The 53,999-nt window shown below is 55.3% G+C and carries 45 protein-coding genes, 1 tRNA gene and 1 rRNA gene; 21 read left to right on the top strand and 26 right to left on the bottom strand.

Features of this window, described 5'->3' with window-relative positions; all coding sequences use genetic code 11:
- The first annotated feature begins 29 nt into the window (after window positions 1–29).
- The 3 genes from rrf to KP703_RS10880 all read left to right on the top strand — a co-directional run bounded on the left by rrf (window position 30) and on the right by KP703_RS10880 (window position 1,254).
- Window positions 30–145, top strand: a 5S ribosomal RNA gene (gene rrf / locus KP703_RS10890).
- A gap of 27 nt (window positions 146–172) precedes the next feature.
- Window positions 173–249: transfer RNA gene (locus tag KP703_RS10885), tRNA-Met, on the top strand.
- Between the two features lie 183 nt (window positions 250–432).
- Complete coding sequence (locus tag KP703_RS10880; RefSeq protein ID WP_215754932.1) at window positions 433–1,254, top strand: nuclease-related domain-containing protein; 822 nt, start codon at window positions 433–435, stop codon at window positions 1,252–1,254.
- Between the two features lie 11 nt (window positions 1,255–1,265).
- Here the strand turns inward: KP703_RS10880 and nac are convergent, their stop codons facing one another.
- A complete protein-coding gene (nac, locus tag KP703_RS10875) occupies window positions 1,266–2,207 on the bottom strand; it encodes a nitrogen assimilation transcriptional regulator NAC (RefSeq protein ID WP_062273251.1) in 942 nt (313 codons plus the stop codon).
- Window positions 2,208–2,584: 377 nt separating this feature from the next.
- Between nac and KP703_RS10870 the strand changes: the two genes are divergently transcribed.
- Entirely contained in the window at window positions 2,585–3,787 is a 1,203-nt protein-coding gene (locus tag KP703_RS10870; protein ID WP_215754930.1) for a pyridoxal phosphate-dependent aminotransferase, read from the top strand.
- A 108-nt stretch (window positions 3,788–3,895) separates the two neighbouring features.
- Here KP703_RS10870 and KP703_RS10865 read toward each other — a convergent pair whose 3' ends face one another.
- Genes KP703_RS10865 through KP703_RS10850 form a run of 4 tightly spaced genes read right to left on the bottom strand, consistent with a single transcriptional unit; the run spans window position 3,896 to window position 6,949 of the window.
- Window positions 3,896–4,363, bottom strand: coding sequence for a biotin/lipoyl-containing protein (locus tag KP703_RS10865; protein WP_215754928.1), 468 nt, complete (start codon window positions 4,361–4,363; stop codon window positions 3,896–3,898).
- A complete protein-coding gene (accC, locus tag KP703_RS10860) occupies window positions 4,363–5,730 on the bottom strand; it encodes an acetyl-CoA carboxylase biotin carboxylase subunit (RefSeq protein ID WP_215754926.1) in 1,368 nt (455 codons plus the stop codon). Before accC ends, KP703_RS10865 begins: the two co-directional genes overlap by 1 nt.
- Window positions 5,727–6,191 carry an acetyl-CoA carboxylase biotin carboxyl carrier protein gene (gene accB, locus KP703_RS10855; RefSeq protein WP_215754924.1) on the bottom strand — a complete coding sequence of 155 codons (465 nt, stop codon included), beginning with the start codon at window positions 6,189–6,191 and terminating at the stop codon, window positions 5,727–5,729. The genes accC and accB overlap by 4 nt, the downstream gene beginning before the upstream one ends.
- 5 nt (window positions 6,192–6,196) lie before the next feature.
- Entirely contained in the window at window positions 6,197–6,949 is a 753-nt protein-coding gene (locus tag KP703_RS10850) for an SDR family oxidoreductase (RefSeq protein ID WP_062273242.1), read from the bottom strand.
- 310 nt (window positions 6,950–7,259) lie between these two features.
- Here KP703_RS10850 and pxpB point away from each other — a divergent pair, with 310 nt between their 5' ends.
- The 11 genes from pxpB to KP703_RS10795 all read left to right on the top strand — a co-directional run bounded on the left by pxpB (window position 7,260) and on the right by KP703_RS10795 (window position 19,996).
- On the top strand, window positions 7,260–7,949 hold the full coding sequence (gene pxpB / locus KP703_RS10845) for a 5-oxoprolinase subunit PxpB (RefSeq protein WP_373687477.1): 690 nt from the start codon (window positions 7,260–7,262) through the stop codon (window positions 7,947–7,949).
- Window positions 7,946–8,953: a biotin-dependent carboxyltransferase family protein gene (locus KP703_RS10840; RefSeq protein ID WP_215754920.1), complete on the top strand. Its 1,008-nt coding sequence runs from the start codon at window positions 7,946–7,948 to the stop codon at window positions 8,951–8,953. The genes pxpB and KP703_RS10840 overlap by 4 nt, the downstream gene beginning before the upstream one ends.
- Window positions 8,950–9,708 (top strand): LamB/YcsF family protein, encoded by a 759-nt coding sequence (locus KP703_RS10835; protein WP_215754918.1) that lies wholly within the window; start codon window positions 8,950–8,952, stop codon window positions 9,706–9,708. The genes KP703_RS10840 and KP703_RS10835 overlap by 4 nt, the downstream gene beginning before the upstream one ends.
- Window positions 9,709–9,751: 43 nt before the next feature.
- Entirely contained in the window at window positions 9,752–10,666 is a 915-nt protein-coding gene (locus KP703_RS10830; RefSeq protein ID WP_215754916.1) for a DMT family transporter, read from the top strand.
- 125 nt (window positions 10,667–10,791) lie between these two features.
- Window positions 10,792–12,012, top strand: a complete 1,221-nt coding sequence (locus KP703_RS10825; protein WP_215754914.1) for an MFS transporter — start codon at window positions 10,792–10,794, stop codon at window positions 12,010–12,012.
- Between the two features lie 305 nt (window positions 12,013–12,317).
- Window positions 12,318–14,792, top strand: coding sequence for a TonB-dependent siderophore receptor (locus KP703_RS10820; RefSeq protein ID WP_215754912.1), 2,475 nt, complete (start codon window positions 12,318–12,320; stop codon window positions 14,790–14,792).
- 140 nt (window positions 14,793–14,932) lie between these two features.
- Window positions 14,933–16,393, top strand: a complete 1,461-nt coding sequence (locus KP703_RS10815) for an aspartate ammonia-lyase (protein WP_215754910.1) — start codon at window positions 14,933–14,935, stop codon at window positions 16,391–16,393.
- A 153-nt stretch (window positions 16,394–16,546) separates the two neighbouring features.
- Window positions 16,547–16,942, top strand: coding sequence for a DUF2946 family protein (locus KP703_RS10810; protein ID WP_215754908.1), 396 nt, complete (start codon window positions 16,547–16,549; stop codon window positions 16,940–16,942).
- A 75-nt stretch (window positions 16,943–17,017) separates the two neighbouring features.
- Window positions 17,018–18,841, top strand: a complete 1,824-nt coding sequence (locus tag KP703_RS10805) for a copper resistance system multicopper oxidase (protein ID WP_215754906.1) — start codon at window positions 17,018–17,020, stop codon at window positions 18,839–18,841.
- Window positions 18,838–19,653: a copper resistance protein B gene (locus KP703_RS10800; protein WP_215754904.1), complete on the top strand. Its 816-nt coding sequence runs from the start codon at window positions 18,838–18,840 to the stop codon at window positions 19,651–19,653. The genes KP703_RS10805 and KP703_RS10800 overlap by 4 nt, the downstream gene beginning before the upstream one ends.
- A 31-nt stretch (window positions 19,654–19,684) precedes the next feature.
- Window positions 19,685–19,996, top strand: coding sequence for a hypothetical protein (locus tag KP703_RS10795; RefSeq protein ID WP_215754902.1), 312 nt, complete (start codon window positions 19,685–19,687; stop codon window positions 19,994–19,996).
- A 22-nt stretch (window positions 19,997–20,018) separates the two neighbouring features.
- On the opposite strand, the gene KP703_RS10790 is transcribed toward KP703_RS10795, so the two are convergent.
- Together KP703_RS10790 and KP703_RS10785 are read right to left on the bottom strand one after the other, a co-directional pair.
- On the bottom strand, window positions 20,019–20,363 hold the full coding sequence (locus KP703_RS10790; RefSeq protein ID WP_062142657.1) for a metal-sensitive transcriptional regulator: 345 nt from the start codon (window positions 20,361–20,363) through the stop codon (window positions 20,019–20,021).
- A 97-nt stretch (window positions 20,364–20,460) separates the two neighbouring features.
- Window positions 20,461–23,136: a hypothetical protein gene (locus tag KP703_RS10785; RefSeq protein WP_215754900.1), complete on the bottom strand. Its 2,676-nt coding sequence runs from the start codon at window positions 23,134–23,136 to the stop codon at window positions 20,461–20,463.
- Window positions 23,137–23,398: 262 nt separating this feature from the next.
- Here KP703_RS10785 and KP703_RS10780 point away from each other — a divergent pair, with 262 nt between their 5' ends.
- A complete protein-coding gene (locus tag KP703_RS10780) occupies window positions 23,399–25,771 on the top strand; it encodes a heavy metal translocating P-type ATPase (protein WP_215754898.1) in 2,373 nt (790 codons plus the stop codon).
- Here the strand turns inward: KP703_RS10780 and KP703_RS10775 are convergent.
- The 9 genes from KP703_RS10775 to KP703_RS10735 all read right to left on the bottom strand — a co-directional run bounded on the left by KP703_RS10775 (window position 25,722) and on the right by KP703_RS10735 (window position 36,499).
- On the bottom strand, window positions 25,722–27,545 hold the full coding sequence (locus KP703_RS10775) for an ABC transporter ATP-binding protein/permease (RefSeq protein WP_215754896.1): 1,824 nt from the start codon (window positions 27,543–27,545) through the stop codon (window positions 25,722–25,724). The genes KP703_RS10780 and KP703_RS10775 overlap by 50 nt on opposite strands.
- On the bottom strand, window positions 27,463–29,511 hold the full coding sequence (locus tag KP703_RS10770) for a TonB-dependent siderophore receptor (protein WP_215754894.1): 2,049 nt from the start codon (window positions 29,509–29,511) through the stop codon (window positions 27,463–27,465). The genes KP703_RS10775 and KP703_RS10770 overlap by 83 nt, the downstream gene beginning before the upstream one ends.
- Before the next feature lie 332 nt (window positions 29,512–29,843).
- Complete coding sequence (locus tag KP703_RS10765) at window positions 29,844–30,056, bottom strand: heavy-metal-associated domain-containing protein (protein ID WP_215754892.1); 213 nt, start codon at window positions 30,054–30,056, stop codon at window positions 29,844–29,846.
- An 80-nt stretch (window positions 30,057–30,136) separates the two neighbouring features.
- Complete coding sequence (gene petA / locus KP703_RS10760; RefSeq protein ID WP_215754890.1) at window positions 30,137–30,784, bottom strand: ubiquinol-cytochrome c reductase iron-sulfur subunit; 648 nt, start codon at window positions 30,782–30,784, stop codon at window positions 30,137–30,139.
- On the bottom strand, window positions 30,784–31,596 hold the full coding sequence (locus tag KP703_RS10755) for a cytochrome c1 (protein WP_252354018.1): 813 nt from the start codon (window positions 31,594–31,596) through the stop codon (window positions 30,784–30,786). The genes petA and KP703_RS10755 overlap by 1 nt, the downstream gene beginning before the upstream one ends.
- Window positions 31,596–32,837 (bottom strand): cytochrome b N-terminal domain-containing protein, encoded by a 1,242-nt coding sequence (locus KP703_RS10750; protein ID WP_215754888.1) that lies wholly within the window; start codon window positions 32,835–32,837, stop codon window positions 31,596–31,598. The genes KP703_RS10755 and KP703_RS10750 overlap by 1 nt, the downstream gene beginning before the upstream one ends.
- A 159-nt stretch (window positions 32,838–32,996) precedes the next feature.
- Complete coding sequence (locus KP703_RS10745; RefSeq protein ID WP_215754886.1) at window positions 32,997–34,019, bottom strand: DUF4105 domain-containing protein; 1,023 nt, start codon at window positions 34,017–34,019, stop codon at window positions 32,997–32,999.
- Complete coding sequence (locus tag KP703_RS10740; protein ID WP_215754884.1) at window positions 34,019–36,052, bottom strand: alpha/beta fold hydrolase; 2,034 nt, start codon at window positions 36,050–36,052, stop codon at window positions 34,019–34,021. The genes KP703_RS10745 and KP703_RS10740 overlap by 1 nt, the downstream gene beginning before the upstream one ends.
- Before the next feature lie 93 nt (window positions 36,053–36,145).
- Complete coding sequence (locus KP703_RS10735) at window positions 36,146–36,499, bottom strand: helix-turn-helix domain-containing protein (RefSeq protein WP_197464440.1); 354 nt, start codon at window positions 36,497–36,499, stop codon at window positions 36,146–36,148.
- A 100-nt stretch (window positions 36,500–36,599) separates the two neighbouring features.
- On the opposite strand from KP703_RS10735, the gene KP703_RS10730 reads away from it, so the two are divergent.
- From KP703_RS10730 to KP703_RS10715, 4 genes are all read left to right on the top strand, one after another.
- A complete protein-coding gene (locus KP703_RS10730; RefSeq protein ID WP_215754882.1) occupies window positions 36,600–37,619 on the top strand; it encodes a zinc-binding alcohol dehydrogenase family protein in 1,020 nt (339 codons plus the stop codon).
- A 53-nt stretch (window positions 37,620–37,672) separates the two neighbouring features.
- On the top strand, window positions 37,673–38,107 hold the full coding sequence (locus KP703_RS10725; protein WP_215754879.1) for a cupin domain-containing protein: 435 nt from the start codon (window positions 37,673–37,675) through the stop codon (window positions 38,105–38,107).
- A gap of 39 nt (window positions 38,108–38,146) precedes the next feature.
- Entirely contained in the window at window positions 38,147–38,734 is a 588-nt protein-coding gene (locus KP703_RS10720) for a DNA-3-methyladenine glycosylase I (protein ID WP_215754877.1), read from the top strand.
- A 458-nt stretch (window positions 38,735–39,192) separates the two neighbouring features.
- A complete protein-coding gene (locus KP703_RS10715; protein ID WP_062142967.1) occupies window positions 39,193–39,399 on the top strand; it encodes a hypothetical protein in 207 nt (68 codons plus the stop codon).
- Between the two features lie 13 nt (window positions 39,400–39,412).
- Here KP703_RS10715 and KP703_RS10710 read toward each other — a convergent pair whose 3' ends face one another.
- From KP703_RS10710 to KP703_RS10685, 6 genes are all read right to left on the bottom strand, one after another.
- Complete coding sequence (locus tag KP703_RS10710) at window positions 39,413–41,452, bottom strand: FUSC family protein (protein ID WP_252354016.1); 2,040 nt, start codon at window positions 41,450–41,452, stop codon at window positions 39,413–39,415.
- Window positions 41,453–41,828: 376 nt separating this feature from the next.
- Window positions 41,829–43,439: a carbohydrate porin gene (locus KP703_RS10705; protein ID WP_215754873.1), complete on the bottom strand. Its 1,611-nt coding sequence runs from the start codon at window positions 43,437–43,439 to the stop codon at window positions 41,829–41,831.
- 147 nt (window positions 43,440–43,586) lie between these two features.
- On the bottom strand, window positions 43,587–45,197 hold the full coding sequence (locus KP703_RS10700) for a TolC family protein (protein WP_215754871.1): 1,611 nt from the start codon (window positions 45,195–45,197) through the stop codon (window positions 43,587–43,589).
- Window positions 45,194–47,011 (bottom strand): FUSC family protein, encoded by a 1,818-nt coding sequence (locus tag KP703_RS10695; RefSeq protein WP_215754869.1) that lies wholly within the window; start codon window positions 47,009–47,011, stop codon window positions 45,194–45,196. The genes KP703_RS10700 and KP703_RS10695 overlap by 4 nt, the downstream gene beginning before the upstream one ends.
- The gene (gene mdtN, locus KP703_RS10690; RefSeq protein WP_215754867.1) at window positions 46,992–48,041 is read right to left on the bottom strand and encodes a multidrug transporter subunit MdtN; all 1,050 of its coding nucleotides are present in this window, start codon (window positions 48,039–48,041) and stop codon (window positions 46,992–46,994) included. Before mdtN ends, KP703_RS10695 begins: the two co-directional genes overlap by 20 nt.
- Window positions 48,042–48,047: 6 nt before the next feature.
- Complete coding sequence (locus tag KP703_RS10685; protein ID WP_252354015.1) at window positions 48,048–48,347, bottom strand: YtcA family lipoprotein; 300 nt, start codon at window positions 48,345–48,347, stop codon at window positions 48,048–48,050.
- A gap of 61 nt (window positions 48,348–48,408) precedes the next feature.
- Between KP703_RS10685 and KP703_RS10680 the strand changes: the two genes are divergently transcribed.
- A complete protein-coding gene (locus tag KP703_RS10680) occupies window positions 48,409–48,765 on the top strand; it encodes an ArsC family reductase (RefSeq protein WP_062273196.1) in 357 nt (118 codons plus the stop codon).
- 50 nt (window positions 48,766–48,815) lie between these two features.
- On the opposite strand, the gene bfr is transcribed toward KP703_RS10680, so the two are convergent.
- The 4 genes from bfr to KP703_RS10660 all read right to left on the bottom strand — a co-directional run.
- The gene (bfr, locus tag KP703_RS10675) at window positions 48,816–49,301 is read right to left on the bottom strand and encodes a bacterioferritin (RefSeq protein WP_179193820.1); all 486 of its coding nucleotides are present in this window, start codon (window positions 49,299–49,301) and stop codon (window positions 48,816–48,818) included.
- 229 nt (window positions 49,302–49,530) lie between these two features.
- Window positions 49,531–50,313 (bottom strand): tetratricopeptide repeat protein, encoded by a 783-nt coding sequence (locus KP703_RS10670; protein ID WP_215754865.1) that lies wholly within the window; start codon window positions 50,311–50,313, stop codon window positions 49,531–49,533.
- A gap of 78 nt (window positions 50,314–50,391) precedes the next feature.
- Window positions 50,392–53,760 (bottom strand): ATP-binding protein, encoded by a 3,369-nt coding sequence (locus KP703_RS10665; protein ID WP_215754863.1) that lies wholly within the window; start codon window positions 53,758–53,760, stop codon window positions 50,392–50,394.
- On the bottom strand, window positions 53,753–53,999 hold a 247-nt coding region (locus KP703_RS10660), incomplete at its 5' end, for a hypothetical protein (RefSeq protein ID WP_215754861.1). The genes KP703_RS10660 and KP703_RS10665, both read right to left, overlap by 8 nt.

Genomic DNA, 53,999 nt, shown 5'->3' with positions numbered 1-53,999 from the left:
CACCACCCCACTCAGGGTGGACTGGATGACCTGGTGGCCATGGCGGGGAGTGATCCACCCGATCCCATCCCGAACTCGGCCGTGAAACCCCCCAGCGCCTATGATACTGCGGCTTAAGTCGTGGGAAAGTCGGTCGCCGCCAGGTCTTCCAGTCTACCCTAATCAACACCACCGCGGGGTGGAGCAGCCCGGTAGCTCGTCAGGCTCATAACCTGAAGGCCGCAGGTTCAAATCCTGCCCCCGCAACCATATCCCCTACAAAGAAATCCAAACCCTAACCCGATGCAGAAATGCAGGCGGGAAATAGCGCTTTGGTTAAGGCCAAAACACACGTAGGCCTGCTGTAGGCGACGTAGGCTATGCTTCAAAGCTGGGCCCGATTGGTCAACAACATGAAAAATTCAGGCTTGAAACGAGTCTCTTGTGTACCCTTTGCTCGCTCTGATTATTGCAGCCTTTCTTTTTTACTCTTATTTCTGGTCCATTCTTGAATGGGGGATAATCGGCGTCGTCGTTTATGGCCTCTATCGGTTTGTTACAGCGCTGGTTGCGTCGCAGGACCAGAAACCACGAAAACCTCATTCTGCCTTTAGGCCATCACCCTTCCAGGCAAAGAGTGATGACCCTCTGCAAACACTTACGGATGAAGCACCGTCTGCTGGTGCCGTCATTGAAGAAGTTGAAGACGCATTCGACAATGAAGCGGCTTTAAAAGTTGGGAAAGAGGGAGAGCTGCACGTTGATCGCATTTTGAATCGCGTAGCTATGGATCATCTGACAGATGTTTATCTGGAAGATGAGCGCGGCCTGACACAGATTGATCACATTGCAAAAATGCCATGGGGATTGGTGGTGATTGAAACTAAAACCTATGGCGGCTTTATTTCAGGCACGCGAGATTATCAGGTATGGAAACAAAGCTTTCGTCTGGTTGGAAGCAATAAATATTATCTGTTCCAAAATCCAGTTTGCCAGAATTTCCGACATCTTGCGGCTGTCAGACATGTTACTGGGTTAAAGGATCATGTCTTTTCTCTAGTCGTGTTTGCAGGCTCAGCCCACACTAGCCGACGTGTGCATAATCAGATTGTTCGAATTAATCATCTGAAAACAGCTATGCGGCAGCGTCCCACAACCGATTATCTTCTAGACTGGAAACGTGATGCAGCATGGGATGCCCTGAAGCGTCACGCTCATGCCAACAGGGGACGGGCAGCAGAACATCTTGAGCAGCTTAAAAGGCGCGCACAGTAATTTTGAAGCTTTCAGGTATCCATGATTTTGGTGCCGGGCCAGTTTTGTGAGGCAACCATGCTTTTAGCGAGTTCAATAAGAATTTCTCGCACAGCCAGTCCTGCTTCTGTTTCCGGAATGCTCTCCGGAACACACAGAGAAACATCTTCCTGAATAACGGGGCTACACAGCTCGCACACGCGCGATTTGCCGGGTACGATAATCTTGCTGGCAACGGACCAAGGCAGAATTGTACAGCCGATCCCAGCCGCAACTGCGTCCTGAAGGGTCAGCAGGGCTTCAACTTCCGCAACAATATTGGGCGTGATCTGTTTCCGGGCAAAGGCCATGTTGATGCGTTTGCGGACAAAGTTATAGTCCGGGGGTAGAAGCAGCGGTACTTCGGTCAGATCAGACAGTTTGACTGGTGATGAAAGGTTTTCTGCAAAAGAAGCTTCTTCCGGCACGACCAGAAAGAAATCTTCCTTCATCAGCGGTGTAAAATGCACGCCTTTAATAGGGCCTGCACCGTGAATGACGGCCATATCCAACCGCCCCGTCATGACCATCTCGCTATAGATATCGTCAAAACTCTCCGTCAGATGCAGCGTAATCCCCGGCAATCTGGCGCGGACTTCCTTGAGGAGGGCGAGTGAGAGGGTGGATCCGGAAGAATACGGAGAAAGTCCAACAGACACCTTGCCGACAAGCGGGCCACCACCATTGCTGATCTCCGTCATGGCGCGATCAAGCTGTTTGATGATGGTCTGGGAATGGCGATAGAGTTCCAGCCCGGCAGCTGTGGGAGTTACGCCCATCTTGCTGCGGATCAACAGCTTCTGTTTGAAGGCTGTTTCCAGCGAGGCAAGCTGCTGGCTCAGGGCGGGCTGTGCAATATTCAGGATATCGGCCGCGCGGGAAATGCTGCCGATATCAATGATTTTTACGAACGCTTGTAACCGCCTAATATCCACGTTGCTTTCTCCATGCGCCGTATTTGATTATATTTATAACGAATTCGTGATGTTTTGTCAATAAATGTAAAGTTATCGCTCTATAAATATGATTTTACAAAACAAATTTAGTAATAAATATTCTATATAAATAAAGTAAGTATAATAAAAATCAAAAACTAGGCATTATTATTCTATGAATAATTTGCTCCGTGTTCATTTGTGCGCGTTAATTCCTGGAAAGACGTATTATTTCCTGTCATAGAATTCTTGTATGGGGGTAGATGCTTTTCAATGCTATCTCCTGCATGGGCGATGGGCATAAATTCATTTCATATCGATAATTCACTGACTTCTCTCTCGGGGTGCCGGAGCGAAGTTTTCGGAGTGCGTGTGTGATGCCTGGTTTAGCGGATCGACTTAACGGAATTTCCATTTCTGCATCAGCAGCAATGACGGACAAAGCAACAGCGCTTAAGGCTGAAGGTATTCGAGTCATTAGCCTCTCTTCCGGTGAGCCTGATTTTCCGACGCCGCCGCATGTTGTGGAAGCTGCTGTGGAAGCGGCACGCGCAGGGGATACAAAATATCCGCCGCAGGCCGGCAAGCCCGCACTCAAGAAGGCCGTCCGCAATAAATTCCTGCGGGAAAATAATCTGGATTATGCGCTTGATGAGATCCTGATTGCCAATGGTGGCAAGCAGATCATTTTTGATGCGATCATGGCCACCTGTAATGCGGGTGATGAGGTTGTGCTGCCCACGCCATACTGGATCAGTTACGCTGACCAGGCACGTCTGGCTGGCGCAAGTGTGGTTCAGGTTCCCTGTAAAGAGGAAAACGGCTTTCGCCTTATGGCGGAAGATCTGGATGCGGCCATTACAGAGCGCACCAAATGGGTCATTCTGAACTTCCCGAACAATCCATCCGGCACCTGCTGCCCGCGTGCGGATATGGAAGCCATTGCGGCCGTTCTGCTCAAGCATCCCAATGTCTGGATTATGACAGATGATATCTATGAGCATCTTGTTTATGATGGGTTTGAATTCTGCACGATAGCGCAGGTTGAGCCGCGCTTTAAAGATCGTGTTCTCACGGTTAATGGTGTCTCCAAAGCCTACGCCATGACAGGCTGGCGCGTTGGGTACGGTGGTGGGCCTAAAAAGCTGATTGCCGCCATGAACAACATGCAGGGGCAGTCCACCAGCGGGATTAATACGCTGGCTCAGGCCGCCGCAGTTGCCGCTCTGGAAGGACCGCAGGATTTCCTGAAAGACCGTGCGCGGGAATATCAGATCCGGCGTGATCTGGTGGTTGGTCTGCTGAACGCCATTCCGGGTATTCGTTGCCACAAGCCACAGGGTGCCTTTTATGTTTATGCAGATATCAGTGCCTGCATGAATAAGGTTTCCGCAGGTGGGAAAACCATTGCAACAGACACAGACTTTGTAATGGGTCTTCTGGAAGAGCAGCAGGTCGCTACCGTCCAGGGAACAGCCTACGGCATGAGCCCGTTCTTCCGTGTGTCTTATGCGACAGATGTTGAAACCCTGCGCGAAGGATGTGAGCGGATTGCCAGATTTGTGGCTGGTCTGAAGTAAAAGAAACATACGATCCGGCAAATCTTTGAAGGGTTGCCGGATAATGAAAAACCCCGCTCTGAACAGGCGGGGTTTTCTTATCGCTGCTTTGTGAAAAGCGTTCTGTAGTCAGGCAGGTTGAAGCGTCAGAACCGTCTGGCCATAGCCCACCAGATCACCCTCTTTCGCGATAAACTGCGCTACTGTGCCGTTTTGTGGCGCTGTAATAGGAACTGTCAGTTCCCCAATTTGCAGCATAGCAACGGTATCTTCCGCCCGCACTGAGCTGCCTTCTGGTGCAAACTCTTTCTTTGTAACGGGATTGCGCAGCAGCACATTCCCAAAATACGGAGCCTTCACTGGAATATCAGTGGAGGGTGCTTTTTCCGGATGCGTTTGTGCAGAGGGAGAAACAAGCGCAGAGGTAGGAGCCGCAGAGGGCTCATAGTCACCAACGCTGATACGCAGACGGGTGCCGTGGGCATTAGACAGCTCAAGGCTGCTCAGGCCAGCATCCTTAAGCCATTGACTGATCTGCACAACCTCTTCTAAATTCAGAAGAGTTTCAAAATTCGGGACAGATAAAGGCATGTTCATCAGGACTGCTCCCTTTTTTCCAGCCAATGCTCCAGATGGTGAATGTCCACGCCACCTTCCACAAATCCGGGATCAGACAAGAGTGCCTGATGGAGTGGAATGTTGGTCAGGATGGTTTCAACCTGCAGTTCGGTAAGTGCCACTTTAAGGCGGCGAATAGCTTCGTCGCGCGTTGCTCCCCGTGCAATGACCTTGGCAATCAGGGAGTCATAATACGGCTGCACAACGCTCCCTGCGACAATATGCGTATCCAGACGGATGCCTGCCCCGCCGGGCACATCCCATCGGCTGACGCGGCCCGGAGAGGGCGCGAAGGAGAACGGGTCCTCCGCGTTAATCCGGCATTCAATGGCATGACCCGTGGTGTGAATAGCGCTTTGCTCAAGATCCAGCGGTTTGCCCTGCGCAATTTCAATCTGTGCACAGACAATATCAATACCGGTGGTTTCTTCCGTAATCGGATGCTCAACCTGCAAGCGGGTGTTCATTTCAATGAAGGCGAAAATACCGTCTTCATACAGGAACTCAAACGTACCTGCGCCGCGATAGCCAATATTGCGGCAGGCCTGAGCACAACTCGCCCCGATTTCTGCAATCAGTTCGGGCGGAATGCCGGGCGGTGGTGCTTCTTCCAGCACTTTCTGGTGTCGTCGCTGCAATGAGCAGTCACGCGCACCCAGCCAGAGAGCTTTGCCGTGGGTATCGCACAGCACCTGAATTTCAATATGTCTGGGCTTCTGCATGAAGCGTTCCAGATACAGGGTCGGATTCCCGAAGGCCTGCTGGGCTTCCTTGCGGGTCAACGCAACCGCCTTGATCAGTTCGTCGGCTGACCAGACCACCCGCATCCCACGGCCACCACCGCCACCAGAGGCTTTGACAATGACCGGGAAGCCAACCGCATTGGCCAGATCCAGAATAGCCTGCTCGTTCTCTGGCAGCGGGCCATCTGAGCCGGGAACACACGGCACGCCGGACGCCTGCATGGTCTGCTTGGCGGTAATCTTGTCGCCCATCAGGCGGATGGATGCAGGCGTCGGACCGATGAAAGTGATTCCGGCTTTTTCAACAGCTTCCGCAAAGTCGGCATTTTCCGACAAAAAGCCATAACCGGGATGAATTGCCATCGCCCCTGTCACCTTGGCGGCCAGAATAATGGCATCGGCATCCAGATAACTGCGGGCGGCAGAAGCAGGCCCAATGCACAGAGCAATATCTGCTTCCAGAACGTGGCGGCTCTGGGCATCTGCTTCGGAATAGACAGCAACCGTTTCCAGCCCGAGCTGGCGGCAGGCGCGTTGAATGCGCAAGGCGATCTCGCCCCGGTTGGCAATCAGGACGCGCCCGAAAGAGGGGGCCGCGCTCATGACAGACGCATCAGAGGCTGATCGGCCTCAACCTCACTGCCATCCGTCACCAGAATGGCCTCAACGCGGCCTGCAACCTCGGTTTTGACCGGTGTGAAAACTTTCATGGCTTCTATCAGACCTATCTGCTGTCCGACGCTCAGAGTGTCTCCCACCGCCACAAAAGGCGGAGCATCCGGGGAGGGAGACAGGTGGAGGGTGCCATACATGGGGGCGGTCACAACACGCTCTGCCTGAGGCTGGACCGCAGGCGTTGGAACGGGTGTGGATGGGGCTTGCCCGGCAGGCGGTTCTGCCGGGGCTACAGGTGCGGAAGGGCGGCTTGGAACAAGGGCCGCCGGTGCGGCACCCTGTTCTGAACGCGTGATTTTAAGAGTCTGGCCGCCTTCCGAAATCTCAAGCTCACGGAGCGGAGCTCGGCCAAACAGGTCTATCAGCGCTTTGAGAGCTTGAGTGTCCATAGCTGTCAGGATTTAGCCGGTTTCTTTGCAAAGTTCAGACCACCCACAACCTGCATGGTGGGCAGCACTTCCATGAAGCTGACATTCATCCGCTGTGGTGCAGAAATGGCAAAAGCGATTGAATTTGCAAGGTCTTCCGGAAGAAGAGAGTCATATTCATCAAAGAATCGACGCTGAGCTTCTTCCATGTTGCCAATCAGGCGACCAAAGACTTCCGTCTGCACGCGGGCCGGGGAGACTTCCGTTACGCGGATGTTCTTGCCGAACAGGTCACACCGCAGCTGCTGAGAGAGAGAATGCACACCAGCCTTGGTGGCGTGATAAACCGTGTTGCCACCGGCAAACGCGTAATGGCCGGCAATGGACGTGATGTTGACGATATGGCCGCGATCCCGTGCAATCATGCCCGGCAGAGCTAGGCGGGTCAGTTGCAGGACGGCGCGCAGGTTGATGTCCACCAGCCCGTCAATATCTTCTTCCGTCGTATTGGTGATGTTGCCTGTGCGGGACTGACCGGCATTGTTGATGAGAATATCAATCTCATGCTCTTTGAAGATCGCGCCCATGGCGTCCAGATCTGCCACGCTGGCGGCGTGCACAATGCAGCCGGTTTCTGCGGCCAGTTTGTCCAGGCGTTCCTTGTCACGGGCCACGGCATGCACTTCCAGCCCCAGTTCCCGCAGGCGACGGACGGTCGCGGCACCAATGCCAGAGGAGGCGCCGGTAACAAGTGCTGTGCTGTAAGGCTGTGTCGTCATGATATGAAATATCCTGATGTCTATGGATCGGAACTGCCCTGCTGCGCAGGCCAGACTTCAATAAGTCATTTCACTTTAGAGACGGAATATTCCATTGACCAAGATCACTTCCGTCTTGCGTCATAAGATTATCCAATGTCTTCGCGTGGCGTGGTGGTCATAAGATTATTGTATGTCATCACAGGCAGATAATGTTGGCGGCGTTTCGCTCTCTGACCGTATCGTTACGGACGCAATATAGAACACCTTACAGGACATTATTTGGTGGCTGCCATCTTACACAATTGTTCCTGCGCGCATGACTGAAACCATGACTGCGCTGAAGACAGATCAGTTTTCTGGTTCAGCAGATGAGCCCACCATCAGCATGATCGGCACGCGGGCCATGCTGTTTGAAGCGCCCGGCGCGTTTACGCTGGCCTGCCAGCGGCGGATCTGGGCGCTCATGGATGCCTGTTCCGAACGCCTGGATGTTGCGGAAGTTATGCCGGGTGTCACCAATCTGATGCTGATTTTCTCCATCCCGCCGGAAAATCCGGAGACGGTGGCGTGCTGGCTGCGTAAGGCATGGGAGACGCTGCCCGAAAAGCACATCAAGGGGCGTCTGTTTGAAGTGGCGGTCCGTTATGGCGGTGAGCTTGGGTCTGACCTTCCGCGCGTTGCCGAGCATTGCGGCCTGTCTCCTCAGGACGTCATCACGCTGCATCAGGTACCCCTATATACAGTGTGTGCGCTTGGGAGCGTGCCGGGGTTTGGCTATCTGCACGGTCTGGATCCGCGTCTGGAAACCCCGCGTAAATCCGTCCCCTCCTTAAAAATGCTGGCAGGCACAGTCACAATTGGTGGGCCGCAGGCTGGTATTTCTGCACTGACAGGGCCGAATGGCTGGAACTCCATCGGTTTTAGCGACCTTGTGATGTTCGACCCGGAACGCGAGCCGCCCGCCTTGTTTGATGTGGGTGACCAGATTCGCTTTTATGCCGAAAGTATTGAAGTGTGATTACAGTTCTTGAAACCGGTGTGCTGAACAGTGTGCAGGATGCGGGCCGTTTTGGGTATCGCCATCTGGGTGTGAGCACGTCCGGCGTGATGGATCCTCTGGCGCTGCGTTGTGGGAATATTTTGCTGGGTAATGTGCCGGATGCCGCCTGTATTGAAGTGCAGACCTTTCCTTTCAAAATACGGTTCGACAAGGCTGTCAGCTTTGTTGTCACCGGCGGGGAAGGGACGATTAAACTTGGGGATCGGGCGCTTCAGCCATGGTCAGTTGCCACCGCGCAGGCGGGGGACGTTCTGACGCTCGACCGTCCTTCTGTCGGCGCTCGGATGTATCTGTGCGTTTGTGGCGGGATTGATGTGCCGGTTGTGCTCGGCTCTCGCAGCACGCAGTTGCGAGGGGGCTTTGGAGGCTATCTCGGACGACCGCTGCAGGCGGACGATCAGCTTACGGGGATAGGTAGTTGCGTGCCGGACGGCTTTGGGGCGGTTCCTCCTCTGCGCGCACTCCCCGCCGCTTGTGCCGAAGAAAAAGAAAAGACCGTGACCCTGCGGGCTATTCCGGCAACAGACTATTTCCTGTTTACGGAAGAAGCACGCGCCCATTTCTGGTCCGCCTCCTGGCAGATTACAGCGCAAAGCAACCGGCTTGGCTACCGTCTGAAAGGCGGGGCTTTGAAGCTGACGCATCCTGTAGAGTTGCGTTCTTACGGGGTTATTCCCGGAATTATTCAGGTCCCACCGGCAGGTGAGCCGATTGTGCAGATGGCGGACGCCAATACAGCCGGTGGTTATCCGCGCATTGCCACGGTGATCGAAGCGGATTTATGGCGTCTGGCACAGGCGCGTATTGGCAGCTTTGTGCAACTGCAATGCTGTGACCATGCAGAAGGTTTACAGGCCATGCGGAATGAAGAGGCTTATCTGCAGGACCTTCAGGGTAATGCAGCCCTTTACAGAAAATCTTTTATGCGCAGGGAGGCCGGTCAGGCCGGTAAAAAATCATGAAGATTGATTTGAATGCCGATATTGGCGAGGGCTTTGGTCGCTGGACGATTGCGGATGATGCCGCACTGATGGACGTGATTTCATCGGCCAATATTGCCTGTGGCTTTCATGCGGGTGACCATCTGATTATGGACCGCGTTGTGCAGGCTGCTAAAGAGCGTGGCGTGAGCATCGGGGCGCATCCGGGTCTGCCTGACCGGATGGGGTTTGGCCGCCGGACCATGGTTGTCAGTGCTGAAGAAATGGAAGCCATGCTGGCCTACCAGATTGGTGCCCTTAAAGGGATTGCCGCACGTCATGGCATACGGGTAGGCCATGTCAGCTATCATGCAGCATTTGGCACAATGGCCAATGCGGAGCAGGATCTGGCGGACCGTCTTGCCCGCGTTATTGCGCAGATTGATCCCGATCTGGTGATGCTGGCCATGGAAGGGCAGCCGATTGATCTGGCTGCCAGAAAAGCCGGTTTGCGGGTGCGTTCTCTTTTTCTGGCAGATCGTGCCTATCAGGCCAATGGGGCGCTTGTGCCGCGTGGGCTGGAGGGCGCAGTGATTCATGATCTGGATAAAGTTAAGGAGCGCGTAAAGCAGTTTCTTGAGAGCGGAAACGTGACCACTATTGATGGTAAATCGCTGCCCATTCACTCCCGCTCTATCCTTGTGCATAGCGACACGCCGGGTTCCGATAAGCTGGCGCAGGCCATTGCCTCGCAGATTGCTGCGATGGGTGGTGAAATTGCGGCAGCTGAAGGATAAAAGGCTTTGAGAAGAACGGGGCAGAAAAAGAACGATAATGTCCATGCAACATAATCTTGCGCGTGGTGCGTATCTGCTGGCTCTGGCCACACTTTTTACCGCTCTTCTCAATGCCCTGCAGAAAATTACCGGTTCAACGCTTTCTGTTGTTGAAATCGTCTTTTTCAGAAATCTGTTTTCTCTGCCGTTTGTCGTGGTGATTGCGCTGCGTGGCGGCCTTGTTTTGAAGACCAACCACTTTGGTGGGCATGTTATCCGCTCCGTTGTCGGGTTGATCAGCATGATCATGACGGTTGTTGCTGTCACACATCTCCCGTTGGCAGAGCAGCAGGTTTTATCTTACACGCAGCCGCTTTTTCTCATTCTTCTATCCATTCCGCTCATGCATGAGCGTCCGTCTGTTCAGCGCTGGGTTGCGGTAGCCGTCGGGTTTGTGGGTGTTGTTGTTGTAGCAACGGGGAAGGGGCTTCTTGGTGGTAGTCATGGCACCGTTCCAACATGGGCTTATGCAGTTGCGCTGGCGCAAGGTGCGGTGGGTGCTTTGACGACCATGCAGATCCGCCAGCTTTCTGCGACGGAAAAAAGCACAACCATTGCCATGTGGCAGGCTATTTTGATGACGGCGGCGACCGCCGCTGCCTTGCCGTTTGTCTGGCATATGCCAACGCGTGCGGATCTTCTTTGCCTTGTCGCAGTTGGTGCTTTTGCCGGGATTGCACAGGTTTTACAGACAGAAGCCTTTGCTTCTGCACAGGTTTCTGCCATTGGCCCGTTTGCTTATTGTGGTCTGGTCTGGGCGGCACTGATTGGCTGGCTGGGCTTTGGCGAAGTCCCCGGTGTAGCCATGTTCGTGGGGGGATTGCTGATTATCGGCTCTGGTCTCTGGATGCTGCGGCATGAAAGACCAGCAAAGCAAAAAACAATTTTAGAATCAGAATCTTCCACCGGAACACTTTAAAAAATCCGTAAAAAAGCACCGAAGGTATGGTGTAATCGTAATGTTCCGTTATCGTAAAAAAGACTGATGGGTTGTGTGAGGCCAGTGCGCCTTTCAAGGCAGAAGGTTTGAAGGGTAATCAAGCGATGAACAAGAACGCAGACTCATCACGCTACGTGTTTTTCGGCATGATTTTCCTGATGTATGTCATCAGTTACGGGGACCGTGCGGCTCTTTCCATTTCTCTGCCTGATCTGGGTCGTGAATTTTCCCTTTCGTCTGTTCAGATGGGCTGGGTGTCCTCCAGTTTTCTCTGGTCTTATTTTGTGTTGAATCTGCCATCGACCATCCTGCTGGATAGCGTCGGCGCGCGCCTTGTGGGCAGTCTGGCGGTTTCCGTCTGGTCCTGCGCAATGATTCTGGGCGGCATGACCCGCAATGTGACACAGTTTATTTTAACACGCATGCTGCTCGGCGTCGGGGAAGCTCCAACATTTGGTGTGGGTGCAACCATTGTTCGCAACTGGGCAAAACCGCAGGAGCGGGGCACCGTCATGACGGTGCTGCTGACAGGGATGCAGATCGGGCTTGCGGGCGGTACGATTGCCGGAGCCTACCTGATTGCAAAAGTGGGCTGGCGGTTTGAATTTATGGCGCTGGGTGTTGTAGGGCTGATCTGGGCGCTCGCCTGGTGGCTGCTTTACAGAAATCCGGAAAAATCAGACACGCAGGCGCGTGTTCGTCCCATTCGGGTTTCAGAAGTGCTGTCTCTGTTCCGCTCTTCCACATTTTGCGGCATTCTGGTTGTGCAGTGTACACAGAATTTTCTGAACTTTCTTCTGATGTCCTGGGTGCCATTCTATTTGATTCATGAATTGCACCTGAATGTTCTGGGTTCCGGAAGTGGCACAGCGGGGTGTTATGTGCTGGGTGCTATTGGCGCGGTGTTTCTGGGGCGTGTGGCGGAGCATTTTGTTTTCCGCAAAAATGCTGACCCAAGCCATCGGCGCTTTATTGTCGCGTTTTGTATTATCGGGAGCGCGATGATTGGCTTTCTCCCGTTCTTTCATGAAGAAATGCCAATTCTGGCTGTGTTGTCTCTCTCACTCTGTTGCCTGATTGCGGCGAACGGGGCGAACACCGCCATGCTTGCAGATATGTTGCAGGACGGCCAGAAAATCGGATCAGTCACAGGTGTAACGCTGACATTCAGTAATGCTCTTGGTCTGACAGCTCCGATTCTGACGGGCTATATCGTTGCCTGGACAGGGAATTTCAATATGGCGTGGTATCTGTGTGCAGTTGCTCTGATTGTTGCTGGACTGATTTCCCTCATGACCGTGCGTAAGCCGATTGTTTTGGAATGATTTTGTAAGCTATTTTTCCGTAATCACTGGCAAAAAAGACGATAGAAACAGTTTGATCTGACACGTTGTCTGTCATGGCTGCGTTTTGATTGAGTTTTTTGGAAATGAATCCCCCGCAGAACCATGAGTGGTTGTGCGGGGGATTTTTTTTATGTCGCAAAGAAGTGGTTATATTTTTAAACCAGCCAGAAAATTCCTTTAGGAAGCAACATATCAATATTCAGTATGACGCCAAAACATAACGGAAACGTATCATAAGGATACCAGATAAGTTTCTTAATCCGACCGGATTTCAGGGTGATGCGATGGCCAGAATATCGAAATTTGAACTGTCACTCGTCGCGAGTGTGGCGTTCGGTGCTCTTGTTCCGGCAGGAAGTGGGTTTGCAGCAAGTGCAGCATCGCCGACAGGCAAGCCGCAGAAAGTTTTTGTGAAAAAGACAAAAGCGACTTCTGTAAAAGCAGTCCCCACACGTGCGCGTGCAAAACCCACCCCTATGAAGGGTGGTGAAGAATCCATCGAGGTCGGTGGCCATTCTGGCAGTTCCGTATTTTCACCTACAACGCCTAAGCACAGCACGACGCAGGTGACTGTCGTGACAGGCGCTGAACTTTTGAAAACTGGCCAGACAAACGTTCTGTCTGCTCTGGCACAGGCCAATCCGGCTATTACGACGGCGGCTCTTCCGGGCGGTGGTGCAAGCTCCTTTGTGCAGACCATGCAGCTGCGTGGTCAGTCCCCGGATGACACACTGATTCTGGTTAACGGCCATCGTCGCCATATTGGTGCAAATTTCAATTCAAACTCTGGCACTAACTGGGGCAGTGAACCGGCCGATATTTCCCTTATTCCGGTTTCCGCCATTGATCATATTGAAGTTGTGACAGAAGGTGCCTCCGCTTTGTATGGGCAGGACGCTATTGCGGGTGCTGTCAATATTGTGCTCAAGCACGATACGCATGGTGGCAGCATCAATTTTAAAAACAGTGGTTATTACGCAGGGGATGGTCAGGCTCTGGATGGTTCTGCCAATTACGGCATGGCTCTGGGTCGGAATGGCGGTTACCTCGACCTTGCTGCTCAGGTCTCCCATCAGCTTCCTACAACGCGTGGTGGGGATTTTTACGGGACCTTGTTTGATGATTCCCGAAACCAGACAGCCAACCGTAATGTTCAGCGCGGCTTAGGAATTCCCAAATCCACGCTGGAAACCATCAGCGAGAACATGTCTGTTCCCATGGCTCGTGGCTTTAATTTCTACAGCACATCTACCTTCTCTCATCGTCGTGCGAACGTGCCGGAAACTTACCGTGCGAACACCAGCTCGGATGAGTGGATCAATCCTGATCTGTATCCTGATGGTAACCAGCCTTACATCGCCATGGATCAGCTGGATTTTGAGACTGATAACGGCATCAAGGCACGCAAGTTTGGTTTTGCTTGGGATGCTTACGTGACCTACGCGCGTGATAAACAGAATTACAGCACCACGAATTCTGAAAACGTTTCTATTCCCGGCAGCACGCAAACCTCCTTCTATGATGGTGCGTCTATTGCCACGCAGCTGACGGCTGGTTTGCGTGGCTCCCGTTCCTTCCGCCCGGACTGGGCACCCAAGCCGATCAATCTGCGGTTTGGCGGTGAATATCGCCATGATACCTTCCAGATGGTTGAAGGTGAGGCGTCGTCCTGGAGCGGTATGGGGGCGACTGATCATCCAGGTAACGTCCCGATGGCCGCAACTTACCAAAACCGTGACGTGTATGAAGGCAACGTTAATCTCGACTTCTATGTCACCAAGAAATGGGAATGGACACTGGGTGGTCGCGTAGGCAGCTATAATAATATTGCTACAGTTGAAACCGGCTCTGTTGGTACGCGCTATAATTTCAACAAACGCTGGGCTATTCGGGCCAATATCAATACGGGTTATCGTCCGCCTACGCTGGGCGCGCTGTCCTATTTCTATTCAGCACCGTATCCCGGTTATACGGTTGATCAGATTCCCGCCAGCAGCGCCATTGCCAAATATCTTGGCGCAGGCAACATGAAGGGGGAATACTCCCGCAGCTATTCGATCGGCTTTGATGCAACCCCGGTTGATGATTTCCACGTAACGGGAAACCTGTATTATATTGCCATTAACGGCAGAATGGGCAGCACCAAAACTTATTCGGTTAACCAGAATGACTCTGAACTTCTGGATCTGCTGAAAAATGCAAACCTGGAAAGTGCAACATCACTTTCCTATTATGCCAACCTGTATAATACGCAGACATTTGGTGGTGACTTCAGTGCTGATTATACGCTGCACACGGCAAAGCTTGGTCAGTTCCGTTTTGCGATGGGGATCAATTTCTCGGATAACGAAATCCGGTCTGCAAAATCTGATCTGGTGAATGAATACACCAAGATGATGGTTCTGCATTCCGCTCCGAAAAACCGTGAACAGATCAGCATGAACTGGACGCGTGGGAAGTGGTCTGCGTCCGTGCAGGAACTGCGTTATGGGTCCATTGTCTATATGGCAGCACCCACCGGGGCCGGGGCTGTGCCGTTCCAGCAGAATCCGGGGTTCATCACCAATCTGGAAGTTGATTATAAAATTCTTCCGCGTTGGACAGTAGGCGTGGGTGCCAATAACGTTGGGAACAAGCACCCGACGCGTGTGCCGCACTCCATTGCCAACACGCAGCAGGGTTTGGCTAAATATGCGTCTTACTCTCCTTACGGGTTTAGTGGTGGCATGTATTACGTCAAAACGTCTCTGGATTTTTAACGTCGGCTAAGTGTCCCGTGATGGTACACACAGTAGATTTAAGGGTATGAGCGGCGCTGCCGCAGATCAGTCACCGGAATAAGGTGAAAGATCTGCGGCAGCTTTTTTTGTGAGAAACTCCAGGCGGAAAGGTTGTCCTGATGTCTTATCAAAACAGTGTCGATCCGAAGAGTGACAAAGTGCAGCGGACTGAACGAGATAGTCTGGGAGCCTATGTTCTGCCGCTTCATGCGCGGTGGGGGGTGCATACGGCACGCGCCATAGATAATTTTCCGGTTACCGGAACGCCAATAGGAAAATTTCCGGATCTCATTAAAGCACTTGTTCTGGTGAAGCAGGCAGCGGCTTCAGCTAATCATCAGCTCGGCTATCTGTCCCCGGAAAAGGCTGCGATGATTGAGAAGGCCTGTCAGGAAATCACTCAGAACCTTCCGGAATATTTGCCAGATTTTAAGGTTGATGTGCTGCAGGGCGGGGCCGGAACCTCGACCAATATGAACGCCAATGAGGTGGTGGCTAATGTCGGGCTTATGGCATCTGGATTTGAGGCAGGGCAGTACGATAGCCTGCATCCGAATGACGATGTGAACATGTCTCAGTCTACTAATGATGTGTATCCGACTGCCGTTAAAATTTCTGTCTGTTTTGCTTTGCGGTCTTTTTTGCCCTCTCTGAAACGACTGGTGAATGCGTTTGAGGAAAAAGCCGAAGAATTCAAATCTGTCCTGAAAATAGGCCGCACCCAGTTGCAGGATGCCGTCCCGATGACACTGGGGCAGGAGTTTCAAGCCTATGCTGGCACATTGCGGAAAGAGATTGCTGCGGTGGAAGCTGTGGTGCCCCAGCTTTCTGAAATCAATCTGGGTGGGACGGCTATTGGCACAGGGATTAACTGTGACCCACGATATGGCGCACTGGTGACGGACCATCTGTCTGATTTGTGTGGTTTCCCGCTGAAACAGGCTGAGAACCTGATTGAAGCGACGTCGGATGTCGGGGCATTTGTGACCTGCTCAAGTGTTCTCAAGCGGCTGGCTATCAAGATTTCCAAGATTGCGAATGATCTGCGCCTGCTGTCCAGTGGCCCGCGTGCCGGGTTGGGGGAAATTGTTCTGCCTGCCGCGCAGGCTGGCTCTTCCATCATGCCGGGTAAGATTAATCCGGTTATTCCGGAAATGGTCAATCAGGTGGCGTTTATGGTGATCGGGCATGATGCGACCGTTTCATTTTGTGCAGAAGGTGGCCAGCTTCAGCTGAATGCGTTTGAGCCCGCCATGGGCTACTGCATTCTGGACTCCATCCAGATGATGAAGAACGCCTTTGAAGTTCTGGCGGAAAAATGCGTGCGCGGTATTCATGCCAACAAGGAACGCTGTCTGGAGCAGGTGCAGAACAGCATTGGCATTATTACCGCCTTTGTGCCGGTGCTGGGGTATGAGCTGTGCGCATCCATCGCCAAACAGGCTCTGGCGGAAAACCGGTTGGTTGCCGATGTGCTGAAGGAGCGTGTGCCGATGTCACCCGAACTGCTGGCGGATCTTCTGAAACCCGAAGCCATGACCGCTCCGGTGCGTAAACAGAAAGGCACGCAGGTCAGTTGATTTTAAAATGATGCCCAGGGAGAAAGCGTCCAGAGGCCGTCAGGCTGTTAACCGGTTGCCTGTCATCTGGAGAAAAGGCTTTTCGTTTATTCCCCCCATGGGTATAAAATAGCACTACGTTTGCATTCTCGCGTCTGAGGACAGGAGCCCTGAATGGTCAGGACACAGGCCCGGATATGGATTGGTCTGCTAGCCTGCCTGCTAATGCAGGTGGGGTTGCTGGCGGGTATTTCCCCCGCACAGGCCCAGCGAGAAGCGCAGGCGCATCATGCCATGATGCATCACATGGCAACGTCCTGCTCCGAGGCAGACGCGATGGATGGGCGGTGCATGATGACGCATCCTGACTCCCACACCATGCCGCATGATGGTGACAAATGCTGCCATGTGCATGTTGCTGCGACAGACATTCCGGCGCCGGCGGACGCGTTGTATCCGGTTTTGCGTCCTGTTGGGAAAGCTCAGTCTTTCAGCATGTCTGCACAAACAGGGTTTGCCGGGGCTGACTGGCTGCCGCCTCTGCGTCCCCCCAGAATTCTGAACAGCTAGGCGCTGACAGGCGTCCTCCGTCTCGTTTCCTGTCAGGAAGCGGGGGGTTGCGTGTGACTGTTTGGATTTTTCAGAATGTTTTCTTCGTCCCGTTTGCGGGGCGGCCTGACACGTCGTCGGTTTGTGACGGGGATGGGAGCTGGCGGCCTGATGGCGGCTCTCCCACATCCTGCACGTTCTGCGAGTGCCGTATTGCCTGCCGGACTCATCCCGGCAGAGCCTTCGGCGACGTGGGATCTGCGTGTTGGCCGCACCCATATTGAAATTGACCACAAGGCTCTGAACGCCCCCTGTATCGGCGGCACGGTGCCCGGCCCTGTGCTGCGCTGGCGGCAGGGGGATACTGTGGCGGTGAACGTCACTAACACGCTCAGGCACGAGGATACGTCCATTCACTGGCACGGTATTCGTCTGCCATCGGATATGGACGGGGTGCCGGGCCTGAGTTTTACCGGCATCAAACCCGGTGAGACATTTACTTATCGCTTCCGGCTGCATCAAAGCGGCACATATTGGTACCATAGCCATTCCGGCATGCAGGAAGCGCAGGGGCTTTACGGGGCGGTGGTGATTGACCCCATTCACCCGGCCCCCAATGCGTGTGACCGGGATTATGTGATTCTACTGTCCGAATGGACGGATGTGTCCCCCATGGACATGATTAACAACCTCAAGATGCAGGATGATTATTACGTTTTCCGTCAGCGGACAGTTGCTTCTTTCCCGAAGGAAGCGCGCGAGGCAGGGAGTGCTGCGGCTGCCCTGAAGGACCGGCTGGCCTGGTCCCGCATGCGGATGGCTGCCACGGATATCTCGGATGTGACCGGGATTATCTATACTTATCTGTTGAACGGTTATGCCCCGGATATGAACTGGAATGGCCTGTTCCGTCCCGGTGAGAAGGTGCGTCTACGGTTTATCAACGGGTCCTCCATGACCTTTTTTGATATCCGTATTCCCGGTCTGGAAATGCTGGTGGTGCAGGCGGACGGGAATGATGTGGAACCCGTGCCCGTCGATGAATTTCGCATTGGTGTGGCAGAAACCTACGATGTGATCGTGCAGCCGAAGGAGGACCGCGCTTACACTGTTTTTGCGCAGAGTGAGGACAGAACAGGCTTTGCTCGCGGCACACTGGCCCCGCGTGCGGGTATGGCTGGCCCGGTGCCACCAATGGACCCGCGGCCTGTCCGCACCATGATCGACATGGGGATGGGGGACATGAAGCCCGGCGATAGCATGCAGGATATGGAGATGCCGGGCGGAAGTATGGCCGGACCGGATAAGGGCAGCATGGATATGTCCGGTGGCAGTATGGCGGGTATGGACATGCACGGTATGGATATGAGCCATATGCACCACACCATGCCGCCCATTGAGGTGGATGACCCCGGGCCACCGCCCATCAATGTGGAGAACCAGAATGTGGCGATGATGCCGGTTGACCGGCTGGGCAGCCCTGGAGACGGACTGGAGCACAATGGTCGGCGGGTGCTGAACTACAAACAGTTGCGGGCTACCCGACCGGGAGCGGACCCGCGGCCTCCGTCGCGTGAAATCATCCTGCATCTGACGGGCAATATGGAGCGGTATATCTGGGGTTTTAACGGACGGAAATTTTCAGAATCCGGACCGATCCACCTGAAAAAAGGGGAGCGGGTCCGCTTTACGCTGATTAACGACACCATGATGGAACACCCCATTCATCTGCATGGATTATGGAGTGAACTGGAGAACGGTCAGGGGGACTTTCGGCCTTATAAACACACGCTTATTTCTCAACCGGGCTCTCGGATGAGCTATCTGGTCACGGCGGATGTGCCTGGGATGTGGGCCTATCATTGCCACCTGATGCTCCATATGGATCTGGGGATGTTCCGCACGGTGATTGTGGAATGAAGCACCATGTTTTGATGGGGGCATGTCTGGTCGCACAGGCGCTGGCCCTGCCCATAGCACAGGCGGCAGATAACGCGTCTTCTGCTACTGCGATCAATGTCTCCGGCACGCGCTACCACGCGGCAGATGCCCCTTCTGCCACCCCAGTGGTGTATCTGGGCCATATCAATCCGGTCATGGATCAGGAGAGCTATTTTCACGGCATCATGAATGAGCTGGAAGGGCGGTATGCACCGGGCGGGACGGATTTTCGCTGGGATGGTGAGGCCTGGTATGGATCTGATTACAACAAGGTCTGGCTGAAAACCGAAGGCACACTGGAGCGAGGTCGCCTGCATGACGGGGATCACGAACTGCTCTATAGCCGCTCCATCTCACCCTATTTCAATCTTCAGGGTGGCGTGCGCGCGGATCTTGATGATGGTCCAACACGCACATGGGGGGCGTTCGGCGTGCAGGGGCTGGCGTTGTATCAGTTTGAAGTGCAGGCAACGGCTTATATCAGTGATCGTGGGCGTTTTGCGGCCCGGCTGGAAGGCTCATACGATTTCCTGTTGACCAACCGCTTGATTCTTCAGCCGCAGGCCGAGTTCAATCTCTACACCAAATCCGACGCCGGGCGGCAGGTAGGGGCAGGCCTGTCGGATGTCGATGCCGGGTTGCGCCTGCGCTACGAGCTGTGGCGGAAGTTCGCGCCCTACGTAGCAGTCACCTATTCCGGATATCTCACGCAGGCGCGTCGGATTGTGCATGACCAGGGCAGCGAGACCGGAACTGTGCGTTTTACACTGGGGATTCGGAGCTGGTTCTGAATTTTTCTTATTATAAAAAAGGATATACTTAATGCGGTCTTCTTTTCTTGCTCTTGCAGCTCTTCTTTTTTTCGGTGTTGCGCAGGCTGAGCCAATGCAGATGGCACCGGGGCAGAACATGGGGGATATGAAGAGGGGAGTCCCCAAACAGACGGCTCCGCACGGCATGGAAAGCATGAGTATGGAACAGCAGATGGCTGTGTGCAGCAGGATTGAAACACTGCAAAAGCAGGGCAAGGCGCTGACTGCGGCCATGAAGGAGCAGAAAGCCGTCTGCGATAAAATGAATGGCAATATGAGCGCGCCTGCACAGCCCGCGCCGGATGCCACGCTGGAACGCTAAACCGGCAGAATGGGGAAGGGGCTTACCGGATCATTCTGCGTACAACGCGCAGCAGTTCCTCAATGGCTTCTTCCCCGCCATCTTCCTGCACAGCCTTGCGTACGCAGCCATTGGCATGGGTTGAGAGAATTTCGGTCGCAACACCATCCAGCGCGGACTTCACGGCAGAAATCTGCATGAGGATGTCCACACAATAGCGGTCCTGCTCCACCATGTTCAGCACCCCACCAACCTGACCTTCAATACGGCGCAGCCGATTGGTCAGAGCTTTTTTGTGGGGTTGCTGAACGCGTTTCTCGGACGTCCCCTCGCTCTCACATGTGTTACATTTTGCCGGGGCGGTTGTGGCCCGGGGTTGCGTTGCCATGGTGTCCCCTTTCTCTCTATGGCGCCTTTCCTAGCAGGTCATCTCTTATCCCGCTATCCGTAGGTAAATATGAGACGCCAGTCCGTAAGGGAGTGATTTAGACTGTTTTACGGATAGAAAATGTAATAGTGCGGCCAAGTGGGTCCATGAAGGCTGGCTGGTAGCCCGCTGGTGTCGTGCCCTTTCCATTATGAACATGGATACGTTCATTAAAAACATTGTCCACAGATAAAAATAGACGGAAGTTTTTTGCCCATTTCCGGTCTTCCCAATGTGGCAGTTCACCCAGATCTGCAAACACGGTGGCATCAAGTGTTCCCAGCGCACTAAAATACAGACTATCGCCGGGGGAAGATGCCAGAGTCGATGTGCCAGCCTGCCATTTTCCGACGAGGCGGACACCGATGCCTTTATCATAGATCCCGCCCTGAAGTTCCATTTCATGCCGGGGCTGCCCACCCAGACCACTGATGGTGCCACCCCGGAGCAGATTAATAGCCGGCAGACCGGATCGCAGCGTGACGGTATCCTGCAACCGCCAGACCTGTGTGGCGACCAGATAAATCCGGCCATGCGCTTTTTTCGATTTGCCATGCCTGTCCGTCCCGCTGCCCTGTAACGGCTGGGAGAAGGAGAGGGTGGCGTTCCACTCGCTCCGGCTTTCGCTGTCTGCATTGACCGGGCGGATATCAACACTTTCCAGAATGCCGTCCGTATTGCGTTGGAAGCGGTCAGGAAAGGCGTTTTCGATCGCGGCAGTTGCTGTGGGCAGCGAGAGAATGGTGTTGTGGGTTGTGTCATGCACGTAGTTCACATGCAGCCGTGCGCCGGTGATGTAGGGCAGAGTAATTAACGTCCCCAGACTGATTTCATGCCGACTGGTGGCTTTCAGGTTCGGGTTGCCGCCCGACAGGTTGGTGACCTGCACGGATTGCCCGGTGACATAGTCGTAGGTTGTGACATTGGGGGTCTGGATGGTGGGGGCGACAAGCTGGGACGCAGTGGGTGCTTCCTGACTGTTGGTGATGGAGAGTGGAAACTGCACCCATGAGAGGGGTGCCCATGTCACGCCCCCGCCAATGGTGCCCAGTGTGCCAAATTGTGACACCTGATTGACCGCCGCGTTTACATTGCCATCCAGCTTTCCCAGAAAGGACAGAACATGCTTGTTTCTGTTGGCAATAGGGATATCCGCATTGAACTGAAACGTGCCGACCTCGCGCCGGATATGGCTGTAAGACCGTTCGGATTTGATGGAGGAAACGGCATTCTGGTTCGTCAGAGCGCCGGTGAGCGAGACACTGGTCGCCACATCGCCCGCGGGGAGGGAGAAGACATTCCCTGACATCAGGCCGCTGACCTGCCCGTTATTGCTGGTGGTGTGGCCGGTGTTCAGGGTGCGTTGAGACAGCGCATTGGCCGGAAAAACAGAAAACGGATTGAGAGCCGTGCTGCCGTCTGTCAGATCCGTCTGGACAGTTTGCAGGTTCAGGCCGGTCTGGCTGCTGGTTGTTATTTCTGACCGGTCATAGCTGCCTGTGCTGTTCCACTTCCAGCTTCCCACATCACCATCAAACTTCAGACCGGCATGAGCTGTTTCGGTATGCACTTTTTGGCGGAGGGGAGAGGTTTCTGTAAAATTTCTGTACAGCAATGTGTCTTCTGAAAAAGGAGAAAACGGGTTGCTGGCCGGAAGGGTCAGAATGCCGCGTGCCGGGCCTTGCAGGCTGTGCTGATCCTGGCGGGTATAGGTCAGGTTGAGGGAAGACGTGACTGTTTTGAAAATCTGCCCGGCAATCACACCATTCAGCGTCAGTTTTTGCACACTGGGCTGAAGAGTGTAGGCCGAGGCGTCCCCGTTACTGTGTGGCAGGTTCGCGTAAGGCAGAAAATCCTGAAGTGTCGGCACTTGCGTGCTGGCCAGTGAGGGTACTCCCGCGACGGTAACGGGCGTACCTGCCAGAGCATCCAGTGTGGGGTCCAGACTGCCGCCGTCTGCTGCGGTGACATTCCCTGCATTGGCATATAACCCGCTGGCCCGCGCTGGCACCACGCCGCGCTGGCTGTCTTTCAGTTCGGCCTGATTGGAATAGCGTGCACTCAGATTGATCCGCCGTTCCCCATCCAGTTTTGTATAGCTGAGGGATGGCGCGCCGGTTTCTCCTCCCCCATCTGTGGATGTGGTGCCACTCAAACGCGTGCGGACGGCACGGAAATGCTCAACGGTGATAATATTCACCACGCGCTGTGTGGCGGAATAGCCGTATTTCAGAGCTTCCTCTTCGGTAAAGATTTCCACATGATCTATGGATTCAAAGGGCAGATCCTGAAGTTCCTGCATGCCGGAAACACGTTTGCCATTTAGCAGGGTGACAGGCCCGTTTCCTCCTGCTCCGCGCCCGGAGCGTGTTTCCGGAGAGATAGCTGTCAGTAGATCTGAGGCGGAATCCACACCATAGGCCCGGATTTCATCGGCCTTAATCTGCATGATCGGTTTTAGATGTCCGAGCGCCTCACCACGGGCTTTGTGGCCAACGACATCAATATCTTCAGTCTTTTGGGTGGACGTTGTCTGGGGATTTTCGGATGTGGTGCTGGTGCTGGTGCTGGTGCTGGTGCTGGTGCTGGTGCTGGTTGCTGATTGCGCCAGCGCAGGCTCTGTCGCACTGACCAGACCAAGGCCACCAGCCAGAACCGTTGGCGCGATGAGGCGCACGGATCGTGACGATGCAAAAGGTCTGCCGGGCAGGATACGAAGCAGAAGAACAGGCATGAGCTCAGACAAATGAGGGGGCGCAGAAAAGCAGGGCAGGAGCAACCTGATACCTCGACGGCGGTATGGTCTCAAGAAAGGATGCTGTTCCGCAGGAAGCCGCGACGGCATGACCGGGAGTTCTGCCGGGGTTGTGGGGGAAGGCCGTGCTGGTCATATAAGGCTGTTCCCTGACAGAGCACGCGTTTTGCATGCAGGTTTTCTTTCTTTTTTATACCGGTATGGGGTATAAAATACAATGAAATCCCCTAAGGAGTCCTCTGTGTCACAGACCGTCAGTTTCCCCGTTGGTGGCATGACCTGCGCAGCCTGTGCGGCGCGTATTGAAAAAGTTCTGAACCGTCAGGACGGTGTGCAGGCAACGGTCAATTTTGCCTCGGAACGTGCTCAGGTGCAGATGGACGGGCCAGAAACTTCTATCGAGACTGTTGTGGGTGCAGTCCGCAAAGCGGGCTTTACGGTGGATGAGAGAAGCATCGATCTCTCTCTCTCGGGCATGACCTGTGCCGCCTGCGCTGCCCGGATTGAAAAAATTCTTAACAAACTACCCATGACGCAGGCCAGCGTAAATTTTGCAGCGGAGCGGGCGCATATTGTTTATGTGCCCGGTGTTGTGGAACCGGAAACCTTTATTGCCCGTATTGAAAAAGCCGGTTTTGGCGCGAAGCGGCTGGATGATGGGGTTCGGGAAGATCCCAATGCCCGGCGTATCGCTATCTGGCAGACGGAACGTAATCGCTTCCTTCTGACAGCACTCCTGTCTCTACCGTTCTTTGTGCAGATGATCGGCATGGTCTTCGGCTCAATGCACATGATGCCCGACTGGGTGCAGCTCCTGCTGGCCACGCCGGTTCAGTTTTTCTGCGCGCGCCATTTGTACCAGCGTGCATGGAATGCGGTGCGGGGTGGCTCAGCCAACATGGATGTGCTCGTGGTGCTGGGTACAAGCATTGCATATTTCTTCAGTGCAGCTGTGGTGCTGTTCCATTTGCATCAGCCTGTTTATTTTGAAGCGAGCGTGTCCATCATCACGCTGATTTCCCTTGGCAAGCTGATGGAAACCCGCGCGAAGAACAAGACCAGCGCCGGGATTGAAGGCCTTCTCCAGCTTCAGCCTCAGATTGCCCATGTGGAAAGCGGTGCGGACGTGCTGGATCGCCCCGTGGCGGAGGTGCATGTCGGGGATATGCTGGTGGTGCGCCCCGGCGAGAGCGTGCCTGTGGACGGCGTGGTGGTGGACGGCACCTCTGAGGTGAATGAAGCTATGCTGACGGGTGAGAGTTTGCCCGTGCTCAAGCAGACGGACGCTCAGGTGTTTGGGGGCACCATGAACGCCAATGGCGTCCTGCGCGTAAAAGCCACAGGCGTGGGGGCAGATACCGCGCTGTCCCGTATTGTGAAAATGGTTGAACAGGCACAGGGCTCTAAAGCCCATGTGCAGCGGCTGGCGGATAAGGTTTCCAGCATTTTTGTGCCTGCCGTTGTCAGTTTCGCACTGGTGACGTTTCTGGTCAGCTGGCTGATAACGGGCAATGCCTCATGGAGCCTTGTTTCTGCGGTCTCCGTGCTGGTTATTGCCTGCCCCTGTTCTCTGGGGCTTGCAACGCCGACAGCCATCATGGTGGGCACCGGGCTGGGGGCGCGCTGCGGTATTCTGTTTCGCAATGCCGATGCACTGGAACAGGCGGAAAAACTGACCACCATCATTGTCGATAAGACTGGCACCCTGACAGAAGGTAAGCCGACTGTCAGTGATGTGCAGCCAGCCCCGGAGGTTGAGACTGCGCATCTTCTGGCAGTTGCTTATGCGCTGGAAAAGGATTCCGAGCATCCACTGGCTCGCGCTGTTGTAGACTACGCCATGGCCCACAGTGTGCAGGCTCCTGTAGCCAGCGCATTCCAGGCTGTTCCGGGCATGGGCGTTACGGCGCAGATGGGTGAGGCGCTGGCCCGTCTGGGGTCCCCGCGTTTTCTGACGGATGCAGGTGTGACGCTGGACCATGCTGCGATTGAGGCGCTTGAGAGCGAAGGCAAAACAGTTGTTGGTGTGACACTTGGCGATCAGCTTTTGGGTTATATCACCCTGTCTGACCGCCTGCGGCCCGATGCAATTGCAACAGTTAGCGCTTTGAAAAAATCCGGCATCAAGGTCGTGATGCTGACGGGTGATAACCAGCGCACCGCCTCTGTTGTGGCGGCGCAGGTTGGCGTGGATGAGTTTATGGCCGGTGTTCTCCCCGGCCATAAAGCGGATGCTGTTGAAAAATATCGTGCGGCTGGCAGCCTTGTTGGCATGGTGGGGGATGGCATTAATGACGCCCCGGCACTGGCTGCTGCTGATGTCGGCTTTGCGATTGGGGCCGGGTCTGCCATTGCGCTGGATACGGCAGATGTTGTGCTGATGAAAAGTGATCTGACCAGTGTGCTGGACGCGATTTCACTCTCCCGCGCAACACTGGCGAAGATCCGGCAAAATCTATTCTTCGCTTTTATCTACAACATCCTTGGTCTGCCGCTGGCAGCCTGCGGTTTGCTGAACCCGATTGTGGCTGGAGCAGCCATGGCGATGAGTTCCGTCTCGGTTGTCAGTAACTCGCTGTTGCTGAACCGCTGGCGGCCGCAGTCTCGCGGATAGGCTGAATGAGTGCGCCTTTTGGGGACAGCAGAATTTCGTGCTGATGGAAGCGGCGCAGGTTGGCGTGGTGCGCCACACTGACAAGTGTGGCCTGCGGAAGGTGTGTTGTCAGCACACTATAAAGCAGGGTTTCATTCTCTTCATCCAGCGCCGATGTTGCTTCATCCAGAAACACCACACGCGGGCGGAAGAGCAGCACGCGGGCGATGGCAAGACGCTGCTCCTCACCGGGGGAGAAAATCTGGCTCCAGTCTGCAACGTCATCAACACGCGGAATATAGCATGCCAAATTGACGCTTTTCAGAACGCTCTCATAAGCCTGCGTGTCATAATGATCCGGTGTGGTCGGGTAGCTGAGAACCTGCCGGAGAGACGTACCATCAGGCACATAAGGCCGCTGCGGGACAAACATGGCATGCTGTGTGTCAAATGAGAGCGTGCCACTGCCATAGCCCCACAAACCCGCCAGCGCACGCAGGAGCGTGCTTTTACCAACACCAGACGGGCCGCTGATCATCCAGCGTTCGCCAGCGTGCAGAGTCAGGTTGGGCAGGGTGGTCAGAACAGAACCGTCCGGGCGTTTGAGAATAAGGTTTTCAATCTGCACATCCCCGGAAGAGAGCGTGTGGCGGGTAATCCCTTTTTCAAAAGGATGCCTCACAACGCGTTCAAACTCGTTCAGACGTTGCAGGATGGAGCGCAATGTGGCGAGGTCCGTGTAGTTATCAATAAACCATTGCAGGCTGTTGCGGGCTTGCATGAAAGCGGCATTGGTGCGGGAATACAGGCCGACTGTCAGCGTATGAGCCAGAAGTTTGGGGATGAGCATAACCCAGAGCAGGCAGGACGCTGTTTCATGAAAAAAATTGGTAATGAAATTAGCGCGCCATGTGTAGGTTACAACGCTGCGCCAGTTGGTGGCAATATGCGCAAGATAGCGTGAAAAACGTAGGTTTTCAGCTTCCTCTCCACCATAAAAAGCAATTTGTTCAGAGTTGCGGCGCACGTCCATGAGGCCTGCGCGCAGGTCCGCGTCATAATGCTGCTGGCGGTAGTTGGCGCCCACTAACGGGCCACCAAACCGTTCCAGCACCAAAGACGTAAACAGGGTTGCCAGAACAGTGCCGAGAAACAGATAGCCGGGAATATGGATGGCATGGCTATGCCAGCTGAAGGACAGCGTGCCGCCAATGTCCCACAGCACGATGGAGAAAGAGATTAGGGTAGTCACAGCCTGAATGGCGTCCAGTCCCAGCTTGAGCGTCCAGATTGTCATTTGAGACAGATCGTCCGCAATACGCTGGTCCGGGTTGTCTGCCTGTTCCTGGCCATGCTCCAGCCGGTAATAGGTCTCGTTTGAAAGATACTGGCGCAGATAGACACGCGTATTCCATAGTCGCCAGCGCATGGATAAAACCTGTGTCAGATAAACCTGAAAAACATAAATGGCAGAAGAAAGAGCCGCCATAAGAAGATAAGATGGCAGCAGGGAAAGACAGTCCTGCGCGCGAAACGCAAACATGGCATCAAAAAAAGACTGGTTCCATTTTCCAAACCACACTGCCGTGCGGACATAGAGAAATGACAGACCAATAATCCCTCCCAGCATGGCAAAGGCCCGCCATTTTTCTTCTGAAAGCCAGTAGGGGAGAATGACCTTCCAGTCTGAAAGGGAATGAGGGGGCGTTTTCTCAGTAGTTTGCACGAAGTGTGGCCATAAAGCTGCGAGGGGCTGCGGGGAAGTTGAACTGCCAGACACCGCTTGCCCGTTCATAATAATAGCGGTTTGTCAGGTTGCTGGCGTTCAGCTGGATCTTCAGATGCGGTGTCACATGATAACCGATCATGCTGTCCAGCGTCATGTATCCGCCCTGCACTGTTGTCGGGTAGCTGCCGCGCAGAGTGCTGTTGGCGTCCAGTCCAACCCCAAAGCTCAAAGTGCGCAGCCGCCCGTGCGGGACGGTATAGTGTACCCAGGATTTAAACATGTGCCGCGGAGAAAAAACGCCACCAAAATCCGGGGTGCTGGGATTGGAAACTTTTGTATCCAGATAGGTATAACCCAGAGAAACATTGAGATCGGGCAGAATGTTACCGTCAATCTGCGCTTCCCAGCCCTGACGGCGGATTGGGCCGGTTGTTATATAAAACTGGGAATGGTCCGGGTCCTGCACCGGTTGATTGACGTTTTCCATTCTGAACAGCGCAGTTGAAAGATTCAGACGTCCATTGAAATATTCGGCTTTGAATCCCGTTTCCACCTGATTGCCGTGCTGAGGCTTCAGCCCTCCGCCGTGGTAAGACATATCCCCCACAGAAGGGGTGAAAATGCTGGAATAGCTGGCGTACCAGGAAATGTTGGGTGTGATCTGATACACTGTGCCCAGATAAGGCGTGAGCTCTCCATGAATATTGGCTTCAGGCTGCCAGCTGCTGGTCGGGCCGGGCGAGATATATCGCATCCGTTCGGAAAAGCGTGAGACGCGCCCACCAAGAATCAGAGAGAGATGCTTGATGATTTCAAGACGAAGTTGTCCATAAAAGCCCCACTGGGTCGCATTATCCCGTGTGCCATATCCGTCCGGGTCTTCCTGATAACTGATACTGCCTGCGGGAGGGCGTGGCACACTATTGGTGTTGTTGATGTTCACACCATTATAAATGTTATCGCTCAGAATATTGCCGTAACGCGTCACCTGATTGTAGGAATTGTAATTGAAGCCGAACAGGGCGTAATGGGTACGGTTCAGAAAACGAAAGCTGCCATTGGCGTAAATATCGGCTGAGCGTGCGCTGTTGGTGCCACGCATAGCGACAATACCTGCATCCTGATACTGCATGGTGCCGGTCTGCGCATCAATCTGCGTCCAGGGTTCATTATAAAGCGTATTGTAGCTCTGGTCATAAAAGGTGCCGCGAGCCGTCAGTTTCCAGTCGCCCCAAAGTTTTTGGGACAGAGAGGCGATGGTCTGCTGCGTCATGTAATTGCTGTATCCCCATTTCTGGGAAGGGTTCGCGCTGCGACCTCCATACCAGAGGGTTTTTTCTGTCGTGACAGGCAGCCCGTAATAAGGAGCCGTAATATCCTGCTGCTGCGCGGCGTGGGAGACAAGAAAGGTGGTGGAGGGTGTAATATCCCATTCCAGCGCACCATAAGCCTGCCATTTGCGCGAATGGGCATATTTATAGAAATAATCATTATCCTGAAACAGATCCGCCGTGCGGAAACGCAGGGTCTTGGAGGCATTCAGGGGGGTAGAAAGGTCAATATCCGCGCGGTAATTGTTGAAACTGCCAACGGTCGCCGCACCATTGACGGAAAAATCCATACCGGGTTTTTTGGTCACCTGATTAACCACGCCCCCCGGCGAGCCACCGCCCTGCAGCAGGCCCGAAGAGCCGCGCAAGACTTCAATCCGATCGTACATTGAAAGATCAAAGCTGGCATTATTCAAAGTGCCAGCGGCTCCCGGCGTGTTGTCAACCGAGGTCGTCATTTGATAACCGCGAGAATAAAAATTGGAATTTGCGGTCGAGCCGGGCAGAACGCGGATGCCGTTAATCTGGCGCATGGCGTCCGTCATGGTCAGCATGTTGGAATCCTGCATGCGCTGCTGTGTCAGAACAGAAACGGATTGCGGAATATCCTTCAGAGCAACAGGCGTTTTTCCCCATGCTTCTGCGGTCGGCGTTGTATAGGAATGACCACTCCCAACAACCTCGATCTTTTCTTCTGTCATGCATTCTACCTGACCGGGCGAGGCAGGCGCAGGAGCGCACATGGGTGGTGCTACAGTATGGGGTGGGGGCGTTTGTGCTTTTTTGTGCACCATAGGATGGCACAAGGGCCGGATGCACATCATGCGTTTGGTTTTATGGGATGAGGGCAGAGGACTCAAACGCCTCTGGCCTTCTGCTTCGGCAGAAACAGGAGCCCAGAGGCCGGTCAGAATCCCGCTTAAAATCAGAGCGCATTGTGAAACACTGGCAAAATGACGCGCGCGACGGCCAGACTGTTTCATGATGGGCTCCCCGGCAGGAGGGCAAAAGACACAGTTTTGTCAGCAGGCACTCAGGAGGCCAGATCAAACCCCAGATCGTCCACCACTTCAGAAAACTGGGCAGGCGTTACCAGGACAGGGTCATACTGCACGGTTACTGTGCCACCTTCCAGAACCACGTCTGCTTCGGACACACCCTTCAGGGCTTCAAGCGCTTTTTTCAGTTTGCTGGAGCAGCCATTGCAGGACATGCCTTCAACAATGAATGTTTCTGTCTTTGTCATAGCCTTCGCTCCTTTTATGGCCAGCCGCGTGAGAGGGACTTATCCGCCAAACGCCGCCATCAGGCAACACGCCGTGTTTTTCAGATCTGCTCAATGGTGGAAAAGTCGAAGCTTTCCCCCTTGGGGTTTTCACCCAGTCGCAGTGTTGTGGGGGTGGGCATGACATGGGGGGGAACCGGCAGATTATAAGGGGCAGGCGCGCCTTTAAACACGCGGCCGGCCAGATCAAACTGCGAGCCATGGCAGGGGCAGGCGTAGCGGCCTGTCTGGTCAGGTGCTGCGGCCGGGGCCGTGTAGGCCGGCACACAGCCCAGATGCGTGCAGATGCCAACATACACACCATATTCCGGCAGAAGTGAGCGGTGCCAGTTGCGGGCGTAGGTGGGTTGTTGCAGCGCGTCAGACTGTGCGTCCCGCAGTTCGTTCACCAGGGTCGGGCTTTGTAGCCTGGCGAGGTCTTCCGGCGTGCGGCGCAGAATGAAAATGGGCTTGCCCTGCCATACGGCCGTCATCTGCTGGCCCGGTGCCAGTTTGGACAGGTCAATTTCCACCGGCTGATGGGCTGCGGCGCTGTCCTGCGGTTTCAGGCTAGCGACAAACGGGATGGCGCAGGCTGCCAGTCCTGTGACCGTGCCAGCCGTGGTGACCATACCAAGAAAATCACGGCGTCCAGCGCCGTTGTCCTGATCCTGCCCGTTGGGTGGGGTGTTGTCTGCGGGGTTTGTCATCAGTCGTCTACGTCCTGTGCGTTCCGGGTGGTGCCGCGTTTCCAGATTTTTCTCTTCCAGGCAATGGCCAGTACCAGCAGGCCACTCAGATAGGCAAAAACATACAGGCCTGTGCGGTGCCTGTCATTCCGATGCGGGTCAGAGGCCCAGACCAGAAAGGTCGTCACATCCCGTGCCTGTTGGGTGGCGGTGGCAGGCGTGCCATCCGGAAATTCGACCGCGTCGTCCATCAGCGGGGGTGGCATGCCCACCAGATGCCCGTCTGCCCAGTCATTGTAGAATTTGCCTGGCACCACCGGGGCACCGGGCGGCGGTGGCATATGGTAGCCGGTCAGAAATGCGTACAGCCAGTCTGCACCATGGGGCTGAATGGCCGCCAGCCGGGACTGGTCCGGCGGGGCAACGCCGCCCATCATGGCAGCGGCTGCGGCCTCACTGGGGAAGGGGGAGCGCAGATGGTCATCTGGCAGGCCGGGGCGCATGGTGGGGTGGCCTGCGGCGTCCAGCGGCCCGGGAACCTGTTTGGCATGCGCCAGATCCCTGATGGCCTGCTGGGAAAGTCCGATCCCGCTGAGGTCATTATACGTCACGCTGCGCATGCCGTGGCAGGACGAACAGATTTCATTGAACACGACAAAGCCGCGTTGCAGGCTCTTCTGGTCGAACTGGCCTAAGGGCCCGTCAAAGCTCCATTTCTGATGCGGCGGCATGGGTGGGGTGGGCGCGGCAGGGGCCGCATGGGCGACAAGCGGCAGGCTGGCCAGCAGTGCTGCGCCAAATGCTGCTGTGCGCGAAAGGGAAAGCCGGACCATCAGGCATCTCCTTTGACAGAAGCAAGGGAGGTGGGGAGCGGCCTCGGTTTTTCAAATCGTGCGGCCAGCGGCAGGATCACCAGAAAATACCCAAAATAGTAAAGCGCAGACAGCCGCCCGATAAGCATCCATGCCCCGGTGGCGTGATGCTTGCCTACCAGTGCGAGCAGCACAAAGGAGATCACCAGCCCAAGCAGAGCCGGGCGGCAGATTGGGCGGAAGCGGGCGGAGCGCACGGGGGAACGGTCCAGCCAGGGCAAGGCAAACAGCACAAGCAGGGAGCCTGCCGCCGCCAGAAGGCCACCAAACTTGGACGGTACAGACTGAAGCAACCCGTAGAACGGCAGGAAATACCATTCCGGCTCAATATTGGCGGGCGTGTGTAGTGGGTCCGCCGGGGCATAATTGTCCGGCTCTGTCAGCAGGCCTGGCCAGAAAAACAGCAGCGCACAAAAGATCATGGCGAAGACAATCAGCCCGATCAGATCCTTGCTGGTGTAATAAGGATGGAAGGGAAGTGTGTCTTTTGGGGTTTTGGGTTCCACTCCCACCGGGTTGTTGGATTTGGTCACATGCACGCAGGCCACATGCAGCCCCACAACAGCGACGACCAGAAACGCCATCAGAAAATGCAGCACAAAAAAGCGGTGCAGGAAGATGTCGCCCAGATGGTCACTGCCCGTCAGCACATGTTCCAGCGTGCCGCCAATAACCGGCACGGCCCCGACGGCTTTGGTAATGACGTCAGCCCCCCAGTAGGACATCTGGCCCCACGGCAGGATATAGCCTGCAAAGGCCGTTGCCATGACCATGACCAGCAGCACAAGGCCACTGAGCCAGAGCATTTCCCGCGGTGCTTTGTAGGAGCCGTAATAAAGCCCGCGGAACAGATGAATATAGAGGGCGGCCAGAAACAGGTTGGCCCCGGTCATATGCATGCCGCGCAGCAGCCAGCCGCCCGACAACTGACGGTCTATGGCTTCAACTGAAAAGAAAGCCTCGGCACTGGTCGGGGTGTAGTTCATGGCCAGAAAGGTGCCGGTTGCCAGCATCAGCAGCAGCACAACCACCAGAATGGCGCCAAAATTCCAGAGCCAGTTCAGGTTCCGGGGCATGGGGAAGACCACATATTCCTTACGGAATGCGGAAAAAACCGGCAGCCGATGCTCTATCCAGCCAGCAGGACCGCCCGGAGAGGCGGCATTTGGAGAGGCTTCGTCCCGTGACTCAGGCTGATTCATGCACACCATCCAACTTCAGTCTTTTAACGTCCGGCCCCGTCAGCAGAAGTGAAGCCAGCACTCTTATGAGGTGGACGCTATTGTGGCATGAATGATGCAGCACTCAAAGATAGCCTGTTTCGGAAAGGTATCGTTTTTCCGGAAATCCGGTTCCCGGCTTTATCTGTTGGAAGACGGATCTGTTTCCAGAGGCAGTGTTTGCCGGATTTGAGTGGAATAGTCCGGGCCGGGCGTGGCACCCTCTGGCCGCTGAATCCGGCTGCGGTCATGCAATGTGCGGAAGTCCAGATGGGTATCCAGCAGGCCCAGCTTGTAGGCGAGAGAGGCCGTATAGCCGCTGAGCAGAATCCGCCAGTCCAGTCGGTAACGGAAGCTGGCCTGCGCGCGCGTCAAAATGCCCGTGGTACAGTTTGATGTGAGGGTATTATACCATTCCGGCGTGTGGGACAGGTGATCGACTTCCTGCAGATAGCTGTTGAACAGGCGTTCTCTGGCTTCTGGTGAGAGAAGGAGCTGATACAGATAGACGCGCTCCTTGCGCACGTCTGTCCGCACACCAATCAGATCCCGCTCATCGGCTACAACGTAAAACAGTTCATAATGGTGGAAAAAGCCGGCAATGGCGGAATAGGGAAACTTCTTCTGGCGGCGCGTTTCAATGGACATTGCAACATGCCGCCCGTCCCTGAAGCCGAAGCTGAGGAAGACATGCGCAATGCTTTCCCCCGCCCAGTAGGACGTAACCAGATCGACGGAAGAGAGGTCATCCAGCGCATAATCCGCATCATAATAGCGGGCTGTATAGTCGCTGGGTGTTTTGTAGATAAAATTGCGGACGTGGTGCAGATGTACCGTTCGCCCCTCCAGTGAAACACTGGCGGGCACCGCATATTCTCCGGCCCAGTCCCGGTTGTTTTTCGGTGGGTCCGTCACATACCAGACGGCAAACGCGGCACTCACGCCAGCCAGCGCCAGTCGGGCTGTCTGGTGCGTGCGCAGAAAGAACGCTGTGCCCAGAACAAGCGGAAACAGGCAGGTCAGCCCCAGTCGCAGAGCATCCGGCTCAAGCGTGGAATAATAGAGAGCCGGTGTGCCAAACGCTCCCAGCAGGAAGGTGGCACACCCCGCAAACCAGTGGGCCCAGCGTCTGCCGTGTGCGGGTTTGTTGGACGTCTGCGGCATTAGTGGCTCACCTGTGCGGGCACTGGCGGAATAGAAGGCAGGATGCCATCGGGCGTTTCGGCTGTGCGGGGGCCGTTGCCGCGTGTGGGGACAAACTGGCCGCCAATGGCGGTAATATCACTCTGGCTTATCAATCCGCCTTCCAGAGTGCCGCTCTGCGTGCGGGCCAGATGGTTGCGGAGGATGCGGCGGATTTCTGCAATGGTAATCGGGTTGGACTGTGTGGAGTGGCCGGAATGGCGGACGACCAGTTCAGAGTCTACATCCGGCACATGCGCGCTTTCATACTTCACAACGCCATCATCAGAATTTTTCAGACTTTTATTGCCCAGAACAGGAATAATGGAATGGGTGCGCACATCCGGCACCACCGGAATGGAGGCCAGAGACTGGATGAAGAGACTATGGGGAGACATGCCGTACACACTTCCCACCCGCCAGGGATTCATGTTGAGCCGAGCGACATTCGGGTCACTGACCAGAACCTGTTTGGTGACTTCACGCACAGTGAGCGGAAAGCTCACCATCCGCCCGACAAGGCGCGCCAGAGAGAAATTGGCCATGTAACTGCCGTGCTGCGGGGTGGAGATAAACACAACCTCCCTTGCTTCCGGCAGAGGTGTGGGAAACAGAGCGTCCTGCAGCAACGTCCTGGCATCCGGCGTCAGCTTCAGGGATGACAGCGGGCGGGGGATCAGGCCGTTCCACAACGCATCTCCGCTGTTAATGACCAGCATCTTGGCCAGTAACCCGCCCTGACTGTGCCCAATGAGCGTGATGTTCCCCAGCGCAGGGTCCGCCTTGACGCCGCCAAGGTCCGCTACCGCCTGCGCAATGGCGTGGCGGAGTTGCAGAGCGGAATAAGGGATTGGGTTTCCGGTGGCGTAGGAGAAAAACCAGAATTCGTAATGTTTGCGAATGTCCGGGTCTTCCAGCAGGTCATTCACCATATTGGCCCAGCGGGCCGGGCTTGACGCGGTGCCGTGGATGAGTACGACTGGCATTCGCCCGACCTGATGCGGTTCTATGGTAGCGAGTTGTGGTGTGCGGCCATTGTCAAAAAAACGCCCGTCCAGAAACCCTTTATATTCCGAGGACCAGTCCATTGCATCACTCAGGCTGAGCGCGCGGGCCGCTGTCTGATCATATTGTAAGGGGACCGGTTGTGGCGCTGCCGGAGTGGTGGGTGTTGTCTGTTCGCTCAGGTCTTCATCAATGGCTGTCAGATCCAGCCTGCCGCGCAGGGTACTGGTCAACACCTGCTGGCGTGGATGATCGAGCGACAGGAGAAGGTTAAGCGGTACCCTCAGTTTTTCCGTAATCTGGAAAGAGCGGCTTTCCGGGTGGTCCATGTGGGGAAGTGCGCCGACGGGTTCGCCAAGTCCGGTATGGCTGTAAACATTTTCCAGCCCCCGGACGGAAAGCCGGGCCATGGGGCGAATATCCTGCAACACATGGTCATGCCACACCAACTGGCTGGGCGTCGTACTCAGATCCAGCGTGCCGAACGGTAACGTCCAGCGTTGGGGTGTGAGGCTGACGGGGCTGCCAAAGGCTTCTGTCAGCGCCAGCATATAGAGGTCACAGGCCTGCCGGACATGCAGGTCGTACGCTTTTGGCCGTTCGTTTTCCGGGCCATTGGGGTTGAGATACGCGTAAGCATACAGGGCGGCCGCCATGAATTCGGCCCGGTCTGCATGCCGGTGGGCGTGCATGTAGCTGAGTTCAGCGAGGGCAAAAAGCTGGTCAGCCAGACCCTGCGCATAAAAATGGGCCTGCGTCAGACTGCGGAGGGTGGCGATGGTCTCTTTAGGGTGGTTTTCCCATGCACTCAGCAGGTTTTGCAGTTGGAGAACCGTATGAGTGGTATTGCTGAGCCTGCTGCCACTGAGTGCACTTTGGCTGTGTTCCTGATAGGCCTGCCGGAGGGAAAGCGGGGCGACGGAAACAGGAGAAGCGCATCCGGACACAAACAGAAAGGCCGCGCTGAACACCAGTTGTCTGGTGGTGATTCTGGAAAAAAACCTGTTCATAACCTGTCGCAAATTGTTTTTCGTCGCTCTCTGCGCGGACCCTACAGGGTTTTGTGCCATGCTGAAATGATTGTCTGGTCGTTTCAGCCCCGGTTATGGCGGCGTGTTCTGTCCGAACCCGGTATTTTCATCTCCCCATTTTTTGAGCGCCACGATCACGGGCTCCAGCGTACGCCCCCGTTCGGTCAGGCTGTATTCCACCTTCGGGGGAACTTCTGGATAAACCGTTCGTAGAACAAATCCGTCATGCTCCAGTTCGCGTAGCTGCGTTGTCAGCATCCGCTGGGTGATATTGGGCAGGCGCTTGCGGATTTCGTTGAAGCGCAGCGTTCCCTGAAGGAGATGATACAGAATCACCCCTTTCCATTTTCCGTCGATATATTGAAGCGTCGCCTCAACAGCACAGCCGGGGCTGCACGCAAGTGATTTATGACGAATACGGGTCATGACGGTATCATTTCCGATACTATGGGCGTTAAAAATGCGTTCTTGTGTGGCAAGAGCATAGCGCTCACGGTGTTCCTGACTCAACAGAGGAGCAGAACTCATGCGTGCCATCGGTTATCAGACACCTCTTCCCATTGAAAATCCGGCTTCTTTGCAGGACATCAATCTGCCAAAGCCTGTTCCTGCCGGACGAAACCTTCTGGTGGAAATCAAGGCTGTTTCGGTCAATCCCGTCGATACAAAAGTCCGTCGCAGCGCAACGCCGGAGGACGGTCAATGGCGGGTTCTGGGCTGGGATGCTGCCGGGATTGTTGCTGCGACCGGGCCTGATGTTACGGACTTCTCTATTGGGGATGAGGTTTTTTATGCAGGTGCTCTCGATCGACCGGGGACCAATGCGGAGTTCCATCTCGTTGATGAGCGGATTGTCGGTCGTAAACCTCGTTCTTTGAACTGGGCTGAAGCGGCGGCCCTGCCGCTGACAGCCATTACAGCCTGGGAGATGCTTTTTGATCGCCTTGATATCCGGCGGTCCGTTCCCGGTGTGAAGCCGTCTCTTCTGATCATTGGTGGCGGGGGCGGGGTTAGTTCTATGGCCATACAACTGGCGAGAGTCCTGACGGATATTACGATTATTGCCACAGCGTCTCGCCCTGAAACGCAGGAATGGGTGAAATCCCTTGGGGCACATTTTGTGGTTGATCACAGCAAGCCTCTGGCTGCGCAGGTTGCAGCGCTGCCAACAGGTAGCCCCGGTTTTGTTTTCTCCACGACCCAGACCGATCAGCATGTCGCAGAGAGTGTGGACCTGATTGCGCCTCAAGGCCACTTCGGTCTGATTGATGACCCGGCTACCCTTGATGCCGTACCCTTTAAAAAGAAAAGTCTCTCCCTGCACTGGGAACTCATGTTTACCCGCTCACTGTTTGGAACAGCGGATATTGGCAAACAGGGAAAACTGCTGAACGACGTAGCCCGTCTTGTGGATGAAGGGCGTCTTCGCACGACACTTGGTAAAAATTTCGGCAAAATCACAGCGGCCAATTTGCGTGAGGCGCATGCAGTGATTGAGAGCGGTCAGGCAAAAGGGAAAATTGTGCTTGAAGGGTTTCCGGCCTGAGGTCCGGATAAAACCGTTTTGTAGAAACTGCTCAGAGTTGGAGAAAAACGCTCGTGATTAAAGAAGAGCATATAATGACCTTAAACCGCAGTGGCGGACGGTTTGACCTCACTAAAATTGCCGCAGCTTTCCCGGAAACCGCCGAGACCATGCTTCTGGATACCTATCTGACGGATAAACCTGAAGCCAGTATCAGAGTGTTTCGGATTTATCGGGATATTCCGCCTCATTATCACACCCAGTGTGATGAAGTCCTCCATGTCCTCTCCGGGGAGGGGACATTCTGGATTGATGATCCGGCAGATGAGGCGCCGTTTGCACCGGGGCACCTGCTGGTGTTCCCGCGGCGGGCTGTGCATGCCCTGCCGCGTATTCTGCGTGATCCGGTCATTTTTCTGGCCATTGATACATCCCGTCGGGCACCGGATGATGTGGTCTTTATCAATTCTGCGGAAGGCACGCCTGCGGGTTTTATCAAAAGTCTCTGAAGGCATGACGCTGGCAGCAGGACCGTATAGAAAGACAATATGAAAAGTCAGAGTCCGTTCTCATCCACCGCTCCTGTCACACGCTGCCGCTGGGCGGAGACAAACCCGCTTTTGCGCACCTATCATGACGAAGAATGGGGCGTCCCGGTGCATGATAGTCGCATGCTGTGGGAAATGCTGATGCTGGAGGGGTTTCAGGCGGGCTTATCCTGGCTGACGGTTCTGCGGCGGCGCGAGGGTTTTCGGAAAGCTTTTGCTGCGTTTGATCCTGAGCAGGTGGCGCGCTTTGATGAAGCCGATGTCGAGCGTCTGATGCAGGACCCCGGCATTATTCGGGCGCGGGCCAAAATTCAGGCGACAATTGGCAATGCCCGGGCCTATCTGGCCATGCAGGAGCAGGGCGAGGATTTTTCTGCATTCTGCTGGGGAATGGTGCCCGGTGCGCCGGTGGTCAATACAACAGGGCAGGTGCTGGCGCAGTCGCCTGCGTCTCAGGCTCTCTCGAAAGCCCTGAAACAGCGTGGCTTCAAGTTTGTTGGTCCTGTTATTGTTTATGCGTGGATGCAGGCGGTGGGCATGGTGGTGGATCATGACCCCGCCTGCTTCCGGTATGATGCTGAGAGTTAAATCGGCTTGGTGTTAAATACGATTAAAGGCAGTTGAACTCCGAGTCTCGCAAAAATGTGAAGTCTCTGAGGTGGATGGATAGGTCGCATTCTCAACGGGGATTTTGGGTTTTTGTTGGCGTGAAAAGTCTTAATGCATTGAAAAACAAGAAGAAAATATCCACAAATATCAATCGTCTAAATTTAATAAAATAGAAACATAACAACTATTATAATCGTGTTTTTATTGACGAGCCGCATTTTTGCTCATAGGGTCGGGCTCACCTCACCACCGTGAGGCAGCAATGAAATCAGGGAGCGGTTTTGATGACGCTGCGAATGTGCAGGGACCCGCGATGTTGCATGCGAATGCAGCAGATCAAAGGTCATGGTGTGCAGAACAGGCACACTCTATAATCCGCCGGGAGTGAAACTGCCGGCGGAGACACCCCTCAAGGGGTTTTGTTTTCGAGGTCAGTCATGATACGTACTTCAAAAATTATCGAAATAGACGGCGTTTTTCTGGGAACAGCTATTCAGCTCAGTGGTGATCAGGGGCAGCGCTTTTATGCGGCTCATGAGAGTGTGCGTGCGCTGCACAACGCCATTAAGCCTGATGTAGCGATGCTGGCTCGTCAGGTCGCGCAGACGTTCCGCCAAAATCAGGCTGTTTCTTACGCCGGGTAAACAGGGCTGTCAGTCAGAGGGGATGCCCCTGACTGACAGCCTTAATGTGTTCGTCGTCCAGATCCGCCAGATCCAGTTTCCGTAACAATGTGAGCAGATCATCCAGCCTGGCGTCCGCCAGTGGTGCAGCATTAGACGAGGACTGATCTGTCGGGTCAAAGCGTTCCGCCAGACGGCTATACAGGTCTGCCCGCTGGAGGACCGCCTGTGTCGGCTCGGGTGTTTTTTCCATCCACCAGACACTGGCTGCTCCAGCCAGCTTCCGTAACAAAAAGAGAATTTCTCGTGCTTTGCCGATCTGGTCGGAGCGGCGGAGCCCTTCCAGCCGTGCAGTCTGACACTGAATTTCCGCAACGGTGCTGGTCGTGCCAGCCTTGCGGCGTGCGCTTTCAATCTGGTGCCAGCTCAGGATTTCCGGACCTGTGGCAAGTGCTGCGTAACGAATATTGGCCCGGAACGCATCGGCCACCTGTGCGGCCAGAGGGGCACCACGGCGTTCTGGCCAGAGCAGGAAGCAACCTGCAAGTCCAACCAGACTGCCGATAATGTTGTTGATGGCGCGCGCCAGTGCCACATCCCACCCCAGACCGGGGCTGACCAGATCCGTCACCAGCACGAAGAGCTGGGTCATGAACATCACGCACAAGGTGTAATTGACGCTCCGCAGCGCAATAGTTGCTGCTGCCAGCGGGAAGATCAGCAGCAGGATGCTCCAGACGGGCAGGAGCACGCCCATCACCGCCGCCAGCAGGCCGCCTGCAATACTGCCGATAACGCGCTCAATCGTGCGGGGGAGGGTAGTTGTTACGCTGGGCTGCGTGACAACAACGACGGCCATCATCGCCCAGTAGGCGTAAGGCAGGTCCAGTTTGAGAGAGATGGCATACGCTATCAGCACCGAAACACAGAGCCGCGCAGCGTGTCGCACGCCTTGCGCCCGTGGTACGGCGGCAGGGCGGGGTGCGCCGCGTTGCGTCTGCCCGGCAGGCTGAGCGTGTGACGTGGAGAGGGTCTGCCAGGCGGTGATCAGTTCCTGCACGGCTCGTGCACAGACATGTGCCCCTTTGCCAAACAGATCTGCATCCTGTTCCGCAATACGGGCCAGAATACGTTGCTGGCGATGCAGGCGCTCGGGTCGCGGTTCCGGGCGCTGGGCCTCTCGGGCCATGCGGTGCAATGTTGTGGTGACAACGCGCACCGTGCGGCGGCCTGCGTGGGAGGTCTCGCCCGATAAGACGGCATGTTCAAAGGCGATCAGCGCGATAAAAATCCGGTCACAGGCTTCAATAGCCGGGAGAAGGGTGGCGCGGGTTCTGCTGCTGATGGCGTCAGCGGACAAAATCTCAATGCGGCCACGTGTCCGTTCAATCCGGCTGCGGATTTCCCGCCGGAACGCCCCGATGGATGCATTTTCCTGCTCCATATCTGGAGCGCCGGGCGTCATGTAGTCCAGCAGACGGCGCGTCATGCGTTCTTCTTCCCGCAGTACGGCGGAACAGGCCAGCCGCAGGGGCATATACGGGTCTACCGGCCATGCCAGAACGCAGATCAAAGTGGCCCAGATGGCTCCCAGCGCAAACAGGCCGGACAGCCGCACGGCTACTTCTGGCGGAAAGGGATAACAGACCGCCACCACTGCGACGATGGCTGCCAGAACACCAATTTGCGTGGCTGTTGCCCCGCGCAGGCGGAGGAGCGCACAGCCCAGAACGCTCACCCCGAGTGCCATAAAGGCGGGGAGCGTCCCAAACCCTGCGGCTGCGGAGACGGACCCGCTGATGACCGTGCCAAGCGCTGCAAATTTAAGCATGGTTTCCAGCCGGGAGCGCAGCAGGCCGCCTGGGTCGACAAGGCAGGTCCAGAACGCAGCAAAGGCGGACCATGCCATAAGGGGCATGTGCAGGTACAGCGCCAGCAGCATGACGGTGCCAACAGCTACCCCCGCGCGCAGCCCTTCCCGCACGGCTACCTGTTCCGGTGCGATGGCAATGGCCCGCACACCCAGCCAGTGTGCAACGGCGGAGGGCATCAGGGTGCGAGAGGCCGCACGCATGAAAGTCTGTTTTCCGGGCAGAGAAAGAGGCAGGTTTGTTTTCATGGACAGTTAAGGCTGAAGGGTGGAAGGACGGAAGAGGGCAGAGGCAGTACGCCGTCCGCCATCATGCCGGAGAGAGGGACGTTTTCTGCAAGCAAAAAAGCAGACCACACCGGGATGTGGTCATTCTGCGGGATAGGAAATGCTGGAAGAGAAAAGCCCTTGATGCGAGAGGACACCGCACGCAGGGCAGGCGGGTGGTGAGTCCGGGGTGTCGCCACGAAACGGCGTATCAGGCCAAAAGATGTTCGGGCACACTGATCCTCTGAAATTATACGTTATAACATACTCATCTCATATTCTGGCCTGCACTTCAACAGGGACAGCGAGACGCTTAGAACGTCACGCTTGTATGCAGCCCGAAAACCGTCTCATTGCCAATGCGGTGCCCGGTAGAGGGATAACGGGGGTCCGCTTTGCCGCCCATTGGGTTCCAGATTTCCTGAAAATCCGGCTGGATAACCAGCCAGGGTTGAACTTCCGCCTGATACGTCACTTCCAGATGGTTTTCATTGCCGGGGATAAGGCTGCCCGCGTTCCGGTTATACTGACGCCAGCCAGAGCTGGAGCGGCCAATGCCCCAGCCAACGCCAAATGTATCGTTCGGGCGGCTCAGGAAAGGCGCTTTAAGGTTCAACCCGGCATCCGCCGCAAAACTCACCAGATTGCGGTCCCCGCTATTTCCCGTGGCGCGGGCAAACAGACCCAGAGAGCGATCGGATTTATAGGAAGGTCGCCAGACCATCTGGTCAATAACGCCATAGACCATCCAGTTTCCCCGGTCCCAGCGTGGGGAGCCGCCGTTTTTCCCCATCAGCTGGTCGTGCGTATTGTAACGATAATCCGGAAAATTCGCGGTGTCGTAAAAACCGCCCAGCTTATAAATGCCGGGTAGGCCGGGATCTTTGGTGGCGTCCGAGAGGTCTTCCGGCTGACGGTTGAGCGTGTAATGCAACTCCCCGATCAGCAGCGCGCCGGTGCCGGTATTAAAGCGCGTACCGCTGCCATCATGCGTGACCTGATTGGTGGGGTCCGCTGCATTGCCGCCATTCTGGATGTTGAAGGCGTTATAGCGGCTGCCCGGAGGGTTATCATCCGCAACGGCCGCCAGAAGGGTCCAGGCATGGGTCAGGTGATAACGGACACGCAGAGCCGGGGATGACAAAGGCCATGAGGGTCCGCCACTATACAAATTGACAGAAGGCGCCATGGGCCAGCCGAAATTGGAATTTAGAAACAGACCGCCATATTCAGTCAGCATGAATTCCGATTCCAGATTCTGCTGCCCGATCCTGACGCCAAGTTTGCCGTTAAAGAACAGCTGCCGGTACCAGAGTTCAAACAGGCGCGTGGAGCGGTCGGCTTCATAACTGCTGACGGGGTTAAAGTTGGCCAGATGATCCTGCGTGATGGAACGTCCGCGGGTCTGCAGGGCGCTTATGGTAAAGATCCCACCTTTCAGGCCAATCAGTTTTTCCAGATCAACGGTCAGGGTCGGGGCCGTGATGGCATCATAGGCCGGTCCGGAGCCTTTCCCGCTGTGGGCATCCATGGTGCTGGGGGCCCCCCCGGAGGTGTTGCCCCACAGTTCTTCCACGTCTTCCATCTCAAACGTGATGCCGTATTTATACAACCATGTCCGCAGGCCGCCCATCGTGCCCAGCAGGTTGTCACTGGTGTCCAGATCATCATTGCCGGTTTTGCTGGCGCGGGGCAGATGCAAAGCATTGATGCCGATGCCCATGGCAGACTGGTTCATGAACGGGGCCGAGTTTCCCAGACTTTGCTGGTCCCGCTCGGCCTGATCATCCACCGGGCTTTGTGCCAGTCCGGTTGCCGGGAGCAGGCAGGCCAGAAGGGACAGAAGAGTGCGGGATGCAAGGCGAGGCCGCCTGAAACGCTGCTCTGTATACCCCGGGAGGCTGGTCAGAAAGGCGGCCCGCATAATGCACTGGTTTCCTGTGGGAGGCGTTCTAAACAACACTCCTGTTTGCGATGACAGTTTTTGCCATTCTACTGCCCTGTCCTCTGAGGTCAAAGTCTCTTGCGGTTCTGCCGGACCATGGGCGGGTTGTGTGTGAGGAGGAGGGTGTTAGTTCTGCGGTGCATCGCCCAGAGCACCAGTTGCAAAGGCCAGACTGGCAGCTGCAATCAGGGCGGCATAATAGGTGTCTGAATGGCCAAGCTGCGCATCCAGCAGACCTGTTTGTGCCAGCGTGGCCTGCGTGATGGACCCGACCCCGCTCCGATAAGCGGCAAAGGCGGCGTTAAAGCTGGTTTGCGCTGCGGTTTGCAGGCGGCCTGCCGCTGTGTAGGCGCTCAGGCTGCCATGCAGGCTGTTTTCTGCCATGACAATCTGTTTCACGGACTCATCAACAGTTTTACGCAGAAGGGTCTGAGCACTATCCGCCTGATTTTTGGCCTGCCGCAACATCGCAGCCCGCATGCCGCCATCAAACACAGGCACGGTAATGCCGCCCAGAATAAGGCTGCTGAAGTTGTTGGTGGACAGGTTCAGGGTGGGATTGGAGTCAGCACCAATGCCGGGGACGGAAGACAGCGCCAGATGGCCGGTGGTGTAGGCAACGTTGCCCGACAGGAAAACTTTTGGAAGAAACTCGGCTTTTGCAGCGGCAATATTGCTTTGTGAGGCTTTTGCCGCAGCATAGGCTGCCAGAACATCCGGGCGCTGCGCGACGGCCTGTCTGACCATATCATCTGTCAGACGCATGTCGGCCATTGTCAGCGGGCGGTTTGAAATATCCTGTGTTTGCAGGCGTGTATTAGGGGAAATCCCCATGGCGGTCATCAGGTCCAGATAGGTATTTTCTGCGGTATTCTGGGCCTGCACAAGCCGGAGTTCTGCCTGTGCCGTCATCTGCTGAGCCTGCGTCACATCCACAATGGTGCCTTGCCCTTGCTTAAGGCGCATTTCAGCCGCCGCCTGCACCTTTCGGGCATTGTCCAAAGCCTGCTGCACCAGCGTAACGCGGGCGGCTGCCGCGGCATGGGTATAAAAAGCCAGTGCCACCGCGTAGATGACTTTCTGATGCGCCGCCGTAAACAGAATATTGGTGGCGAGCTGCGTCTGTTTGGCAGCGTTGACCACGGCCTCCCGCTTGCCAAAGTCAAACAGCAGCCACTGCATGCTGAGCGTCTGCACTTCGCCATGTCCGGAATTGCGATTGCGGACGCCGTCTCCAAGGGATTCCGCCTGATTAATCCCGTTATTGATAACGTTTCCGATATCCCCGGCATTGCTCAGGCTGGGATTGTTGCCGTTGTTGTGTTGGTGTGTATAACCGCCCACCACAGTCGCACTTAAATGCGGCAAATAAGCCGTGCGGGTAATGCCCACCGCCAGAGCGGCATCGCGCGCAGTGTTCCACGCCTGCCGGGTAGTGGGGTTGGCCGACTGCGCAAGATCAATCAGTTCCGGCAGGGAATAGGTGTGCGTTGTGCTGACATCCGCATCTGCCGGGCGCGGGGCAATGGTTTCGTTGGCAGGCAGTGTGTAACCCGCAGGCAGAGCAAGTGCGTGTTTGTTTTTGCCCGGCAGCAGTTCGCCTTTGTCGGACACGTTGGGCTGCCATGGTGCATCTGGCCGGTCCGGTGCGCTGTTCAGAGCTTCCGTTGCGCAGCCTCCCAGTAGAAAAAGCAGGCTTGTGGTCAGGCGAACTGAGCGGAGGGAGAAGCGGGTCATGACACCACCTTGTCCAGAGAGGCGAGTAGGGCAGACGCAGCGGGGCGTCGGGCGGGGATCAGACCGTCTTCTGTCAGGCAGGAAATCTGGCTGGTGATGGCCTGATAGCTGGCGAGTTCATCCATGTTGGCGCGCAAATGGATGGGCTCAACGCTGGCAAATTCCATCATACGTTCGGCCTGTGCCAGAGCACTTTGCACGGCGGCGGCCTGTTGCAGTTCATCCTGCACAGAGGAAGCATTGAACTGCGCCTGCAGCGCCTTCAGAGCAGCGGAAACTTTATCCCGGATTTTGTCATAAGCACTGGATGGCCAGAAGCTGGTAAAAACGGCATAGGTGATGAAGTTTCCAAGGAGAATGCCGATAATGCGGTCTCGCGCTGTTGTCATGTCCGATGTCGGGCCATAGCCCTTCAGGTCTGACAGGAAAAAAGCCAGACCAATCTGGAAGCCTGCATATGCAATCCGTTCATCCCCCGATTTAACCCATGCAGCAAGGAGAGAGCCTGCAAAAATCAGCGCCAGAAAGGCGGCGATATTGGTCAGATGCGGCATCACGAAAATGATGGAGAGGATGCCCAGTGCGCCCCCAACCAGAGCTCCGCTGATACGCAGGGTCAGCTTGGAAATCATTTCTCCCATAGTGGGGAGTGCGACAATAAAACAGGTGATGATGCAGGTATGAATGCCGTCCCAGTTCAGAATTTTGAAGATAAAATAGCTGAGCATCACAGCTGCTGTGCCTTTCACGGCAAAGCGCACATGTTCCGGGTTGGTCCAGGCATCCGGTGCGAAAAAACCGGAGGAAGAGGGGTTGCTTTTGGCTTTTTCCGAGGACTCGTCTTCTATCGGTTTCGTAAAATCTGGCAGCAACGCAGCGATCTGTGCAAGAGCCGGAGAGGTGTAAGGCACAGGAGGTTGCCCGATATCGGTTGGATAGCCTCCGCTCTGAAAAATATCTTCCATTTCAAGCAGGGTTTCAATCAGGGCTTCTGGTGCGTGAGGGTACGTGTCAGATGCGTCTGTTGCCTCACACGCAGCAGCATGGGCGAAGGCCAGTACACCGACACTCCGCGGAATAGCCTGTTTCAGACTGGCAAGATCCTGCTTGCGCCATAGTTTTTCCAGCCCAGCCATTTTCAGGGACATCATCATGCCTTTTGTCCCGTCGCGCAGCAGGGCTTCGGCCTGATCACGCGTCTGCTCATCTTTAGGGTTGCGCAGCAGGGCAGCACTCAGGCGCAGATGGTGGGCAAGGGTGCGGGTCAGAATGGTTTTGGGAGACGGGCAGATAAAGGGGGCTAGGCACACCATGACAGCACCCGGCACCAGAATAAACAGGTCGGCATAAAGCAGGGCGCGGGTTGCCAGTTCTCCAAAGGGCACATTCCCGATGGCGATCATGGCATACACCACAACCAGCCCCAGCATGTAGGCTACTGGCTTCAGCTTGCTGGCGGACCCGAGGAAAAAGAACCCGAAAGATAAAACGGCTGTAGCGATGACAAGGCCCATCGGGTGGTCCAGCGTCAGGTGCATCAGCCCGAACATCATGAGGATGATGACGCCAAACAGGATGTTAACGGCCAGCCCGGCCAGCACATTGGTCACACGGTCTTTTTGCCACAGGGCCATGGTGACAAGGGCGGGCACGGCAATGTCCGGCACTTGCCAGATCTCCCCCACCAGCACAGTTGTGGTGCAGGCCGCCGCAACCCGCAATGCGTTGCAGCCCCGGCCGGGCGCACGCTCCGTGACAAGCTGCCAGAGGCGGGCCGCCGTCAGTGGTGGTTTGTTAGTGGCAGGCTTCGCCATGCCGGATCTCGACTGTGGCTGTGGCGCCAAGCCGCAGCAGGCGTGGGTCCGCCGGGTCCAGCCGGATGCGCACGGGGAAGCGCTGTGCCACATGCACCCAGTCCATCTCTCGCGGGACCAATGGCAGCCCCCGGGCGAGACCGGCGGACTCTAATGAAGCGACACCCCAGCCAATGCTTTCCACATGGCCGTGCAAGGGCGTGCGGCGGTCAATCATGGAATAGACTGTTGCACAGTCTCCCGGCGTGATGGCCGGCAGGGTGATTTCCCGAATATTGGCGCTGGCGTACCAGGCATCATTGGCAATCAGTGTGAAAAGAACCTGAGAGGGAGCCAGAATTTCCCCTTCCTTGACGCGCAGACTGGTGACGTAGCCATCGGTCGGGGCGACGACGGTTGTCTGGCGCAGGGCGTAACGGGCCTGATCCAGCATGGCCTGTGCAGCCTGCTGGGCAGCAAGAGAGCTTTTCAGATCCCCGATGGCAATCTGCGCGGCATCGGCCTGCTGATGGCTCTGCGAGAGAGAAATGGCGGCATCATTCAACGCCACACGGGCCTGATCATATTGCTGCCAGGGGATATAGGCGTGGCCGGCCAAAGGTTTAAGGCGTTCCACTGTGCGGGCTGCCAGATCATGATTGGTCTGCGCACGGGTCGCCTGATCCTGCGCAACAGCCGCATTGGCAGTTTTGACAGCCAGCAGGCGTTTCTGGTTTTCCACTTCCGCGGCTGCCAAGGTCAGATTGGCTTCTGCCTGATGCACGGCTAGTTCGTATGGTTCCGGGTCAAGACGGTAGAGGAGGGCTCCCTTTTTAACGGCCTGATTCACGTGCACAGGTAATGCAATCAGGCGGCCGCCGACCGTGGAAGCCATATGCACCACTTCGGCATCAATGGAGCCGCTATCGGATGAGGGGTAGGCGCTGTCCTGACGCGAGACGTACACACCCAGACCAATGGCACCGAGAATGCAGACCGCAGCAATGGCGAGCCCGATTGGGCTGGTTGTGGAAAGAGAGACTTTCTTCATAATACTCTACGGTCCAAACCAGATGAGCCATGTCAGCAAGGCGGTGATAACCCCGAGGGACAGGTAGGTAAACAGGCGCAGGCTCAGTATGGCATCAACGCCAGTCAGCACAAAAACCACGCGCAGACTGACAGCAGCGGCAATGCCGATCATGCCGCACAGCATCCAGTCTGGAAAATACGCACCGACCAGTGAAAAAGAGGGGGCGCCCTGTACTGTGCATCCGCCAAGCAGAAGAGCAGAACTGATGCCAAATGGGCGGATGGACAAACGAAGCATGGCTGCAAAGTGGTATAATTTTGACAAGTCTGTCAATCAGTTCAGCCAGAGGCAAGAAGCTCATAGTGAAAGGATGGGAGGACGGTAGATGACAACACCAGTCGTGATTTACGGGATCAAGAGTTGTGACACCATGCGTAAGGCACGGAAGTGGCTGGACGAGCACGGTGTGGCCTATCAGTTCCATGACTATAAAAGTCAGGGCATTGACGCCGCGCATCTGAAAAAATGGATGGATGTGGTGGGGTGGGAAACGCTGCTCAACCGTGCGGGAACAACCTTCCGCAAACTGCCGGAAGACCAGAAAACCAATCTGGATGCCACCAAAGCTCTGGCGTTGATGCTGGCTCAGCCATCGATGATCAAACGACCCGTTCTGGAGGCTGGTTCTGTTGTGGTGGGATTTAAGCCGGAACTTTACGCTCAGACATTTGCGGCGCGCTAGGAGCGCCGACTACCCCCGGCGAGAAAAGCCGGGGGTAGAGGAGAACAGGATTAGTCCTGATCAGGGGCAGCAGCAGAGTTCAGGTGGATGTAGCGCTCAATGCCAACCTGCTTGATCAGATCGAACTGGCGATCGAGGAAGTCTTCATGTTCTTCTTCGTTCGTCAGGATTTTCAGCAGCAGGTCACGAGAAACGTAATCCCGCACGCTTTCGCAATAGGCAATGCCTTCACGCAGGTCGCCAATTGCCTTTTCTTCAAGCTTCAGGTCGCATTCCAGAATTTCCTTCACGTCCTGACCAATCAGGATGGTGTTCAGGCGCTGGACGTTCGGCAGGCCACCCAGGAAGAGGATGCGTTCAATCAGCCAGTCGGCGTGGCGCATTTCTTCGATGGATTCTTCATATTCCTTCTTGCCCAGCAGGGTCACGCCCCAGTGGCGCAGGGTGCGGGCATGCAGGAAATACTGGTTGATGGCCGTCAGCTCGTTTGTGAGCTGGGTGTTCAGATGTTCGATAACTTTTGCGTCTTTAACCATGATGCGGACTTTCTGTTCAAGTTGAGAACTTAGGGCCAGCATGTAACGCAACCTTTTATAGAAGGCAAATAAAAAACGCTTTTATATCAATAGAATATAGGAATTAAGTCTCACTATCAACAAGAGGTATTTCTTATCAGATACTTCTGCAAAAGTGATGTTTTCCAGGTCACGGAGATGTGAGTGGTCTCAGGAGTGCTCGCAGCGCTGCCTGAGGAGGGCAGACGCGTCAGGGTGTGACGGAAGTTGATTGGGTGTGTGGCGGGAGGGTTTGCAGGCGTTCCTGCAAGGCTGTGTAAAGCGTGGGATCTCCTGCCTCGCCCAGACTGGTCAAAGCCCGATCCATGGCGAGAAGAATATCTGACGTGGCATCCGGGAGGGCTTGCCGCCACCAGTGTAGGGCATCATCCACATGTCCGGCGTCAGCCAGAGCTGTGGCGTAGTTATGGCAGCCGCGATAATCACCGCCTTCAGCGGATTTGCGATACCAGACTAAAGCCGCCTCTTTATCCTGAGGTGTCTCCCAGCCTTCTTCCAAAAAGCGTGCCAGAAGGTTCATGGACTTGGCGTGCCCGTTGTGTGCCGCTGTTGTAAAAAGCCCGAGCGCCTTTTTCATGTCACGCGGAATGCCAAGGCCACGCATGGTCAGAATGCCAAGATTATAACGGCCCCATTCATCGCCGAGGCTGGCAGCAGTTTCATAATGGTGAGCGGCCTGTTGCAGGTCCTTCTTGCATCCCCACCCAAAATGGTGGCACCGCCCCAGCATGTTGTGCGCAGGGCCGTATCCGGCATTGGCGGCCATAGTGAACCAGACCAGGGCCTTAGAGTGATCGGGCGTGACATAGGCACTATTCAGCAGCACTTTCCCCCATAAAACCTGATCCAGATGATGGCCCCGTTCCGCGCGTTGACGAATGGCGTCTATCTGTTCTGGCAAAGGGGGCTGGGCAGGCTTTTTGTTTTTATGTGGCCGTGAAAACAACTGCTGCCATACGCCCGGCCCTGACATGATCTCCACTCCTTACTTGAGAAGGATTATCATTATCAAAGTAGGGGGCGGGTGGCAATTGTGGGGAGCGAGGGGTGGCTATGCAGATTGGGATGCCTTGTTGGCAAAATGCTCTTCAATACTCAGAACGCGCAGGCGTGAGTAATTCCCGTCCCGATTATCCACAAAGCCCACGCTTGAAACAAAAGGTTCAATAATATGGATTTTTTGCAAGGGTGTAATAATAAGAAGTTGCATGTTGAGTTGCTGGAACAGCCGCAGGCCGTATTGGGTGGAGTCATCAGACCCACGGCCAAAGGCTTCATCAATCACCACAAAGCGGAAGGAGCGTGAGCGTACCTCGCCCCATTCCAAACCAAACTGATACGCCAGACTGGCTGCCAGAATGGTATAGGCCAGCTTTTCCTTCTGGCCACCAGATTTGCCGCCGGAATCTGTATAATGGTCAAACTCGGCCTCATCCGCGCGCCAGCGCTCACTGGCCGCGAAGGAAAACCAGTTGCGCACATCAGTGACTTTATTGGTCCAGCGGCGGTCCTGTTCCGTAAGACCTTCACGACCCCGGAAGCGTTCGATCATGGTTTTCACCAGATAAAAGCGCTGCTCGGAATACTGTTGGGTATCATCCCCGGAAACAGAATTTTCGGTGCAGGCACGCAGGGAGGCCTGAAAATCCCGAATTTCCGGGTCCAGCGTCTGGTGGGCTTCAAGCCGGATGTAGCGGTCCTGGTTATAGTCGATCTGGGTCAGGGACGTATTGATGACGGCAATCCGTTCCTTGATAATCTCCCGTTCCTGCGCCAGATGCGCATTGAAATTGGCAATTTCATTAATCGTATTGACTGTCAGAAGGTTTTTAAAGCGACTGACAAAGCGTGGAAGGTCATCTTTTTTGAGTTGTGCCAGCAACGCGCAATACTCAGGGCCGGCATCCAGATGATCGTCCATGTCCTGCGCTTCGACCGGATATGTTGTCCGGAAGTCCCGCATATCCTTCAGAATGCTATCGCGCAGGCAATCCAGTGTGCGCTGCTGATGGTCAATCTGTGTGTCCAGCTGGTCGCGCAGCTGCGTTTCAGCGCCCTCACAGGCATCAAGGCTGGATAGCTCTGCGCCATTCAGTTGTGTTTGCAGATGGGTGAGCTCCTGCTCCTGCTGCGGTGTGAGTGCATAGTCGTTCAGAACCGTCTGGCAATGTTGCAGGCGGGCCTGAAGAGTTTCAACAGACTGATCCAGAAGTGCCTGCTTTTTAAACAGGATCATATACTCCGCTTCAGCTTGTCGTAGCGCCTGTTCTGCATGCTCTTTCTGCTGTTTGAGTTCACGCAGAACATCGGATGTTGCTGTTAGAGCTTCCCGTTTGGCTGTCAGTTGAGCTGCTGTTTGTGCGACACTCTGCCAGTCCAACTGGGTGTAATCGGGGTAGCGCTCCAGCCGGGTTAGCGTTTCAAAGCGTTCCTGCAGCATTTTACGGGTGTTTTCGGCCTGCGCAATTTCAGCAGCATGTTTCTGGATCAGCGCTTCCTGCTCCCGCTGCCGCTCTTCAAGAGCTGCAATCTTGATGGCGTTGTTCCAGCCCAGAACATAGCGGCTCCGGTCATCAATCCGGTGGCGGTCATCTTTTTCATGCCGACCGCCCGGTTCCTTGACCTGACCAGACCGGGTAACGGCTTTGCTGGAGCGGCGGAAATCGTCCTGAGTTTCGCAGCAGGTAAAGCTGAAGCGGTGTGCCAGTTCGTTTTCCACCCAGAGCCGCATGGGGGAGTCCGGATGGACTTCCAGTTTCTGGGCCAGTGTATTGGGATGGCGACCGGCATGGGAACCTGAGCGGTGTTGCTGAATGTGGTAGTAAACCAGACGCCCTTTTAGCTGTGTGCGGTCAACCCAGTCCACCACCTGTGCATAGAGATGGTCCGGCACAAGCAGTGATAATGCAAAATTATGCAGCAGACGTTCCGCAGCGCCTTCCCATTCCCGCGCGTCATCGCGCACCCGGATAAGTTCCCCGGCAAACGGCAGATCCTCCGCAGACACATCCAGCGCATCACACAGCATGGCGCGCATGCGGATCTGCCGTTCGTCAATATTACTCTGGCGTTTCCGCAAGCTGTCCAGTTCGGTGATAATCTCGGCGTGCTGGTTTTTTTCTTCGTGGAACAGAATGCTCTGCTCGGTCAGATCCTTTGCAAGCCAGGTATCCTGCTTTTTCCACTCACCTTTCTGCTTCCTGAGATGCTGCGTAAGCTCCAGAAAGCCTTCAGCAGAGTTAGCAGGTTTTTCATGTAGTTTTTCAACAAGTATTGCGTAATGCGCGGCATTTTTGCGCCGGTCTTCACTGGTCTTTTCGGCTTGCTGGATGGCGATGGCTAGTTGCTCAAGCCTGTCGCCCCCGTTGGCATAAATAGCTTGCTTGATCTCGTCCAGCTGCTGCTTGCTGGTGGTGCGTACGGCATCCTGTTCAGTCAGCTGCTGCTGATTGGTTGCGGCAACATCCTGCTCTTTGGCAATTTTCTGCTCAAGCAAGGTGGCTTTCTGGCTGGCAAAATAACCCGGCAAAGCCTGACGGCAGGCTTTGAGCGTGTCATGCCAGCTTTTACTTTCCGTGTGGGCGGTGAGGTCTTCTGTCAAGGGCGTGAGCAGGCTGATCTGCTTCTGCGCTTTCAGGACAGCCTGATGCGAGTCATCCAGATCTTCAAAATGAGAAATTAGGGCATGGATGCGTTCAGTCGCGTCAAATCGCGCCAGCATGTTTTCCCGCACAAAGTCCGTGATATTATCAACAGACTTCATGGAAACAGTTTGCAGAAACAGATCTAAAGCCTGCTCGTTTTCAATCCCGAAGCGGCGACGGAACCATGCGGCATAGCGGTTAAAGCTGTCTTCTACTTCCGCACCCTGCGCACGTAGGTTTTTACGTAGTTGCAGGATATCCGTCCCGAAACCGGTAAAATGCTCCTGAATGGACAACTCTTTTTCCGCGCACACAAAGAAGCGTGCAGGCTGCACCTGCTGTTTTTTTATCCAGAAAACCTGCGCCAGTGTGACGGTTTGCAGATACCCTTCGTTTTTGAAAACACCCAGAATAACCGTGTAGCTTTGTGTGTCACGCAGGCTAACTGATTTAGTGGAACCGGTTGCGTCGTTGCGTTCGGATTTATAATGGCCGGTCACGTAGGAGCGCAGGGAGCGCTCACGCGTATCAGCCCCAGCAGCTTTGTTATAAACAATGCGCTGTGCGGGAACGAGCAGGGTGGTGATGGCATCCACCAGTGTGGATTTGCCCGAGCCAATATTACCGGTCAGCAGCGCGTTCCGACCGTTGAGGTCAAAGCGCCAGATCCGCTTGTCAAACGTGCCCCAGTTCAGCACTTCCAGACGATGCAGACGGAACCCGGCCAGACGATCATCCACGGCAAAGTCGAGCGGGGCTTGCTGGGTGTCAGTCACGGTCGGTCAGTCCTGTATCGGCATGGTCAGGAAAAAGCTGCGATTCAGCTGTGGTGTTCTGTTCTGGCGGGGTAGGTGTACCTGCAAGGGGCAGGTCCGTCTGCTCAAGGCTACGGGCATGCGCCAGATAGGCTTCCAGCCGTTCATCCAGCGTCGCCAGCCATTCCGCATCAATATAGGCCTTCAGGATGCGCCGCACCTCGTAGCGGGGCGGGGCGTTGGGGGCATCTGCACTGGTG

Source organism: Acetobacter sp. P5B1, assembly GCF_018811985.1.
Lineage (GTDB): Bacteria > Pseudomonadota > Alphaproteobacteria > Acetobacterales > Acetobacteraceae > Acetobacter > Acetobacter cerevisiae.
This window is presented reverse-complemented; position numbering and strand designations above follow the sequence as displayed.

What these genes read in the sequence shown, in the direction of transcription:
- KP703_RS10795 (WP_215754902.1), top strand. Translation starts at nt 19,685, where the DNA reads ATGCGGTCTTCTTTTCTTGCTCTTGCAGCTCTTCTTTTTTTCGGTGTT.
- KP703_RS10805 (WP_215754906.1), top strand. Translation starts at nt 17,018, where the DNA reads ATGTTTTCTTCGTCCCGTTTGCGGGGCGGCCTGACACGTCGTCGGTTT.
- KP703_RS10825 (WP_215754914.1), top strand. Translation starts at nt 10,792, where the DNA reads ATGAACAAGAACGCAGACTCATCACGCTACGTGTTTTTCGGCATGATT.
- KP703_RS10680 (WP_062273196.1), top strand. Translation starts at nt 48,409, where the DNA reads ATGACAACACCAGTCGTGATTTACGGGATCAAGAGTTGTGACACCATG.
- KP703_RS10740 (WP_215754884.1), bottom strand. Translation starts at nt 36,052, where the DNA reads ATGAACAGGTTTTTTTCCAGAATCACCACCAGACAACTGGTGTTCAGC.
- KP703_RS10765 (WP_215754892.1), bottom strand. Translation starts at nt 30,056, where the DNA reads ATGACAAAGACAGAAACATTCATTGTTGAAGGCATGTCCTGCAATGGC.
- KP703_RS10755 (WP_252354018.1), bottom strand. Translation starts at nt 31,596, where the DNA reads ATGGTCCGGCTTTCCCTTTCGCGCACAGCAGCATTTGGCGCAGCACTG.
- pxpB (WP_373687477.1), top strand. Translation starts at nt 7,260, where the DNA reads ATGACTGCGCTGAAGACAGATCAGTTTTCTGGTTCAGCAGATGAGCCC.
- KP703_RS10720 (WP_215754877.1), top strand. Translation starts at nt 38,147, where the DNA reads ATGAAAAGTCAGAGTCCGTTCTCATCCACCGCTCCTGTCACACGCTGC.
- KP703_RS10800 (WP_215754904.1), top strand. Translation starts at nt 18,838, where the DNA reads ATGAAGCACCATGTTTTGATGGGGGCATGTCTGGTCGCACAGGCGCTG.
- KP703_RS10775 (WP_215754896.1), bottom strand. Translation starts at nt 27,545, where the DNA reads ATGAACGGGCAAGCGGTGTCTGGCAGTTCAACTTCCCCGCAGCCCCTC.
- KP703_RS10705 (WP_215754873.1), bottom strand. Translation starts at nt 43,439, where the DNA reads ATGCGGGCCGCCTTTCTGACCAGCCTCCCGGGGTATACAGAGCAGCGT.
- KP703_RS10820 (WP_215754912.1), top strand. Translation starts at nt 12,318, where the DNA reads ATGGCCAGAATATCGAAATTTGAACTGTCACTCGTCGCGAGTGTGGCG.
- KP703_RS10835 (WP_215754918.1), top strand. Translation starts at nt 8,950, where the DNA reads ATGAAGATTGATTTGAATGCCGATATTGGCGAGGGCTTTGGTCGCTGG.
- KP703_RS10750 (WP_215754888.1), bottom strand. Translation starts at nt 32,837, where the DNA reads ATGAATCAGCCTGAGTCACGGGACGAAGCCTCTCCAAATGCCGCCTCT.
- KP703_RS10830 (WP_215754916.1), top strand. Translation starts at nt 9,752, where the DNA reads ATGCAACATAATCTTGCGCGTGGTGCGTATCTGCTGGCTCTGGCCACA.
- KP703_RS10710 (WP_252354016.1), bottom strand. Translation starts at nt 41,452, where the DNA reads ATGCGTGCGGCCTCTCGCACCCTGATGCCCTCCGCCGTTGCACACTGG.
- KP703_RS10715 (WP_062142967.1), top strand. Translation starts at nt 39,193, where the DNA reads ATGATACGTACTTCAAAAATTATCGAAATAGACGGCGTTTTTCTGGGA.
- mdtN (WP_215754867.1), bottom strand. Translation starts at nt 48,041, where the DNA reads ATGAAGAAAGTCTCTCTTTCCACAACCAGCCCAATCGGGCTCGCCATT.
- KP703_RS10785 (WP_215754900.1), bottom strand. Translation starts at nt 23,136, where the DNA reads ATGCCTGTTCTTCTGCTTCGTATCCTGCCCGGCAGACCTTTTGCATCG.
- KP703_RS10870 (WP_215754930.1), top strand. Translation starts at nt 2,585, where the DNA reads ATGCCTGGTTTAGCGGATCGACTTAACGGAATTTCCATTTCTGCATCA.
- KP703_RS10770 (WP_215754894.1), bottom strand. Translation starts at nt 29,511, where the DNA reads ATGACAGAAGAAAAGATCGAGGTTGTTGGGAGTGGTCATTCCTATACA.
- KP703_RS10850 (WP_062273242.1), bottom strand. Translation starts at nt 6,949, where the DNA reads ATGACGACACAGCCTTACAGCACAGCACTTGTTACCGGCGCCTCCTCT.
- KP703_RS10745 (WP_215754886.1), bottom strand. Translation starts at nt 34,019, where the DNA reads ATGCCGCAGACGTCCAACAAACCCGCACACGGCAGACGCTGGGCCCAC.
- KP703_RS10735 (WP_197464440.1), bottom strand. Translation starts at nt 36,499, where the DNA reads ATGACCCGTATTCGTCATAAATCACTTGCGTGCAGCCCCGGCTGTGCT.
- KP703_RS10810 (WP_215754908.1), top strand. Translation starts at nt 16,547, where the DNA reads ATGGTCAGGACACAGGCCCGGATATGGATTGGTCTGCTAGCCTGCCTG.
- KP703_RS10670 (WP_215754865.1), bottom strand. Translation starts at nt 50,313, where the DNA reads ATGTCAGGGCCGGGCGTATGGCAGCAGTTGTTTTCACGGCCACATAAA.
- bfr (WP_179193820.1), bottom strand. Translation starts at nt 49,301, where the DNA reads ATGGTTAAAGACGCAAAAGTTATCGAACATCTGAACACCCAGCTCACA.
- KP703_RS10730 (WP_215754882.1), top strand. Translation starts at nt 36,600, where the DNA reads ATGCGTGCCATCGGTTATCAGACACCTCTTCCCATTGAAAATCCGGCT.
- KP703_RS10790 (WP_062142657.1), bottom strand. Translation starts at nt 20,363, where the DNA reads ATGGCAACGCAACCCCGGGCCACAACCGCCCCGGCAAAATGTAACACA.
- petA (WP_215754890.1), bottom strand. Translation starts at nt 30,784, where the DNA reads ATGACAAACCCCGCAGACAACACCCCACCCAACGGGCAGGATCAGGAC.
- accC (WP_215754926.1), bottom strand. Translation starts at nt 5,730, where the DNA reads ATGAGCGCGGCCCCCTCTTTCGGGCGCGTCCTGATTGCCAACCGGGGC.
- KP703_RS10865 (WP_215754928.1), bottom strand. Translation starts at nt 4,363, where the DNA reads ATGAACATGCCTTTATCTGTCCCGAATTTTGAAACTCTTCTGAATTTA.
- accB (WP_215754924.1), bottom strand. Translation starts at nt 6,191, where the DNA reads ATGGACACTCAAGCTCTCAAAGCGCTGATAGACCTGTTTGGCCGAGCT.
- KP703_RS10700 (WP_215754871.1), bottom strand. Translation starts at nt 45,197, where the DNA reads ATGACCCGCTTCTCCCTCCGCTCAGTTCGCCTGACCACAAGCCTGCTT.
- KP703_RS10815 (WP_215754910.1), top strand. Translation starts at nt 14,933, where the DNA reads ATGTCTTATCAAAACAGTGTCGATCCGAAGAGTGACAAAGTGCAGCGG.
- KP703_RS10695 (WP_215754869.1), bottom strand. Translation starts at nt 47,011, where the DNA reads ATGGCGAAGCCTGCCACTAACAAACCACCACTGACGGCGGCCCGCCTC.